General features: G+C 62.6%; 52 protein-coding genes and 2 tRNA genes (1 of these 54 running past the window's edge). 37 read left to right on the top strand and 17 right to left on the bottom strand.

The annotated features are described in order from the left end of the window. On the bottom strand, positions 1-442 hold the 5' portion of the coding sequence (locus R4P70_RS29575) for a MarR family winged helix-turn-helix transcriptional regulator (protein WP_020970065.1). It extends 92 nt beyond the left edge of the window; the window shows 442 of its 534 coding nt (coding positions 1-442); the start codon lies at positions 440-442; its stop codon lies beyond the left edge, outside the window. An 85-nt stretch (positions 443-527) separates the two neighbouring features. Here R4P70_RS29575 and mraY point away from each other — a divergent pair, with 85 nt between their 5' ends. Continuing rightward, complete coding sequence (gene mraY / locus R4P70_RS29570; protein ID WP_003941316.1) at positions 528-1,604, top strand: phospho-N-acetylmuramoyl-pentapeptide-transferase; 1,077 nt, start codon at positions 528-530, stop codon at positions 1,602-1,604. On the opposite strand, the gene R4P70_RS29565 is transcribed toward mraY, so the two are convergent. Beyond that, the gene (locus R4P70_RS29565) at positions 1,601-2,887 is read right to left on the bottom strand and encodes a multidrug effflux MFS transporter (protein ID WP_411742491.1); all 1,287 of its coding nucleotides are present in this window, start codon (positions 2,885-2,887) and stop codon (positions 1,601-1,603) included. The two genes, mraY and R4P70_RS29565, sit on opposite strands and share 4 nt — an antisense overlap. Positions 2,888-3,109: 222 nt before the next feature. Here R4P70_RS29565 and R4P70_RS29560 point away from each other — a divergent pair. Further along, positions 3,110-3,180: transfer RNA gene (locus tag R4P70_RS29560), tRNA-Cys, on the top strand. 159 nt (positions 3,181-3,339) lie between these two features. Next, positions 3,340-4,683, top strand: a complete 1,344-nt coding sequence (gene dcm, locus R4P70_RS29555; protein ID WP_317833186.1) for a DNA cytosine methyltransferase — start codon at positions 3,340-3,342, stop codon at positions 4,681-4,683. Between the two features lie 44 nt (positions 4,684-4,727). On the opposite strand, the gene R4P70_RS29550 is transcribed toward dcm, so the two are convergent. After that, complete coding sequence (locus tag R4P70_RS29550; RefSeq protein WP_317833184.1) at positions 4,728-5,330, bottom strand: TetR/AcrR family transcriptional regulator; 603 nt, start codon at positions 5,328-5,330, stop codon at positions 4,728-4,730. Positions 5,331-5,351: 21 nt separating this feature from the next. On the opposite strand from R4P70_RS29550, the gene R4P70_RS29545 reads away from it, so the two are divergent. Both R4P70_RS29545 and R4P70_RS29540 read left to right on the top strand, forming a co-directional pair. Then, complete coding sequence (locus R4P70_RS29545) at positions 5,352-6,482, top strand: ABC transporter substrate-binding protein (RefSeq protein ID WP_317833182.1); 1,131 nt, start codon at positions 5,352-5,354, stop codon at positions 6,480-6,482. Positions 6,483-6,649: 167 nt separating this feature from the next. Then, complete coding sequence (locus R4P70_RS29540; protein WP_317833180.1) at positions 6,650-7,300, top strand: siderophore-interacting protein; 651 nt, start codon at positions 6,650-6,652, stop codon at positions 7,298-7,300. Positions 7,301-7,377: 77 nt separating this feature from the next. Here the strand turns inward: R4P70_RS29540 and R4P70_RS29535 are convergent, their stop codons facing one another. Next, positions 7,378-7,503, bottom strand: a complete 126-nt coding sequence (locus R4P70_RS29535) for a hypothetical protein (protein WP_255246884.1) — start codon at positions 7,501-7,503, stop codon at positions 7,378-7,380. A gap of 394 nt (positions 7,504-7,897) precedes the next feature. Beyond that, entirely contained in the window at positions 7,898-8,545 is a 648-nt protein-coding gene (locus R4P70_RS29530; RefSeq protein ID WP_317833177.1) for a TetR/AcrR family transcriptional regulator, read from the bottom strand. Between the two features lie 97 nt (positions 8,546-8,642). On the opposite strand from R4P70_RS29530, the gene R4P70_RS29525 reads away from it, so the two are divergent. Together R4P70_RS29525 and R4P70_RS29520 are read left to right on the top strand one after the other, a co-directional pair. Beyond that, positions 8,643-10,433 (top strand): N-acyl-D-amino-acid deacylase family protein, encoded by a 1,791-nt coding sequence (locus tag R4P70_RS29525; protein ID WP_020970060.1) that lies wholly within the window; start codon positions 8,643-8,645, stop codon positions 10,431-10,433. Beyond that, positions 10,430-11,275, top strand: coding sequence for an alpha/beta fold hydrolase (locus tag R4P70_RS29520; protein ID WP_317833174.1), 846 nt, complete (start codon positions 10,430-10,432; stop codon positions 11,273-11,275). Before R4P70_RS29525 ends, R4P70_RS29520 begins: the two co-directional genes overlap by 4 nt. 85 nt (positions 11,276-11,360) lie before the next feature. On the opposite strand, the gene R4P70_RS29515 is transcribed toward R4P70_RS29520, so the two are convergent. Genes R4P70_RS29515 through R4P70_RS29505 form a run of 3 tightly spaced genes read right to left on the bottom strand, consistent with a single transcriptional unit; the run spans position 11,361 to position 14,459 of the window. After that, positions 11,361-12,500 carry a sulfotransferase family protein gene (locus R4P70_RS29515; RefSeq protein WP_020908307.1) on the bottom strand — a complete coding sequence of 380 codons (1,140 nt, stop codon included), beginning with the start codon at positions 12,498-12,500 and terminating at the stop codon, positions 11,361-11,363. Between the two features lie 7 nt (positions 12,501-12,507). Continuing rightward, positions 12,508-13,290: an SDR family oxidoreductase gene (locus R4P70_RS29510; protein ID WP_317833171.1), complete on the bottom strand. Its 783-nt coding sequence runs from the start codon at positions 13,288-13,290 to the stop codon at positions 12,508-12,510. 2 nt (positions 13,291-13,292) lie between these two features. Then, positions 13,293-14,459 (bottom strand): hypothetical protein, encoded by a 1,167-nt coding sequence (locus R4P70_RS29505; protein ID WP_264613041.1) that lies wholly within the window; start codon positions 14,457-14,459, stop codon positions 13,293-13,295. A 116-nt stretch (positions 14,460-14,575) separates the two neighbouring features. Here R4P70_RS29505 and R4P70_RS29500 point away from each other — a divergent pair, with 116 nt between their 5' ends. The 5 genes from R4P70_RS29500 to R4P70_RS29480 all read left to right on the top strand — a co-directional run bounded on the left by R4P70_RS29500 (position 14,576) and on the right by R4P70_RS29480 (position 19,944). Then, on the top strand, positions 14,576-15,511 hold the full coding sequence (locus R4P70_RS29500) for a helix-turn-helix domain-containing protein (protein ID WP_113684089.1): 936 nt from the start codon (positions 14,576-14,578) through the stop codon (positions 15,509-15,511). Positions 15,512-15,654: 143 nt separating this feature from the next. After that, a complete protein-coding gene (gene cysD, locus R4P70_RS29495; RefSeq protein ID WP_019749195.1) occupies positions 15,655-16,581 on the top strand; it encodes a sulfate adenylyltransferase subunit CysD in 927 nt (308 codons plus the stop codon). Beyond that, the gene (cysC, locus tag R4P70_RS29490; RefSeq protein ID WP_069147263.1) at positions 16,581-18,425 is read left to right on the top strand and encodes an adenylyl-sulfate kinase; all 1,845 of its coding nucleotides are present in this window, start codon (positions 16,581-16,583) and stop codon (positions 18,423-18,425) included. Before cysD ends, cysC begins: the two co-directional genes overlap by 1 nt. Next, positions 18,422-19,576 carry a 3'(2'),5'-bisphosphate nucleotidase CysQ gene (locus tag R4P70_RS29485; RefSeq protein WP_317833167.1) on the top strand — a complete coding sequence of 385 codons (1,155 nt, stop codon included), beginning with the start codon at positions 18,422-18,424 and terminating at the stop codon, positions 19,574-19,576. Before cysC ends, R4P70_RS29485 begins: the two co-directional genes overlap by 4 nt. Beyond that, complete coding sequence (locus R4P70_RS29480; protein ID WP_259121210.1) at positions 19,573-19,944, top strand: nuclear transport factor 2 family protein; 372 nt, start codon at positions 19,573-19,575, stop codon at positions 19,942-19,944. The genes R4P70_RS29485 and R4P70_RS29480 overlap by 4 nt, the downstream gene beginning before the upstream one ends. Before the next feature lie 9 nt (positions 19,945-19,953). Here the strand turns inward: R4P70_RS29480 and R4P70_RS29475 are convergent, their stop codons facing one another. After that, positions 19,954-21,105: a N(5)-(carboxyethyl)ornithine synthase gene (locus R4P70_RS29475; protein ID WP_019749192.1), complete on the bottom strand. Its 1,152-nt coding sequence runs from the start codon at positions 21,103-21,105 to the stop codon at positions 19,954-19,956. 236 nt (positions 21,106-21,341) lie between these two features. Beyond that, positions 21,342-21,716: a MarR family winged helix-turn-helix transcriptional regulator gene (locus R4P70_RS29470; RefSeq protein WP_133729323.1), complete on the bottom strand. Its 375-nt coding sequence runs from the start codon at positions 21,714-21,716 to the stop codon at positions 21,342-21,344. An 85-nt stretch (positions 21,717-21,801) separates the two neighbouring features. Between R4P70_RS29470 and R4P70_RS29465 the strand changes: the two genes are divergently transcribed. Beyond that, entirely contained in the window at positions 21,802-23,331 is a 1,530-nt protein-coding gene (locus tag R4P70_RS29465) for an MFS transporter (protein ID WP_279218080.1), read from the top strand. A gap of 73 nt (positions 23,332-23,404) precedes the next feature. Here R4P70_RS29465 and R4P70_RS29460 read toward each other — a convergent pair whose 3' ends face one another. From R4P70_RS29460 to R4P70_RS29445, 4 genes are all read right to left on the bottom strand, one after another. Further along, positions 23,405-25,267, bottom strand: a complete 1,863-nt coding sequence (locus tag R4P70_RS29460) for an FAD-dependent monooxygenase (protein WP_317833202.1) — start codon at positions 25,265-25,267, stop codon at positions 23,405-23,407. Positions 25,268-25,269: 2 nt separating this feature from the next. Then, entirely contained in the window at positions 25,270-26,598 is a 1,329-nt protein-coding gene (locus R4P70_RS29455) for an MFS transporter (RefSeq protein ID WP_019749188.1), read from the bottom strand. A 128-nt stretch (positions 26,599-26,726) separates the two neighbouring features. Next, positions 26,727-27,653, bottom strand: a complete 927-nt coding sequence (locus R4P70_RS29450) for a LysR family transcriptional regulator (RefSeq protein WP_019749187.1) — start codon at positions 27,651-27,653, stop codon at positions 26,727-26,729. An 89-nt stretch (positions 27,654-27,742) separates the two neighbouring features. After that, a tRNA-Arg gene (locus R4P70_RS29445) sits at positions 27,743-27,818 on the bottom strand. 243 nt (positions 27,819-28,061) lie between these two features. On the opposite strand from R4P70_RS29445, the gene R4P70_RS29440 reads away from it, so the two are divergent. Continuing rightward, a complete protein-coding gene (locus R4P70_RS29440; RefSeq protein WP_317833157.1) occupies positions 28,062-30,431 on the top strand; it encodes a phosphoketolase family protein in 2,370 nt (789 codons plus the stop codon). Between the two features lie 55 nt (positions 30,432-30,486). On the opposite strand, the gene R4P70_RS29435 is transcribed toward R4P70_RS29440, so the two are convergent. Both R4P70_RS29435 and R4P70_RS29430 read right to left on the bottom strand, forming a co-directional pair. Next, positions 30,487-31,206 carry a DUF305 domain-containing protein gene (locus tag R4P70_RS29435; protein WP_317833155.1) on the bottom strand — a complete coding sequence of 240 codons (720 nt, stop codon included), beginning with the start codon at positions 31,204-31,206 and terminating at the stop codon, positions 30,487-30,489. Next, a complete protein-coding gene (locus R4P70_RS29430; RefSeq protein WP_020908297.1) occupies positions 31,199-32,026 on the bottom strand; it encodes a DUF3105 domain-containing protein in 828 nt (275 codons plus the stop codon). The genes R4P70_RS29435 and R4P70_RS29430 overlap by 8 nt, the downstream gene beginning before the upstream one ends. Positions 32,027-32,242: 216 nt before the next feature. Here R4P70_RS29430 and argS point away from each other — a divergent pair, with 216 nt between their 5' ends. The 22 genes from argS (at position 32,243) to R4P70_RS29320 (ending at position 55,575) form a co-directional block, all read left to right on the top strand. Next, the gene (gene argS / locus R4P70_RS29425; protein WP_019749183.1) at positions 32,243-33,895 is read left to right on the top strand and encodes an arginine--tRNA ligase; all 1,653 of its coding nucleotides are present in this window, start codon (positions 32,243-32,245) and stop codon (positions 33,893-33,895) included. Next, a complete protein-coding gene (lysA, locus tag R4P70_RS29420) occupies positions 33,892-35,313 on the top strand; it encodes a diaminopimelate decarboxylase (RefSeq protein WP_019749182.1) in 1,422 nt (473 codons plus the stop codon). The genes argS and lysA overlap by 4 nt, the downstream gene beginning before the upstream one ends. Next, positions 35,310-36,623 (top strand): homoserine dehydrogenase, encoded by a 1,314-nt coding sequence (locus R4P70_RS29415; protein WP_007726192.1) that lies wholly within the window; start codon positions 35,310-35,312, stop codon positions 36,621-36,623. The genes lysA and R4P70_RS29415 overlap by 4 nt, the downstream gene beginning before the upstream one ends. Then, positions 36,620-37,702 (top strand): threonine synthase, encoded by a 1,083-nt coding sequence (gene thrC / locus R4P70_RS29410; protein ID WP_003941280.1) that lies wholly within the window; start codon positions 36,620-36,622, stop codon positions 37,700-37,702. The genes R4P70_RS29415 and thrC overlap by 4 nt, the downstream gene beginning before the upstream one ends. 44 nt (positions 37,703-37,746) lie before the next feature. Then, a complete protein-coding gene (gene thrB, locus R4P70_RS29405) occupies positions 37,747-38,691 on the top strand; it encodes a homoserine kinase (protein ID WP_007726194.1) in 945 nt (314 codons plus the stop codon). A gap of 503 nt (positions 38,692-39,194) precedes the next feature. Beyond that, a complete protein-coding gene (gene rho / locus R4P70_RS29400; RefSeq protein WP_317833151.1) occupies positions 39,195-41,333 on the top strand; it encodes a transcription termination factor Rho in 2,139 nt (712 codons plus the stop codon). A 226-nt stretch (positions 41,334-41,559) separates the two neighbouring features. Continuing rightward, entirely contained in the window at positions 41,560-41,796 is a 237-nt protein-coding gene (gene rpmE, locus R4P70_RS29395; protein ID WP_003941310.1) for a 50S ribosomal protein L31, read from the top strand. 146 nt (positions 41,797-41,942) lie between these two features. After that, positions 41,943-43,022: a peptide chain release factor 1 gene (gene prfA / locus R4P70_RS29390; protein WP_003941341.1), complete on the top strand. Its 1,080-nt coding sequence runs from the start codon at positions 41,943-41,945 to the stop codon at positions 43,020-43,022. 77 nt (positions 43,023-43,099) lie between these two features. Continuing rightward, entirely contained in the window at positions 43,100-44,032 is a 933-nt protein-coding gene (gene prmC, locus R4P70_RS29385; protein ID WP_279164001.1) for a peptide chain release factor N(5)-glutamine methyltransferase, read from the top strand. Then, positions 44,029-44,691, top strand: coding sequence for an L-threonylcarbamoyladenylate synthase (locus R4P70_RS29380; protein WP_003941345.1), 663 nt, complete (start codon positions 44,029-44,031; stop codon positions 44,689-44,691). Before prmC ends, R4P70_RS29380 begins: the two co-directional genes overlap by 4 nt. Positions 44,692-44,693: 2 nt before the next feature. Further along, positions 44,694-46,019, top strand: coding sequence for a serine hydroxymethyltransferase (glyA, locus tag R4P70_RS29375; protein ID WP_080910658.1), 1,326 nt, complete (start codon positions 44,694-44,696; stop codon positions 46,017-46,019). Beyond that, on the top strand, positions 46,016-47,203 hold the full coding sequence (locus R4P70_RS29370) for a glycosyltransferase family 4 protein (RefSeq protein ID WP_080945689.1): 1,188 nt from the start codon (positions 46,016-46,018) through the stop codon (positions 47,201-47,203). Before glyA ends, R4P70_RS29370 begins: the two co-directional genes overlap by 4 nt. Positions 47,204-47,235: 32 nt before the next feature. Next, on the top strand, positions 47,236-47,706 hold the full coding sequence (locus tag R4P70_RS29365; protein WP_019749175.1) for a glycine zipper family protein: 471 nt from the start codon (positions 47,236-47,238) through the stop codon (positions 47,704-47,706). Between the two features lie 280 nt (positions 47,707-47,986). After that, on the top strand, positions 47,987-48,814 hold the full coding sequence (atpB, locus tag R4P70_RS29360; RefSeq protein WP_019749174.1) for a F0F1 ATP synthase subunit A: 828 nt from the start codon (positions 47,987-47,989) through the stop codon (positions 48,812-48,814). Positions 48,815-48,897: 83 nt separating this feature from the next. After that, the gene (locus R4P70_RS29355) at positions 48,898-49,140 is read left to right on the top strand and encodes an ATP synthase F0 subunit C (RefSeq protein ID WP_003941327.1); all 243 of its coding nucleotides are present in this window, start codon (positions 48,898-48,900) and stop codon (positions 49,138-49,140) included. A gap of 7 nt (positions 49,141-49,147) precedes the next feature. Further along, a complete protein-coding gene (locus tag R4P70_RS29350) occupies positions 49,148-49,705 on the top strand; it encodes a F0F1 ATP synthase subunit B (protein WP_019749173.1) in 558 nt (185 codons plus the stop codon). 5 nt (positions 49,706-49,710) lie between these two features. Continuing rightward, the gene (locus tag R4P70_RS29345) at positions 49,711-50,535 is read left to right on the top strand and encodes a F0F1 ATP synthase subunit delta (protein ID WP_003941304.1); all 825 of its coding nucleotides are present in this window, start codon (positions 49,711-49,713) and stop codon (positions 50,533-50,535) included. A 62-nt stretch (positions 50,536-50,597) separates the two neighbouring features. Then, complete coding sequence (gene atpA / locus R4P70_RS29340; protein ID WP_019749171.1) at positions 50,598-52,241, top strand: F0F1 ATP synthase subunit alpha; 1,644 nt, start codon at positions 50,598-50,600, stop codon at positions 52,239-52,241. A 48-nt stretch (positions 52,242-52,289) separates the two neighbouring features. Next, on the top strand, positions 52,290-53,273 hold the full coding sequence (locus R4P70_RS29335; RefSeq protein ID WP_003941320.1) for a F0F1 ATP synthase subunit gamma: 984 nt from the start codon (positions 52,290-52,292) through the stop codon (positions 53,271-53,273). A 3-nt stretch (positions 53,274-53,276) separates the two neighbouring features. After that, entirely contained in the window at positions 53,277-54,728 is a 1,452-nt protein-coding gene (gene atpD, locus R4P70_RS29330) for a F0F1 ATP synthase subunit beta (RefSeq protein ID WP_003941349.1), read from the top strand. Positions 54,729-54,734: 6 nt separating this feature from the next. Then, positions 54,735-55,103 (top strand): F0F1 ATP synthase subunit epsilon, encoded by a 369-nt coding sequence (locus R4P70_RS29325; protein WP_019749170.1) that lies wholly within the window; start codon positions 54,735-54,737, stop codon positions 55,101-55,103. Positions 55,104-55,152: 49 nt separating this feature from the next. Next, the gene (locus R4P70_RS29320) at positions 55,153-55,575 is read left to right on the top strand and encodes a DUF2550 domain-containing protein (RefSeq protein ID WP_029255703.1); all 423 of its coding nucleotides are present in this window, start codon (positions 55,153-55,155) and stop codon (positions 55,573-55,575) included. Positions 55,576-55,585: 10 nt separating this feature from the next. On the opposite strand, the gene R4P70_RS29315 is transcribed toward R4P70_RS29320, so the two are convergent. Beyond that, positions 55,586-56,158 carry a cob(I)yrinic acid a,c-diamide adenosyltransferase gene (locus R4P70_RS29315; RefSeq protein WP_317833144.1) on the bottom strand — a complete coding sequence of 191 codons (573 nt, stop codon included), beginning with the start codon at positions 56,156-56,158 and terminating at the stop codon, positions 55,586-55,588. A gap of 54 nt (positions 56,159-56,212) precedes the next feature. Between R4P70_RS29315 and murA the strand changes: the two genes are divergently transcribed. Continuing rightward, positions 56,213-57,472 (top strand): UDP-N-acetylglucosamine 1-carboxyvinyltransferase, encoded by a 1,260-nt coding sequence (gene murA / locus R4P70_RS29310; protein WP_003941314.1) that lies wholly within the window; start codon positions 56,213-56,215, stop codon positions 57,470-57,472. Positions 57,473-57,671 lie beyond the last annotated feature (199 nt).

The raw sequence follows: 57,671 nt of genomic DNA, 5'->3' as shown, positions 1-57,671 counted from the left end.
GCTGGAGTCCGGGGTGTGCGAACACTTTGCTGTTGAGCATTTCAGTGGCTTCGAGGGCCAGCGCGCGACCCGCGTCGGAGATCTCGATGAGCGTCGCACGTCGATCGCTGGGATGCGGGACCCGTCTGACCAGCTCCGCTTTCTCCAAGCGGTCGACGGCATTGGTGACGCTGGTGGGGTGAACCTGGAGTCGGGCGCTTGCCTTGGCCATCGGGAGCGCGCCCGACCTGGTGAAGGTGAGAAGCGTCAGCAGTTCGTAGCGGGCGAAGGTCAGCCCGAGAGGCTTGAGTACCTCTTCGACCCGCGCCATCATGATCTGCTGCGCACGCATCACCGACGTGACCGCAGCCATACCGTCGGCGACATCGCTCCAACCGTGCTTCGTCCACTGACGATGCGCCTCTTCGATGGGGTCGAGGGGGAGCGGCGCGGGGGGAGACATAAGTTCGATCATCCCATGCTGGCAAGCGGTCGGGTGCCTTGTCTGATTGTGTGTCGCAGCCGCTTACGTCTGTAGAGTCCCACGGGTGATTTCAATCCTCGTAGCGGGTGGCGTCTCGTTGTTCGTCGCGCTCTTCCTGACTCCGTTTCTCATTCGTGTGCTTTCGCGGCAGGGGCTCGGGCACGAGATTCGGATCGAGGGTCCGCAGAGTCATCAGGGCAAGCGTGGCACCCCGTCGATGGGCGGCATCGCGATCATCGCCGGCATGTGGGCGGGCTACCTGGCGGCACACATCATCGGTTTCGGCTCGCGGCTACCGCGGTTGTCTGCATCCGGTTGGCTGGTTCTCGCGCTCGCCACGTCACTGGGAATCGTCGGCTTTCTCGACGACTTCATCAAGATCCGTAAGAAGCGCAATCTCGGGCTCAACAAGACAGCGAAGACCGTCGGTCAGCTCGCGAGCGCCATCATCTTCGGCATTCTCTTCCTGCAGTTCTCCAACAACAACGGAGTCACCCCCGGAAGCCAGTACCTGTCCCATGTGCGAGATATCTCGGTGTTCTCCATGGGTGCCATCGGCTTTGTGGTCTTCTTCTGCATTCTGGTGTTCGCCTGGTCCAACGCCGTCAATTTCACCGACGGTCTCGATGGTCTCGCGGCCGGTTCGATGGGCATGATCCTGGGGACCTACGTTGTCATCGCCGGTTGGCAGTACCGGAACTCGTGTGTCCTCGAGCCTGCCGCCGGCTGCTACGACGTTCGTGACCCCCTGGATCTCGCTATCGTCGCTGCCGCGGCAGGCGGGGCGTGCCTCGGCTTCCTCTGGTGGAATGCCGCCCCGGCTCAGATCTTCATGGGTGACACCGGCTCCTTGGCGCTGGGCGGCCTGGTGGTCGGCCTGTCCGTCACGACGCACACCGAGCTGCTGATGGTCATCATCGGCGCCCTGTTCGTGGCTGAGATCCTGTCGGTGATCATCCAGGTTCTGGTCTTCCGATCGTCCGGCCGACGCGTATTCAAGATGGCCCCGATCCATCATCACTTCGAGTTACTCGGTTGGCCGGAAACCGTCGTGATCGCAAGATTCTGGATCTTCGTCGCGATCTCGTGCGTCCTGGGACTTGCCACCTTCTACAGCGAGTGGTTCTCCGCTGCCGGTTAGACCGATTCACTCTTTCGGGTCGTATCACTCTTTCGGGTCGTAGCCAGAAGAGCGACCAGACCGAGCGACACACACGCCGTCATCGTGACGGCCAGGGCTGTGCTCGTGTTTCCCAGCAGGCCGACGGCCGGCGCGATGGCCGCACCGACGCCGAACTGGAATGCACCGAGCATTGCCGCGGCAGTACCGGCCGCTTCGCCGTGACGAGCGAGAGCCAGTGCCGGGGCGTTGGGGAGAACGAACCCGATTGCGCCGGCCATGACCCAGAGCGCGATCACGAATCCGGCGAGCCCGCCCAGTTCCAGGTCCGCGACAGTAATGACTACAGCGCCGGAGACAACCGCAGCCACGAGGGCCCACTTGGTGATCTGCTGAGGAGTCCACCGGTCGAGCAGTCGGACGTTGACCTGCGAAGCACCGATCAACGCAATCGCGCCCGCACTGAAGAGCAGTGCGAACTCCTGCTGATTGAGGCCGTACTGATCTTGATAGACAAACGACGCGCCTGAGACATACGCGAACAACGACGCCATACCGACGCTGGAGACGAGCGTCAGGACCATGAACGTGCGGTCGCCGAGCAGCGAACCGTAGGTGCGGAGAACCGACTTCAATCCGCTCGGGCGACGCTTTTCCTTCGGCAGTGTTTCGGACAGTCCGAAAGCACCGATCATCGCTGTGCCGACGCCGATCAGTGCCAGGACGACGAAGATCCCGCGCCAGTCGAGGGCGACGAGGAGGGCGCCACCGATGCTGGGCGCCAGGATCGGCGCAACGCCGAGCACGAGCATCAGCCGGCTCATCACGACGGCAACGGTGTTACCGCTGTAGAGGTCGCGGACGATCGCCATGGTGACCACTGCCGCGGCCGCCGCGCCCATGCCCTGGAAAACCCGCAGGATGCCGAGGACCGCGATGCTCGGTGCGAAGACCGCCAGCAGCGAAGCCAGGATGTGCACACCGATCCCGGCGAGCAGCGGCTTCTTGCGGCCGAGAGTGTCCGAGAGCGGCCCGACCAACAGCTGTCCGAGTGCGAGGCCGATGAGAGTTCCGGTGATCGTCAGCTGAACCGTTGACGACGAGACCCCGAGATCGGCGCCGATATCCGGCAGCGCGGGCAGGTACATGTCGATGGTGAAGGGCCCGAGCGCAGTCATGGAACCGAGGGCAAGAATCTTCCCGACGCTGGGCTTACGGTCGACACTGCTCATTTCCAGCGGGGCTGCCTCTATGGGCGGGGCTGCCTTCACGGGCGGGGCAACGGCGGTGTTCTCGGCACTCATGAAACCTTCTGGGTTGTCTGGGTCTGGCGAACTGCTCGGTCGTTCGGGCGAAATTCGTATGATCTGCGCCCGCCGAGGGAGTCAGCATCGAGACTGACCGATTTGTTCCCGAAGGGCTCGCAGTTTTCCCAGAGACTGGAACGGCGGGTGGGATCGCACTCGAATCATGCTGAGCGGAACTGTGGTTCGACGCCGTGACTCAGGGCAGAGTTACTCACTGACGCGGGTGTGGCTGAGTGGCTAGGCACCGGCCTGCAAAGCCGTTCACACGGGTTCGAGTCCCGTCATCCGCTCGTGTCGGAGACCGGCAGGCATACCGCCTGCCGGTCTTCCTTGTGAGGTCCCGGTTCACGGGGTCGGCTGCGATAGTCTGGGCTGCCGGAGCGAGCGGACCATATGAGTGAGGCACTGAATTGATTTCGGGACAGGACCTGCGATCACGGCGCTTGGACGTGGGGATCAGTCAGTTCCAGTTCGCCCGTCAAGCGGGAGTCTCGTCAGCCGTCGTCTCCGCGTGGGAACTCGACAAGGCGTATCCGAAGCCACCGGCGGAACGAGCAGTTCTCACGGCCCTCTCCGCGCTGGAAGCGGCCAAGCGTGAGGGTACGTACGCGGCCCCCCGGAAGCGATCGAGCGGCAGTACCCGTGCGCGTCGAGTGACACCGGTCAACGACCCCGCCTCGGTGGCCCGGCGTGCCGTCGCGGGGGCAGGAAGCGGCGGCCCCACCGTATTGACAGCGTTCTCGGGTTGTGGCGGTATGGCCGAAGGCTTTCGGATGGCGGGGTTTTCGGTGGAGGGATACATCGAAGTCGTGCCGGAGGCGCGTGCGACCTTCGATCGGAACTTCCCCGGCGCGAGGTGCCTCGGCGAGGACATTCGGGCGATCGACGAAGCCCGGGTGAAAGATCTTCTGGCACAAGTGGACATCGATGTGTTGGCTGGGGGACCGCCGTGTCAGGGGTTCAGCCTTGCCGGTCGGCGAGACCGCGACGATCCGCGCAACCATCTCTTCCGGAACCTGCTGCAGCTCGCCGAATTGGTGAAGCCGAAGGTCTTGGTGATGGAAAACGTGCGACTGCTGCTCAGCATGAAGGACCCGGACGGTGGGATGGTCGTCGACCGGATTCTCGGCGAGATGGCTGCATGCGGTTACGACGCGTCGGTCAACACGGTCAATGCGCAGGATTACGGCGTCCCGCAGTTCCGGGAACGAGTGTTCATCGTGGCGACCCGCCGCGACAGTAGTATCGGGCCGCTGCGTTTTCCGCCGAAGACTCACGGCGTGAATGGTGTTGCGCCGCTGAGGACTTTTCGCGATGCCACCGTCGACCTGGCCCCGCTGGAATCCGGGCAGGCTTGCGAGACGGACCCGCTGCACTGGGCCGTCGAGCATCCCGAGCACGTCTTGCGGTGGCTGCGTGATGTACCAGAAGGAATGTCGGCGCACGACAACGAAGATCCGGCCATGCGACCGTCGTCCGGGTACAACACGACGTACAAGCGCCTCCGGTGGGACGAGCCGGCGTCGACGGTCGGAACCACCTTCGGGATGATCTCGGCTTCCCGCAACGTGCACCCGAAACACACGCGATCCTTGACCGTTCGAGAAGCTGCTCGCCTCCAGACCTTTCCCGACGACTACGTATTCGAAGGCAAGTGGGGAGCGGTGCGCACGATGATCGGCAATGCGGTGCCGCCGCAGCTGGCTGCGGTGCTTGCTTCCGAAATCAGCGAGGGTCTGGGCTTCCGTACGAGGCCGGATGCTCGCGCATCCAAGACAAATGAATCCCGGTAATTCGTCCGACTTCTTGGCGCGTCACCGTTGCCTTGCGACTTGAACTACTGCCTTGCGACTTGAACTACGTGGGCCCAACTGACCCCTGCAGGCGCTGCGCCGTCGAGCGCTTCGTTGAGAGCAGGAAGAGTTGACCGCAGGACGCGACGGAAGATGCGTTCGTCTACGTCGATGCCTGAGAAGAACGACAGCGTGGTGGTGGATGCATGGGATGCGAGAACGAAGGCTAGATCAATGTCCGAGTGGGGAAGTCGCTGGACAACACCGGAGACGATCCTGTCGAACAGATCGATCGTCTGTGGCCGGTATGGGCCGTGTAGGTAGTACGACGATAGTCCGACGTTCTCCACGGCGAGGTTCCGCAATTGCCGATTTACCTCGACGAGGTAGTTGATCCAGTCGTCGGAGGAGTCCACCACCGTGTCGATGGAGTCGAGTAGTCGGGCAGCCGTGCGCCCGCGCAACTCCTCCCGACTTCGGACGTAGTTGTACAACGTGCCCTCGCTGACGCCGAGATGATTCGCGATCTGCGCCATCGTGAATGTGTCGAGCCCGAAGTGCAACACCGCATCGAGTAGCGACCCGAGGTCGAGACGCTTGGGACGACCAACTGCCCTTTTTCTCGGTTGACTCGGTGTCGTATTCACTGAACCAGTCTAGGCAGGCCGATGGATGCAGAGCAGACCTCTGTCTGCCTTGGTGTCGGCGTAGTTTATGAGTGTTCCTCATTAATAGGTTACCCTTACTGTATGCCTCGAACAGTGATGATGAAGGAACCTCCCCGGACAATGCTTGCGCGCCGCAATGCCGTTTGTCGCGCTGCAGCGATCGCGTCAGCAATTGCAGTGGTGCTGACGGCGGTAGTTGGCTGTAGTGCCGATGTCGGTGAAAACAAAGTGATGGAGACATCGACGTCGAACGCTTTTCCTGTCACCGTGGAGCACGCGCATGGTGAGGTGACGATCGAAACCGCTCCGTCCAGGGTTGTGGCTCTGGGTTCGGGGGACGCTCAAATTGCGTCCGCTTTAGGGATGGAAATTGTTGGGGCGGTGCGTAATCCGTCGTCGCCGGACGGAAACTGGTCGGGGATGATCCTTCCATCCGAAGTTCTCACATTGGATTCGACAACCCCGAATATCGAGGCGATCGCAGCACTTGATCCTGACGTCATTCTCGCAACTACGGCGCAGGCCGAGTACGACAAGGCCTACGAGGTGCTCAGCCGTATCGCGCCGGTGATTTCCTACAAGACTGCGCTCCTTCAAGATTCGGGTGATGAATTGACCGAGTTGATCGGTATGGCTCTCGGCCGCAGGGGAGCGGCCGAATCCCTCGTGGTTCAAGCGAGGGGTGCAATTGCTGATTTCAGATCGAGTCATCCAAATCTGGAAGGGAAGTCGTTTGCGTACGGCCAATATGCAGGTGGGACATTGTATTTGCTTGGCCAGGAGAGCAACCCGTCTGCGCGGTTCTTGTCGTCGCTAGGTATGAGGGGATCTTCCGCGGTATCGGCGGCAGCAACCGAATCAACGGCGGCTTTTGTGAAATTCTCCCCGGAGGGTTTCGGCATTCTGGATACCGCCGACGTAGCCATGATCAGTACATACGGTGAAGGTTCGACCGAGGAATTCCTATCTCTCCCGACCGTGACAGGTCTCGTTTCGACAGGGGAACATAGGTTGATCGTGATCGATCAGGAACTTTCGAGTGCCCTACTGTTTCCCAATCCGGCGACTACCGAGTTTCTATTGGATCGGATGTCCGGAGTACTTGCCATTGAGGATCGGGCCGGAGGGTGACGTCGGTTCGACGTGCGCTGCACCGCCTACTTTCGGATCCTTCAGAGTATCCGTTTCATGGTGAAGCGGTGGTTCGCGAAGTGTCCAGGGTGGGTGCGAACTTCATTCGGCTCACACTGCATAGCAAGGACTTCGATCGATACCAGGACCCCGCGCCTGGTGACGCGATGAAGCTGCATCTTGCACCCGGTGAGCATCGCGTCTATACAGTCAGGAGGTTTATGCGTTCTGAATCCACCCTCCTGGTCGACATTCTCGATCACGGCGATGGGCTCGGTGTAAGGTGGGCTGTCGCTGTCAGGCCAGGGGACACGGTCGCCTTCACCGGCAGGCGTCCGGAATTTCTTCCGTCGGATGATGTCGACGGGTACCTCTTCTTTGCCGACTCTGCTGCTGTTCCGGCTATCGCCGCGATCTTCGAGAGTCTTGGTGAAACAGACTCGGTCACTGCGGTTCTGAAGACGCCGGCATATGAGGATCGCGCTCTGGTTCGGGTCTGTCCGCGCTGGGATGTGGAGTGGTTGGCCGCTGGCGACTCTCTCGTGGACGCGGCCAGATTGCTGTCTCCGACGCCCGCTCGACTGCAGGGGTGGATCGGTACCGAAACAGTTACTGCACACCAGTTGAGGGAATTGATGCTCGACAGGTACATGCACATCGACGATCTGAAGGCAGGCGTGTATTGGTCCAGTGAAGAAACCTGGACCGAGAGCTACAACCGATCCGTGGAACGATTTCTACGACTGAGGGCGGAGGGGCAGGACATGACAGATCCCAACGTTCTCGAAAAGCTGACCTTCGACGATCGGCATTCATGAAGCACCTATGGAAAATGGGGCCGACAATGTCGGCCCCATTTCGAGTTACGCCCTGGCAGGGGTGTGGTGCAAGCGAATCAGCTGAGGTTGAGCTTGGCGATCAACGGCTGGACGACCTTGATGATGTCGATGACGGCGCTGAGGGTGTTGATGGAACCCATGTTTCGGTCCTCCGTGTCGTATGTACAGGTTTGTATGTACAAGGTTGTGTCTGCGTGGTGTTTCTGTACGACCTTGTGTCGCAGACACAAGTTAGCAAACTGGACGCTTGTTTTGGTCGAAATGACCACTTTGCGCTGAAGTTGCTGAAAAGTTCACGGATTGTTCAGGAGCGGAAACAAAAAACAGGCCGGACTCCCCGAAGTCCGGCCTGTCGATGACGCTTTGCGATCAGCTGAATGCCGAAAGTGCGCTGATGAGGCCGATGCCCGCAACTGCGACCTTGAGGACACTCAAGACGTCTTCGAGCTTGACACCCTCGGGCAATACGTTTTCGACAGACTCCATGTTGGATCCTTCATGTGTTGGGGTCGTGGTCCAGCGCCACTGCAAGCAAGATACCCAATCGTGACCACCTGTGAAACCCCGGCGCGAAGATCACAGTTTTGTTGCGCCGGACTCACTGGCCGTCGCAGCCATGGTGGCCGCCACTATTTGTTCCACGCTGATGCCCGCCGCCGGTAGGCAGTGATAGAAAATTCGTTCGCAGAGGTCGACCATCTCGCCTCGTTCGAGGGTCGGCTCGTCGATCCAGTTGACGACTATTTCCTCCATGAATGCCTGCCACCCGGCGATGGTCGCCTCGACGGTCGCATTCGATTCGATGCCCAGATTTGTGAGCGCGGCGACGATCCATGTGGTGAACGTTCGGCGCATCCCGCGATAGATCGTGCGCATCCGGATGTCGCCACTGCCGGCCATCCGCATCACGGCGAGGTAAATGGTGGGGTGCTCGATAACGGCATCGACGAAAGTTTCGATACCTGAACGCAGCTGGGACGTGATCGGTAGTTCGGGATCCGGTCGCATTCGATCTTCGAGATCGGCCGAGGCAGCCTCGAGGATCGCGTTCTGGAAACCCTTCTTGTTCTTGAAGTAGTGAAACAGCAGTGGGGGCGAGACACCGGCCTCGGCTGCGACGCGATCCATCGACAGTTGGTCGAAAGGCTCGGTCCGCAACATGTGTACTGCTACCTCGAGGATTTGCCTCTGACGGTCTTCGGGGGAGCGGGGGACTGCGGCCATTCCGACATCTTATGTATTGGTTCGGAAGGTTCATTGACTTTTACTCAACGCTGTCTATAACGTGAGGTAACACATACGTGAGGCGAGGAGTCCGACAGTGTCTGCTTTCGACATCGTGGTCAACGACGGGTTGTGGTTCGACGGGACGGGGGCTCCTGGTCTGCGTCGAAATCTCGGAATTCGAGACGGCGTGGTCGCGGAGGTGTCCACGACGCGCCTGGAGATCGGGCCGGACACCGAGGTGATCGACGCGGCCGGCAAGTGGGTTCTCCCGGGCTTTGTCGACGTCCACACGCACTACGACGCCGAAGCCTTGGTCAGTCCAGGCCTTCCGGAATCGGTTCGCCACGGCGTCACTACGGTCGTGCTCGGCAATTGCTCGCTGTCGACGGTGTATTCGACCCCGCGTGAAATCGCTGACCTGTTCAGCCGGGTCGAAGCAGTTCCCCACGACGCGGTGCTGCGCATCCTCGAAGCGAACAAGACCTGGACCGGTCCCGCGGCCTACACCGCCGCACTCGAAGCCCTTCCCCTCGGACCCAATGTCGCGGCATTCATCGGCCACTCCGACATCCGCACGCACGTACTCGGATTGGGGCGCGGCACCGACAAGAAGGTCAAGCCGACCCGCTCGGAACTCGGCCGGATGGGCTCGATGCTCGAGGACGCCATCGATGCGGGGATGCTAGGCCTGTCGTCGATGACCAATGCCCTCGACAAGATCGACGGCGACGAATACCGTTCTCGCTCTTTGCCGTCGACGTATGCACGGTGGAAAGAGTTCCGATTCCTCAACCGCATCCTTCGCGATCGCGGAAAGATCTTGCAGAGCGCTCCGACCATCAACCTGCATCCGAACGTCGCGGCGTTCTTCGCCGAAAGCTCCGCCATCGGACGCAAGAAGCCGCTCAAGACGTCGCTGCTCTCCGGTGCGGATTCGAAGGCCTACCCGGTGATCGTGTACTTCATGCTCGCTGCGGCCCCACTGCTCAATCGCTTCGCGAAGACCGATTTCAAGTGGCAGCACCTTCCGGTTCCCTTCACCGTCTACGCGGATGGAATCGACCTCGTCGTGTTCGAGGAGTTCGGTGCCGGCGCCGCCGCTTTGCATCTCAAGGACCAGGTGGAGCGCAACGAACTGCTCCAGGACGAGTCGTACCGTCGCGCATTCCGTAAGGACTACGACAACAAGTTCTCACCCCGCATCTGGCATCGCAATTTCTACGATGCGGTCATCGTGGGATGCCCGGACGAGACGTTGATCGGCAAGAACTTCGGTCAGGTCGGTGACATCCGCGGAGTGCACCCGGTGGACGCGTACCTCGACCTGGTGGTGAAGTACGGGCGAGATCTTCGCTGGCGCACCACCATTGCCAATCACCGGCCCAAGTTCGCGAAGAAACTCGCCGCGAGTTCCGGTGTGCAGATGGGCTTCGGCGATGCCGGCGCACATCTGCGCAACATGGCGTTCTACAACTACCCGGTGCGACTCCTCAAGCGCGTCAAGGACGCTCAGAGTGACCGCAAGCCGTTCCTCACCATCGAGCGCGCAATCCACCGCCTGACCGGTGAACTGGCGGACTGGTACGGCATCGACGCCGGACATCTACGCCAGGGCGACCGCGCGGACTTCGTTGTCATCGATCCAGCCGGGCTCGACGAGTCGGTCGACGGCTTGTTCGAGGCAACCGTTCCCGAGTACGGCGGGATCAGTCGAATGGTCAACCGCAGCGACGATGCGGCCGTCGCGACAGTGATCAACGGCCGACTCGTCTACCGCGAAGGTGAATTTGCCCCGGGATTCGGCATCGAAAAGACAGGCCAGTTCCTGCGCGCAGGTGAAAAGGCTCCGATTACACGGGCCGCGAAGACTAGCGTGGCGCTATGACTACGCTGGCGGATCGCCTCACCTCGTACTCCCGGTCCGGGCTGACTTTCGAAGTACGCGACGACGGACCGGCAGACGGTCCGGTCGTGGTCCTCCTGCACGGATTTCCGCAGGATTCCCGCTCATGGGATCACCTCGCGCCGTTACTGCACGCCCGCGGCTTCCGCACCGTGGCGCCGGACCAGCGAGGGTACTCACCCGGTGCCCGGCCGAAAGCGCGCTGGGCCTACCGCGGGTCCGAACTCGCCGCCGACACTGTCGCGCTGATCGACACACTCGGTGTGGGGAAGGTGCACCTGGTCGGCCACGACTGGGGTGCCGCAGTCGCATGGCAGGTGGCTGCCGAACGGCCGGATTTGCTCGATACCGTTACCACGGTGTCGGTTCCGCACCCGCTGGCCTTCATCAAGGCGATGGTGACCAGCACTCAGGGACTGAAATCGTGGTACATGGGGGCGTTCCAATTGCCCTTCGTTCCTGAGAAGATTCTGGCCTCGACTTCGCTGGGCGAGAAGTTCCTGGTTTCGAGTGGGCAGACGCCGGCGAATGCGCGGCGCGATCTGAACGCCATGCTCGCTCCCGGCAGACTGCGCGGCGGTCTGAACTGGTACCGCGCGATGTGGATGACCAAGCCGAACCCGGCAGCTGCCCGGGTCACCGTGCCGACCCTGCACGTCTGGAGTGACGGCGACGCCGCCATCGGGCCCAAGGGTTCTGCCCTCACTCCCGCGTTTGTCGACGGTCCGTATCGGTTCGAAGTTCTCCGGGGTGTGAGCCACTGGATTCCCGACGAGGCGCCGACGGAGTTGGACCGGTTGCTCGGCGAGCATTTCAGCAGCTGACCGAGTTGCGTACTGAAGCCCCCGCCGTCCGGCGGGGGCTTCAGTCGTCAGCAAGGTCGTCAGCAAGGTCGTCGACCAGCGGTGGTCAGCGAGTTCCGAATCGCTCCTCCACCTGTTCCTTCGTCAGGCCGAACTCCTCGAGCGTGTACTTGTGCGACGGTTTGCGAGCACCCGAGCGGCTTTCCTCGTGCATGGCCTCCATCGACTGCTGGGCGGTAGATGTCAACGGGATGTCGAAGTGCGTGTAGATGTTCTCGACGGTTCCCAGTGGATCGGTGACGAAGTCCTGATAGTCGACGTCGATGAACTGCGCGGGATTGTGGTGTGCGCGTGCACTGTCGAACTGCTCGAGCCCCCTGGCCCACAATTCGAGCTGACTTTCGCCGATCACCTTGTCGGTAAACGTGTTCGACCAACCCTCTGTCGCCTGGGCGGCCAGGCTGCACACCGACGGAATGATCGTCGTAGGGGAGCGGTGAGTCTGGATGACGAGAGCGTCGGGGTACGCCTCCATCAATTCGTCGAGCGCAAACAGGTGGCTCGGGTTCTTGAGGACCCACCGTCGATCCTGATCGGGCAGACCGATCAGCTGCAGGTTCTTCTTGTGTCGTGCATAGGCGTTCGACCACTCCTGGTCCTTCAGCCATGCGGAGTACGTGGGTAGATTTGCCAGGCACTCGTACGACACGGACTTGAACGTCTGACGCAAGAGTTGCCAACATTCTTCGACTTCGCTGGCCGACATGTAGTGCACGCCCATGAATTCGGGATGCTCGACGTGGTGTTGACCGAATGTCTCCTCGATCTTGGCGAAGACCGGGTTCGATTCCCACGTATCGCGAGGCGGGCGAGGCTGAGGGAACTCGGTCAGCCACATCTCGAGGCCCTGGTGAGCCGGGTCGACCGTGAGGAGGCGGTGCAAGGCAGTGGTGCCCGTCCGTGGCAATCCGGTGACGAAGATCGGCCGCTCGATCTTGACGTCGGCGTGTTCCGGATGCTCCTTCCACGCCGATTCGCTGAGCAGACGGGCCACCAGGGCGCCGCGAAGGAATACCCGAGAGATCTTGCTGCCGAAGGGCGTCAGATCCTCGTCGCGGTCGTAAGACTCGAGGAGGACCGACAGAGCCTCGGTGTAATCGTCGACGCCGAAGTCCGTCAGGCCGGTCATCCGCGTCGCCGAGGCATGGAGATCCTCGACGGTGCCGACGTGAGTGCGTTCAGTCATGGTGCTCCTAGTGATGGAATTCGCCGCAGTTGACGTCGATGCATTGGCCGGTGATCGCGCTGGCCATCGGGGACGCCAGGAAGATCGCCGCATCGGATACTTCATCCGTCGTCGGCAGGCGCTTGAGGTCGGTGTTCGACGCAGTGTGCTCGTAGATCTGCTCGACACTCATGCCGAACTTCTCCGCCTGGTGCGCGAAGTATCCCTTGAGGGTGTCGCCCCAGATATAGCCGGGTGCAATCGAATTGACACGAATTCCCTGCGGGCCGAGTTCGGTGGCCAGGGACTGCGACATGGCGAGCAGGGCCGACTTCGCCATCTTGTAGCTGCCGTAACGCTCTTGCGAATGCCGCAACACCATCGAATTGATGTTCACCACGGAGCCGTCCGACTCGGCAAGTGCCGGCGTGAACAGCTGAGTCAGGCGCAACGCACCCAGTACGGTCAGTTCGATGCTGTCGCGGATGTGCTGGTAATCGGTGCGAGCCAACGGTTTCATCGACGGAATCGAGAATGCGTTGTTGATCAGAGTGTCGACTTTGCCGTAGGCGGCAATGGACTCGGCCACCAGATTCTCGGCGGAAGCCTGGTCGGTGATGTCGGTGGCAACGGTGACGGCGCGCCCACCGGCATCGACTATTTCTTTCGCAACGTCGTCGAGTCGCGATTGCGTACGTGCTGCGAGAACAAGACTCGCGCCGGCCGACGCACATCGAAGGGCCAGAGCGCGGCCGAGTGCCGGGCCGACTCCGGAGATGACTACTACACGGTCTTCGAGCAAGGCGGTCATGATTACCCCAGCATTCGGTTGTCGATGGCGGCCTGGCGCTGGGCAATGCGCGCTGCCCAGTCCTCGGCGGTGATGGTGTTGGTGTCGAAATGCGGCAGGTGCTTCGCAATATCTGCGACGGCGACGATTTCGACGGTGGGACCGTCCTTCGGCGTCAGCTCGCGGGACACGCGCTGCCAACGGAACTGCAGAATGCCGCGCGGATGTCCGACGGTTTCGATCCAGTTGGTGACACCGGGGTTCTTCTCGCTGACCACCATTCGGACCATCCCGTCCGGATCGACCTGTGCCTGGCCGTTGTTGAGGGAGGTCTGATGATTGACGTAGTCCAGTGAGATGTACCAGAGGCTCCCCAGTTGGAAGCCGAGATACGGTGCGTCGGAGGCGGGAACGGTGATGATCATCGCCTGCTCGTCGGTGAGTTCGTAATGTCCCACCGACGAGTACTGCGTTGCCAGCCCGCCCGGTGTCAGGCGTGGTTCGGTCATGGTGTTGACCGTGAGCTTGAGGTAGAACCACTCCGGGAACTGGAGCCACGTCTTGACCCGCGTGACCAGTGCCTTCCCAGCCCGGGCGTAACGCTTCTCGGTCTCTTCGGCGGTGAGAGGTGGCGGCGCGATCCCGATCGAATCGGTGCGCTCGATGCGGATCACGCCGCGCTGCTGACTCCAGTCGCTGTAGACCTCGCGAACGACCAGCTGCGAGGATCCGGGCGCCAGGGTGTAGTAGTTGGCTCGTCCGTCGGCGGGGCCGGGGCCGAACCAAGCGACGAAGTTGCCGTCGTCGTCTATCTCCAGCTCGCGGTCGTCGAAGGCGATTTCGCTGCCGGGAACGTTCGAGTTGGTGTAGTTCCCACTCAACACCTGGAAGCTGAGATCGGCTGTGGTGCCGCGCTTTCCGGTGACCTTGTATTCCTTGTCGTCGTTGATACGGGCGCCGAAGTAGAGGGTGTCCGGGTTGTCGAGACCCATCTTGGTGAATGGTCCGGTGCCCTGGATGAAACTCGGATGGGTCTTTTCGCTGGCCCAGGCGGCATGCGTCGTCGCGATGATTCCGCCGGCCAGATATTGGTATCCCTCCAGTAGATCCTGTTCGGATCTGATGTGCGGCGCAGTCTCGATCAATTTCTCGGCTTCGGCGATCGCCTCGGCAAACGGGTCCGTCAGCACGCTGGCTCCTCACAGTTCCGACTATGTCGCCGGTCCAGAGCGTCGTGGTACAAATATGTACCTATTTGGTAGATGTTGGGTATTTCGACAATAGAACGCGTTCTAGGGAGTGGTCAATGGGTGGACCGGAGAAGACGCCTGAAGCAGCACGCCAGAGGGGGAGACAATCGCCTCCCACCGAACGGGTGGTTCAGGTGCTCGACTACCTCGTCGGCCGCCCTGATCAGCGGTTCGGGCTGTCGGAACTGGCCCGCGCGCTCGAGATCAGCAAGCCCACCTGCTTGGGAATCCTCACGGCGCTGGCTGATCGTGGATACCTGACTCGGGACGAGGTGTCGAAGACCTATGGGCTCGGTCCGGCCTTGATCGCGGCCGGACGTGCAGCTCAGCGAGGATTTGCCGTCGGACCCATTGCCCGCACCCATCTGGAGAAGGTGAGCACGGAGTTCGGGACGACGTGCACGGCGTCCGGTGTGATCGGTGATCAGATCAGCGTTCTCGAAGTGACCGGACCGATCGGAGCGCGTCGCGCTGCCAAGGTCGGTCAGGTGTACCCGTTCGCACCACCGGTCGGACTGATGTACGTCCTCTGGGGTTCGGATCACGACATGGACAGTTGGCTGAGCAAAGAGCCGAGCCTGCCGGTGCGCTTGGATCGCGAGCGTCTGTGGAACGTGGTCCGCGAGTGTCGCGCTGCGGGGTATCTGGTCGAGAGTCTGGATCCAGTCGGGCAGCGACTGCACACGCTGATGGCGGGCGTTGCGACGCACGATCTTCCGCCGGAGGTGCGTGAACTGCTCGGGGAGATGGTGTCGAGCCTGGGTGAGAGGGTGTACCTCGGGCGCGACATCAGCTCTGACGACGAGCATCCCGTCAGTCTCATCGCGGCCCCGACCTACGACGCCGAGGGGCATCAGGCCCTTGTACTGACACTTTATGTGGGCGGGGCGATTACGGGCGCCGAGATCGAGCGAAGGGCTGTGGCGCTGGTTGCGGCGGCGGATGCGGTGACGGCGGAAGTTGGTGGCCGGAGTCCGGTTCGCGGTTTGTGACGTCTGATTGCCGGTCATTGACCTTTGGGTAGAACGAGTTCTATTCTGTGATTGCGTTCAATTTAGAACCAGTCCGGTACATAAATGTACCGATGCGGAAATGGTGTTCCGCACGGAGTACGTGATGCTCAGGAGCGAAAGACATGGCAACACTCCAGACCCCGCCCGCCTACGAGTTGTCGCATTTGCGGGCACTCGAAGCGGAGGCGGTCCATATTTTCCGCGAAGTCGCAGCGACTTTCGAAAAGCCGGTCCTCCTGTTCTCCGGAGGTAAGGATTCCGTCGTGATGCTGCACGTAGCGGCCAAGGCATTCTGGCCTGCTCCATTGCCGTTCGCCGTGATGCACGTCGACACCGGTCACAATTTCGACGAGGTGATCGAATTTCGCGACCGCACGGTCGATCGCTTCAACCTGCGTCTTGTCGTCTCCAGCGTGCAGGACGACATCGACGCCGGACGCGTCATCGAGGACACCGGAGTCGGTTCCAGTCGCAATCGCCTGCAGACGCACGCGTTGCTGCGCGGAATTCGCGACAACAAGTTCGACGCCGTGTTCGGTGGTGCTCGCCGAGACGAGGAGAAGGCGCGCGCCAAAGAGAGGGTGTTCAGCTTCCGGGACGAGTTCGGGCAGTGGGATCCCAAGGTGCAGCGACCTGAACTGTGGAACCTGTACAACGGCAAACACCGTAAGGGTGAACACATTCGGATCTTCCCGCTTTCCAACTGGACAGAGCTCGACATCTGGCAGTACATAGAGAAGGAACGGATCGACCTTCCCGGCATCTACTACGCCCATCGTCGCGAAGTGGTTCCGCGCGACGGAATGTTGTTGGCACGCACCCGCTTCCTCGAACTTCGTGCCGGCGAGGAGTCCTACGAGGCGTTGGTGCGCTTCCGTACGGTCGGCGACGCAACGTGTACCGGATGCGTCGAATCGTCGGCCGAAACACCGGCCGCTGTCGTGGAAGAAGTTGCGGCGAGCCGTATCACGGAGCGTGGCGCAACCAGAGCTGATGACCGGATTTCCGAAGCTGGCATGGAAGATCGTAAGAAAGAGGGGTACTTCTGATGCCGCAACTGCTGAGAGTCGCTACAGCGGGGAGTGTCGACGACGGAAAATCGACACTCATCGGCCGGTTGCTCTACGACTCCAAGTCGATCTTCGAGGACCAACTCGAGGCCGTGGAGCGGAGCAGTCGAGAACGCGGCGACGAGTACGCCAACCTCGCGCTACTGACCGACGGATTGCGCGCCGAGCGTGAACAGGGCATCACGATCGACGTGGCCCACAGGTATTTCGCGACCCCTCACCGGAAGTTCATCATCGCGGACACACCCGGGCACGAGCAGTACACCCGCAACATGGTGACCGGCGCTTCGACGGCCGACCTTGCCCTGATCCTGGTGGACGCACGCAAAGGTGTGCTCGAACAGACGCGACGGCACGCTTTCTTGTCGACTCTCCTGGGGATACCCCACCTCGTGCTGTGTGTGAACAAAATGGACCTCGTGGGCTGGTCTCAGGAACGGTTCGAGGAGATCAAGGAAGAATTCCGGCAATTCGCGATCAAACTGGACGTCCACGATCTGACGTTCATTCCGGTGTCGGCGCTGTTGGGGGACAACATCGTTGCCCGGACCGAGAACATGTCCTGGTACGACGGGCCTTCTCTGCTGCACCATCTCGAGCAGGTACACATCGCTTCGGATCGCAACTTGATCGACGCGCGTTTCCCGGTGCAGTACGTGATCCGTCCGCAGAAGCAAACGGATGCCGACCTCCACGATTTCCGGGGATACGCCGGAACGGTTGCCAGTGGCGTCTTCAAGCCCGGCGATGAAATCGTGGCTTTGCCTTCAGGATTCACCTCGACGGTGAAGGCAGTCCACGGGCCGGGCGGTGACGTGATCGACGAAGCGTTTGCGCCCTCGGCCGTCTGCATCGAGCTGGCCGACGATCTCGACGTCAGCCGAGGGGACCAATTGTGTCGGCTCAACAACCGGCCGCAGGTCGGGCAGGAAATCGATGCGATGGTCTGTTGGTTGACTGAACAGACCACCCTGTCGGAGAACAACCGCTACTCGTTGCTGCACACCACGCGCTCCACGAAAGCGCAGATCGTCAAGCTCGACTATCGCCTGGACGTGAATTCTCTGCACCGCGACGAGAAGGCAGAATCTCTGTCCCTCAACGAGATCGGTCGCATCTCGATCAAGACGCAGCAGCCGTTGATGTTCGATCCCTACCGCCGCAATCGGGTGACGGGCAGCTTCATTCTCGTGGACGAGACCACGGGTAATACCGTCGCGGCCGGAATGATCAACGGTCCGACACTCAAGGAATCGCGCGTCGTCTGGCACAGTTCGGAGGTTTCTCGCGAGGAACGTGCGACCGCCGGCGCCACCGTCTGGCTCACCGGTCTCTCGGCCTCGGGCAAGTCGACGATTGCGGTGGAACTCGAACGCCGCTTGGTGGCCGCGGGTATCCCGGCGTACCGCCTCGACGGCGACAACCTCCGGCACGGATTGAACGCGGATCTGGGATTCAGTGCCGAGGACCGAGCCGAGAACGTCCGCCGAGTCGGCTCGGTGGCGCAGTTGTTCGCTGATTCAGGTGCAGTGGCGGTGGCCTGCCTGATCAGCCCGTACCGCGAAGATCGTGATCGAGTGCGGGCGGCTCACGAGGCCGCCGGGCTGAAGTTCGTCGAGGTTTACGTCGACACCCCGATCGAGCAATGTGAAGCCCGAGACCCCAAGGGTATGTACGCCAAGGCCAGGGCCGGGGAAATCAAGGGTTTCACCGGAGTCGACGATCCGTACGAGGCTCCAGCCAGTGCCGAGCTGGTGATCAGACCCGAAGACGGAACGCCTACCGAACTTGCGCTGCGAATTATGGAAGTGTTGGACCGGTGAGCGAATCCACACACAGCAGAATCGCCGACGAGGCACTCGCGGCGGAATTGGCGCAGGCCGCTGGTGCGATCCTCCTGGGGATCCGAGCCGAGGGCCTGGGTGTCGACGACGGTCGTGAGCTGGGTCGCCGGGGCGACAAGGCCGCCGATTCCTACATCCTCGACCGGTTGGCTGCCGAGCGGCCGGAGGATTCCGTGCTCTCTGAGGAATCTGCCGACGATCGCAGTCGTCTGGATGCAGCTCGGGTCTGGATCATCGATCCGCTGGACGGCTCCAAGGAATACGGCTTGCCGAATCACGCGGATTGGGCAGTGCACGTGGCGCTTTGGGAGCGCGGTAGCGGAATTACCGCAGCCGCGGTTGCTCAGCCGGCGCTCGGAGCGGTGTACTCCAGTGGCGACGAGGCCGATTCGGTTCCCGCGAATTCGCCGCTCCGCGTAGTAGTCAGCGGATCGCGACCGCCCGCATTCACCGAGGCGGTGGCAGCCGAACTCGGCGCCGACGTGGTGCACATGGGATCGGCCGGCGCCAAGGCGATGGCGGTCGTGCGAGGCGAGGTCGACGCCTACCTGCATGCCGGTGGGCAGTGGGAATGGGATTCGGCCGCACCCGTCGGCGTCGCACAGGCGGCCGGGCTGCATTGCAGCCGCATCGACGGTTCGCCGCTGCTCTACAACGAATCTCACCCCTACCTTCCGGATCTCGTGATCTGCCGACCGGAGTTGGCTGAGTCGATCCTGGGTGCAATTGCCAAGCACTCCACGGAGTCTGCGGTCAGTGGGCGCGTCGCCATGGCGCGTGAATACGTGAACGCATTGCTCACTCACGACGCAACGAAGGTCCGATTCGCAGCTGACGCCTGGCGAGTCGAGAACGGTCAGCGAACCGGTGACACCGGCGCTTTCATCAGCAACGAGCTCGAACAGGGGCAGCAATATCGCGGAATCGTGGCGATACGTGAACTCGCGCTGCGTGAGTGGGGCGAGAGCGTCGTCGCGCGGTATCTGCTCGACCTCGGAACACCTGGCCAGGCACCGGCCGTCACAGTTTTCGTCACCGAGTACTTCGGGATACCGGCAGGCGAGATCGAAAGCATCCTGGCAATCATCGAACCCTACGAAAACGATTCGAAAGAGGCTGGAACACAATGACATCGGACAAGCTGATCACCGATTTCTGCGCGCTGTGGGCGGCCGCCGATGTTGAAAAGATCGTCGACTACTTCACCGATGACGTCGTTTATCACAACATTCCGATGGAGCCCGTGGTCGGTCGCGAGGCCGTCCGGGCGTTCATCGAGCAGTTTGTCGGTGCCTTCGGCAACATCGACTTTCAGATCAAGCGTCAGGTCGCGGACGGCAACACCGTCATGAACGAGCGCGTCGACGTCTTCACCATCAACGGCGCCGAGGTAGCGCTCCCGGTCATGGGGGTATTCGAAGTCGAGGACGGAAAGATCAAAGCCTGGCGCGACTATTTCGACATGGCACCGATCAACGCGGCAGCCGGCCAGGCCTGATCGGGGCGCCTATTCCGCGATGACAGCGTGCGGGTAGTCCGCCGAACGGTGCTGGAAACGCGTAATGGCGGGATTCACGATGACGCCGTCACGGATTTCGATGGCGCGGTCGACGGTCTCGTCTGCCTTCCAGGCCGTCTCTCCTGCCATCACAGTGGGCAGGTAGGGAAGAAGTGATTCGCTGATCTCCCACGACGCGGAGTTCCACAGGTACGACGGGCTGTGATCGACGCCGTAGTAAGTGATGTTGTCGCCGACGATGAAGGTCGGGTCCGCGAACGAGGTGGGACGAGCCCAGCTGAACCCCATGCCTTCGTCGCACGAGACGTCGACGATGAGGCTTCCCGGTTGGAAGTCCATGAGATCTTCCTCGGTCAGGAACGTCAGCGGGGCATCCGTGTTCTGCAGCACGCAGTTGACGACGATGTCGTGCTCGGCCAGGAAGCCCGGTACCGGCACGCTGTGGTTGTCGAGCATGACGTGGCTGCCGCGGACGTCGCCGTTGTTGTTGTCGAACGAGACCATTCGCGCCGAGTGGATGGGGGAGCTGACGGCGGTGACGCCGCGCTGAGTCAGTACGTCCACTTCGTGGATACCGTGCGCCTTGAGTGCAGTGACAGCGCCGCGTGCAGTGGCACCGAAACCGATCACGGCAGCAGTGAGACGGCGGCCGTAGTCTCCGGTGGAACCGATCAACTGCAGGGCGTGCAGTACCGAGCAATAGCCGGCCAACTCGTTGTTCTTGTGGAACACGTGCAGATTGAACGATCCGTCGCTGTGCCAGAAGTTCATCGCTTCGAAGGCGATGAGAGTCAGTTTCTTGTCGATCGCGATCTGTGTCAGCTCGGTGTCCTGGACACAGTGCGGCCAGCCCCAGAGAACCTGACCCGACCGTAGTTCGGCGAGGTCACGCACCAACGGCTTCGGTAGCAGAACCACATCGGTTTCCGCCAAAATCTGCTTGCGCGTGCGGATTCCGGCCACCAGACGCGAGAGGTAGTCGTCGGAGTAGCCGAAGGGGTGGCCGTAACCCTCTTCGAGGTAGATCCGAGAACGTAGTTCGGCATCGATGCGATCGAAATGCGCAGGATGGATCGGCAACCGGCGTTCTGCCGGTTTGCTCGACTGTCCGATGACTCCAAGGGTGCGTGCGTTGTTCAATTGTGTATCTCTCGATAGGAGCAGGTAGAGATGTCAGGCAGGCGCCTGAGGGACTAGCAGAAGCCGCAGGAACGCTGGCAGATTGCCTCGGCCAGGATCGCGTGAAGGCGTGCCGGCTGCGCTGCTGTCGATCGCCGACGGCAACAGAAAGGCGCGCCGGTATGTGCTCAGTCTAGTCCTGAACGGTCCTCGCCCGGCGGCCGGGCGAGGTGCGGTGCTGCTCCGACGTAGGGCTACTACTCGCGCAGGCGTGAATCCAGCACGGCCAGTTGAATTTTGCTGGCATCCGTGTGTACTTGACGACCTTTGTCGGTGACGTCGATGAAGACTCCGCGCCGGTCAGCCTCGCACAGTGCTCGCTGAACCAGTCCGGCCTTCTCGAGGCGGGCGACGCTGCGGGAGAGCGCACTGGGACTCAGGTACATCTCCGAAGCCAGATCCTGCATCCGTGGACGCTCACACGAGGTGTCCATGAGTCGGTCGAGGGCCTCGAAGTCGCTCATACTCAGGCCGTGCGCCGACTGCATCTGGCGATCGAGTTCGCACGCGATGTCGTTGTAGCTGGTCGACAACGAGCGCCAGGTGTTGCGCAATTCCGATTCCGACGTCACGACCGCATTCTAGTTGAAGACTCGATTACGTGCAATTGCATTAAATGCTTGTGCATTAAGTGCATGTGCATCTATTCTCGCTGACGTGACTTGCACAGACTCGACACTCAAACCATTCGATTCGCCGGAATCCCCGGGTTCTTCGGAATCCACGGATCCGGCCACAGGAGAGGGCTGGTCCCTCAAGCTGTGGGGCATCCTCGCGGTGCTCTGCCTCGTGTTGTTCCTCGACGGTCTCGATGTGTCGATGGTGGGCGTCGCTCTACCGTCCATCGGCAACGAACTGGGCCTGTCCACTACTTCGCTGCAGTGGATCATCAACGGCTACGTCCTCGGATTCGGCGGCTTGTTGCTACTCGGTGGACGTACCGCCGATCTTCTCGGGCGCAGGAAGGTCTTCCTGATCGCGCTGACCGTGTTCGCAATCGCTTCGCTGGTCGGTGGCCTTGTCGACAACGGAACACTGCTGATCGCATCACGATTCGTGAAGGGACTGGCGGCGGCCTTCACTGCGCCGACTGCAATGTCCATTCTCACCACGACGTTCAAGGAGGGCCCGGCCCGTAACCGTGCGCTTTCGGTGTTCTCCGTGTTCGGCGCCAGTGGTTACTCGTCGGGCCTGATCCTGGGTGGGCTGTTGACCAGTGCCGGTTGGCGATTCACGTTCCTGATGCCGGTTCCGTTTGCCGTCATCGCGCTGATCGGTGGGTACTTCCTCATTCCGCGGGACCGTCCCGCAGATGCCGGGGGACACGACCTCGTCGGCGCCGTCACCCTGGTGACGGGAATGCTTCTGACGGTGTACACGATGGTTTCGGCTCCGACCCGTGGGTGGGCACACCCGATGACGCTGGGTTCGTTCGCCGTCGCTGCCGTACTTCTGGCGACGTTCTTCTTCGTGGAGAAGAAGGTGGCGCATCCGCTTGTGCGACTTGGGCTTCTGCGCGTCGGCACCATCGTTCGTGCGAATCTGGCCATCATCGCGCTCTTCGGTTCCTACCTGAGCTTCCAGTTCATGATGACGATCTTCCTGCAGTCGGCCCTCGGCTGGTCGCCCCTGAAGATGGCGATGGCACTGCTCCCCGCGGGCATCATCGTCGCCTTCGGATCGCCGTTCGTCGGACGGCTGGTCGACCTGTACGGCAGTGCCAAGCTCATCATCGCGGCACTGACCTCGCTCAGCGTCGGGTACCTCTGGTTCCTATTCGCGGGCAGCGATTCACCGTCGTACGTCGTGGCGATTCTGCCGAGCGTCATCCTGCTCGGACTCGGATTCGCGTTGGGCTACACCTCGATCATGGCCCAGGCCACCTCGGGCGTCGACGACTCGGAACAGGGTTTGGCGTCCGGGCTGGTGAACACCTCCGCTCAGGTCGGTGCGGCGCTCGTACTCGCTCTGACTACCGCCCTCGTGACCGCCGGATCGCACACCGCGTCCGGTGCCGGTACCGCCGGATTCGAACAGTTCCATCCCGGATTGATCCTGGTTACCGGAGTCGCGCTGGTGGGCTTGGCGATCACCGTCTCGCCGCTGGTACGTGGAAGGTCGCTGCGGGGAAGATCCGTGCGTGAAAGGCGCGCTGAGGAAGAAAAGGAATTGGCCGAGGTCAACTGAATACTTGCTTCATCCGCGAATGCGCTCGGCCGCGTAGGAGACAATCCTGCGCGGCCGAGTTGCTGTGTCTGAACTATCGGGTGGCAGATTTCAGGGCTGCGTCGAAACTTGTCGACGTAGCTTGCGAACCGAGAATCAAGGCAAGGCGCACCAACATGGCTTCGCGGTCGGACGGATCAGCCTGATCGAGTGCGTTCGACAGTGCCAACCAGACGTGCTCGCGGTGGCCCTCGTCGTCGATCACCGCAGTTGTCGCCGACTGTGCCGTATCGAAGTGCGTCGGCGCAGTGCCGGCGGTGAGGTGCTTGGCCACGTCGTTCAATTGCGTGGGATCGCTGATGCGGCAGAGCGCCAATCCGTCGGGCCGAATCACGAAGATCTCGCCGACACGAGCACCGAGGGCAGATGCGAGATTGCCTTCGGCATCGCGAATCGTGGAGTCGTTAGTTCCCGCGGTGATCACCCGTACGGTTTCCGGTGCAAGGGCCTGAGCGAGAATCTCGGCTTGCGTGTCGAGTTCGGATACCAGCTCAGCTGACAGTCCGAAAGCCAGCAGGCCGAATCCAGTACCGCGCAGACTGTTCAAGGAGGTTTTCGAACCGTCCGCCGAGACCTGGACGACTCTGTCCTCCAGCGGATCCCCGGGTAGTACGCCCTCGGTGCCCGCAGCTGTGGGCCACGTCAGCGGCGAGAGACGGGCGTGCGTTGCACTCGACTGGCGCGGGTTGATGAGGTGCGCGAATTCGCTTCGCTTGGTGGCGAGTTCGAGTACGGCGTCGCGGGTGGTTCGGTAGCCGTGACTGCCGGGCGACATGATGAGCGTCGACTTGCCTGCATTGTCGACGTTCTGCTGCCACGCGCTACGACGTTCCTTCGAATACGCGTCGAGGATGGCGGTATCGGCAGCTCCGTTGATGACGGCCGCCAGTTGCCACACCAGGGTCTCGGCATCTTCCATGCCAGAGTTGAGGCCACGAACACCGAAGATCGGAACGAGATGCGCGGCGTCGCCGGCAAAGAGCACACGGCCGTGAGTGAAATCTTCCAGGGCGAGTGCATGGGCGCGGTAGAAGCCGAACCATTCCAGGGTCCAGGGGATGTCGCTCTGGAGCCATTCGAGGTGACGCGTGATGCGGTCACGGATGCGATCTTCTTGCGTCTCCGCTTCCGGATCGTCCGACGCGTCGAGCTGGTAGTCGATGCGCCAGATGTCCCGTGGTTGGCGGTGCATGATGATCGTGGACCCCGGATTGCTGGGTGCGTCGAACCACACCAGACGCTCGGCCGGGAGTTCCGATTCCCAATGAATGTCGGCAATGACGTAGTTGCCCTCGTAGCTGTTGCCCTGCAAGCGGATTCCGCTGAGTTCGCGCATCTTGCTGCGTCCACCGTCGGCAGCCACGACCCACGCCGCACGCAGTTCGCGGGTTCCGAAGGCGGTGTCGACGGTCAGAGTTACCTCGTCGTCACCGCCGGAGATGCCGGCGATCGACGACGACCAGTGGAAGTTCACCAGTGGGTGGGCGAGCAACTTGTCGGTCATGATCTGTTCGAACTCGGATTGCGAGACGTTGACCATGGGTCCGCGCGCGTCGTGCTCGGCGGATGCCATCCGGAACTGCAGTACTTCCTGATCGCGGTAGTAACTCCGACCACCCACCCACGGTAGAACGATGTCTTCGAGTTCGGCGCCGAAACCAAGGCGTTCGGCAACTTCGAGGCTGTGCCGTGACACGCAGATCGCGCGACTGCCGAACGAGACCTGATCGGCCGCTTCGAGAATCGTGACGGCAATGCCGCGCTGCGCCAAGCCCATGGCTACGCCCATGCCGACTGGGCCGGCTCCGACGATCACGACGGGAAGTGCGTCGGCCGAAGGCGCCATGGAAGCGAAGTCCTCGGGGGCGTACTTCTTCGGATGAAAGTAGGTCGACATGGTCACGAGGCTTTCTGTGCGGCAGTGTTTTTCGGGATCAGTTGAGGTTCCGGGAGTAGCAGGATGGAAACCAAGCTGATCACGGCAATGATCACGAAGTAAACGGTGATGGCGAACGAGGTGTCGAAGGCGGCGTAGAGCGCGGTGGCGATCATCGGGGCCAGACCGCCGCCGAGGATTGCGCCGATCTGGTAGCCGAGTGACGCTCCGCTGTAGCGGATGTGTGCGGGGAACAATTCGGCGAACAGTGCCGCTTGTGGGCCGGCGCAGCAGCCGAGCGTGAAGCCGAGGGCGATCATCGATACGAGCATCACCGGGACGATCGCTGTGTCGATCAGCGGAAAGAACACCGCTGCCGCCACTACCAGGGTGATCGAACTGCGGATGTAGACGGTCCGGCGTCCGAGAGTGTCCGACTTGTGAGCGCTGAAAGCCATTCCCGCCATCCAGAACGGGCAGGATGCGATGAGGAGGAAGAGCATCGTGGTTTTGCTGAAGCCGAGTTCGGTCTCGCCGTATTTGAGCACGTAAACCATGTACGCGTACGCAATTCCGTTGGTGGCGATGAAGGTTCCACCGGCGAGGAGCACTGTCTTCCAGTGTCTGGTGAGAACCTCGAGAATCGGCATGGACTCCGCCGGTGCTTCGGACTTCGAAGCGGTGAACTCGTCACTTTCCTCGAGGCCGAGACGGATCCACATCGCAACGCCCACAAGAACTGCGCTGAGCAGGAACGGGATTCGCCATCCCCAGGAGTTGAATGCATCGTCGTCCATGAAGGCGGCGAGGGGGAGATAGACGAGATTGGCCACCAGTACGCCTGCGGGAACACCGATTTGTGGTGCGCTGCCGTACAGCCCCTTCTTGCCCTCCGGTGCGTTTTCGGTGGCGACCAGAACTGCGCCGCCCCACTCGCCGCCGACACCGAGTCCCTGAACGAATCGCAAGGTCACCAGGAGTATGGGGGCGAAGACGCCGATGGCGGCGTAGTTGGGTAGCAGGCCGATGGCAACGGTGGCGCAGCCCATCAGCATCAACGAGGTGACCAACATGGATTTGCGTCCGATGCGGTCGCCGAAGTGGCCCATCACGATTCCGCCGATGGGACGCGCGACGAATCCGACGGCGAGGGTGGCGAAGGCGGCCAGGGTGCCGGCCAGATCGGACGTGCCGGGGAAGAACTGCTTGCCGAGCACGAGCGCGGCGGCGGTGCCGTAGATGAAGAAGTCGTACCACTCGATGGCGGTGCCGACAAAGCTGCCGAGGGCGGCCTTGCGCGCCTTGACCGTCGCGGCGGTGCGCGTAGCGGTCGGTGAGGCGATGGAGGTCATGAAGTGCCTTTCGAGATGAATGTGGCTTGAAGAAACAATGACGTGCGCCACAACAATTGAAAAGCGAAAGAATTGGAGGTTCTTGCACGGAAAATGCGTGGAATCAGCTCCGCTGCCTGGTAGTGGGACTATTGGGCAGGTTCCGAGGGTGAAACGAATTCTATGAAAGCGCGTGCGACGCGGCTGAGGCGAGTGTTCTGGTGCCACGCGAGAACTACGTGCACCGACGGCACGACAGGGGAAGCGATGGTCTTGACGACTACCTCGAGCCCCTCGTACGTGACGTCCATCTTGGGGCGCTGGAGTAACAGCGTCCAGCCGAGTCCGCGTCCGACAAATGCCCGCGCCGTCTCGAAGTTCGCGGTTCTGTATGCAACCTTCGGGATGAATCCGCCTGCGCGGCAGACGTCGAGCGCGTGTTTGGTGCTCGGCGGCGCGTCGAGGAGAACCATCGGGTGGTCCGCGAGGTCCGGAAGATGGATCGGTCGCTCGGACCGCGCGAGTGGGTGTTCTGCACCCAGGACGATCAAGGGTTCGCGGATGGCCAACGGAACTGTGCGCAATTGTGGAGACAGGTCCAGGTCGTAAGCGATCGCGAGGTCCAACTCGCCGTTCTCGAGATGTGTCTGGAGCCGATTCTGAGTGTCCTCGCGGAACTCCACCTGCGCGTCGGGATTCTCACGGGTGAACCCGGCGATCATCGACGGCAATACCGTCGGCCCCAGAGCGGGATAGCAACCGATCGCGATGGGCCCCGACACGTTTCCGCCGGTTCCGAGCGCATCGGATTCGAGCTCCCCGGCTTGCTGAAGTAGCGCCCGGGCGCGCACCAGAACGGATTCGCCGGTGCGGGTCAGTTGAATGCCGAATGAGCGACGGCGAACGCACAGTTGAACTTTGAGCGCGCGTTCGAGTTCGGTGAGCGACGCGGACAGGGCAGAGGGGGAGAGGTGCAAGCGCTCGGCCGCGGCGCTGATCGTCCCGGTCTCGGCTACCGCGACAAACGCAGCAAGCTGACGCATCGTGTACGTGGGAGCAGGATCGATGCGAGGCATGAGATCGACAGTAGTCGGATAGATTGCCCTGTATATTTTGGTGCGGCACCGTGGAGAAATCGAAGATCAATCGCTGACCTGCGTCTTCGTGGTGCCCCCGGCAGGATTCGAACCTGCGACCTTTCGCTCCGGAGGCGAACGCTCTATCCCCTGAGCTACGGGGGCGCACCGAACTTTCGGTGTGCCGATTGGGCTGCGTTAGCGTAGCGCATCACGGGGGGCCAAGACCAAACCGGCACCCGTCTCGGCATGGCGTCGTCGCGGGAGGCAGTCGAGGATGCGGCCGGGGACCATGGTCGTCGAATCATCTGTACCGACTGACTCGGATGCTTTTTACGCCTAGGCTCGGCTCTGAGCACAGGCTCGGGCGGACTGCTCGGGCACCCTCGTGAGGTACGGGAGTCGTTGATGACCGATCACCACTATTCCGAAGACCAGCTCGCGCTCGACCTGAAGTGGTGGGCAGCGGCCAACTACCTGACCGTTGCGCAGATCTATCTGAAAGACAACACGCTTCTGCGGGAACCGTTGCGAGCCGAGCACATCAAGCCTCGACTGCTCGGGCACTGGGGGACCAGCCCCGGCCTGTCGATGATCTACACGCTCCTCAATCGGCACATCGTCACCACTGATGCTGACTGGCTGTACGTGACCGGTCCCGGGCACGGCGGTCCGGCGCTGGTCGCGTCGACGTATCTCGAGGGAACGTACTCGGAGATCTATCCGGAAGTCTCGGACGACGCCGAGGGCATCCACCGGATGTGTCGGCGATTCTCCGCTCCCGGCGGAGTGCCCAGCCATGTGAGTGTGCAGACACCCGGAAGCATCCACGAAGGCGGCGAGCTCGGCTACGCCCTTGCCCATGCGGCCGGCGCTGCCTTCGATCATCCGAACCTCGTGGTGGCCTGTGTGATCGGCGACGGCGAAGCGGAGACCGGGCCGTTGTCCGGTTCGTGGAAGCTCCCGGCGTTCCTGAATCCACGACGCGACGGCGCGGTGCTGCCGATCCTGCACGTGAACGGTGCCAAGATCGCCGGGCCGACGGTCTACGGACGCAGCAGCGACGAAGACATCCAGGCTTACCTCGGCGGCCAGGGGTGGGCGCCGATCGTCGTCTCCGGTGACGACCCCGACGCGGTGTTTCCCCAGCTGTATCAAGCGATCTCGCAGGCGCACGAGAAGATCCGCGAGATGCAGGGTGCCGCACGCCGCGGAGAGGAGTGGACGGGTTCGTGGCCGGCAATCGTGTTGCGGACGCCGAAAGGATGGACCGGTCCACACACCGTCGACGGAATCTTGGTCGAGGGCACACATCGTGCGCACCAGGTGCCGTTGTCCGGCGTGCGAAGCAACGAATCACATCTGCGGCAACTCGAAGAGTGGATGCGGTCGTACCGTCCGGACGAGTTGTTCGACGCCAACGGATCACTCGTCGCGGAACTGGCGGCGCTGTCGCCGACGGGGGACAAGCGCATGGGGAGCACTCCCTACGCGAACGGTGGACGACTTCGCGTCGATCTCCCGATGCCGCCGCTCGAAAAGTACGCGCTTCCCATCCAATCCCCGGGTTCGACCTTCCACGAGACGACGCGAGTTCTCGGCGAGCTTCTGCGCGACATCTACGCCGCCACGGAAACCGAGGACAGCGGCGGGATCTTCCGACTCTTCTGTCCGGACGAGACGGCTAGCAATCGCCTCGGCGCCGTATTCGAGACAACCGATCGCTGCTGGCAACTGCCGATCACCGACTACGACGACGGGCTGTCCGCGGACGGTCGTGTCATGGAGGTCCTCAGCGAGCACCTCTGCGAGGGATGGCTCGAGGGCTATCTGCTGTCGGGCCGACACGGGATGTTCGCGAGCTACGAAGCATTTGCCATGGTGAGTGTCTCGATGCTCATCCAGCACGCCAAGTGGCTCCAACATGCCGTCGACCTGCCGTGGCGGGCGTCCGTCGCTTCGCTCAACGTGCTGTTGACCAGTACGTGCTGGCGCAACGATCACAACGGATTCAGTCATCAGGGCCCCGGCATGATCGACGCCGTTATTCCCTTGGCACCCAGTGTGATCCGCGTGTGGCTGCCGCCGGATTCCAACACCTTGCTCTCGATCTCGGACCACTGCCTGCGTAGTACCGACCACGTCAACCTGATAGTCGTGGACAAGCAACCGCACCTGCAGTACCTCACGCTCGAGCAAGCGCACGAGCACTGCGCGGCGGGCGCTTCGGTCTGGGAATGGGCCGGAACCGAGGCTCGCGGACAGGAACCGGACGTGGTCCTGGCCGCCGCGGGAGATGTGCCGACGCAGGAGATCCTGGCTGCTGCACAGTTGCTGCGCGATCACACACCCGAACTGATCACCCGCGTCGTCAACGTCGTCGATCTGATGGCCTTGCTGACGCCAACCGAGCATCCCCACGGATTCGGGGAGCGGGTCTTCCTCGATCTGTTCTCCGCGCAGACCGACGTCGTGTTCGCATTCCACGGATACTCGCGTGCCGTGCACGAACTGATTCACGGGCGTCCGAGTCCCGAGCGCTTCCACGTTCGCGGATTCAGTGAACAGGGAACAACCACAACACCGTTCGACATGGTTGTCCTCAACAAGATGAGCCGCTACCACCTGGTGATCGAGGCGCTACGACGCTCCAAGCGTCGGCCGGCCGGGGCGTCCGAGTTGGCGGAGTTCTGCCGCACACAGCTCGAAAAGCACTCGCGTTACATCGTCGAGCACCTCGAAGACATGCCGGAAGTAGAAAACTGGACCTGGTCCTGAAATTCAGGACCAGGCCCAGTTGGGTCTGAACAATTTCGGCTCAGTTCAGTTCTGCTCAGTTCATGGGCAGTGGCACTGCGCCGCGAGCTGCCAACATGTCGGTCATCAGCTTGGACTCGCTCTGCTGCGTGTTGACCATCGTCTGCGCCAGGCTGCGCACCGGCCCCTCGGTGGCGTCGGCTGCTGCGTACTCCATCATCGGAAGCCCACCTTCGTGGTGACGAAGCATCAGCTGCAGGAACAAGGTGTCGAGTTGCAGACCTTCCGCTGCGCGGAGAGCCGCAAGGTCCTCGGGGGACGCCATGCCGGGCATGGTGTCGACCGGCCCGGAATGACTCATGTCCATCGTGGCCGAAGTCCCGTGCGATCCGTGGCCGGAGCCCGAATCCGACGACATCCACTCCATGTACGGACCCACCTTGGACAGCGGCTGATCCCACATGGTCAGCCACGCCTGCATCTGACCGAGCTGGTTCTGCTGCGTGGTCAAGATGTCGAACGCCAGCGTGCGTACGTCGTTGTCCGTGGACTTCGTCAGGGCGATGGACGCCATGTCCACGGCCTGGCTGTGATGCACGCTCATGTCCTGCGCGAAGCCCACGTCCACCGAATCCGATGCCGGAACGGTCAGTGACGACTTCGCATCGGGTCCGAGGAGGTTGGTCAGTGCGCCGAGGGCAAAACCGACGGCGATCGCGCCGATCAGACCGATGATCAGCAGTGCGGTGCGCTGACTCGGCTTCGAAGGCTGATCGGTGCTCTGCGAACTATCCACCGGCGGGAATCTGTTCGTCGGTGGCCGGGGTAGCGCCCGTGCCGTCCATCTGGATGGCGTCGGCGCCCGGAGGAGTCGGGTCGAACGGCGACGTCGACGGGGTGAACAGCGGGTTGGTGCAGCTCGCTCCGACCTCGGGGTAGACGTTCGGGTTCTGGTTCAACGCGGTGATGAACTGATCGATGCGATCGTCGTCGGCCTTGTCGATCTCGAGGCGGTGGCCCCACGACTGCAGAGAAATGGGGCTGCTCTGGCCGGGGTACGGCGACATCAGCATGTAGGACTTGCCGTTGACGCGTGCGGCGAGGCTGTCGATCTGGTCCTGGTCGACGAGATCGGGGTTGTACGTGATCCAGATGGCGCCGTGCTCGAGCGAGTGGACGGCGTTCTCGGTGCGGATCGGGTCGGCGTACACGGTTCCGGTGCAGTTCGCCCAGGTGGCGTCGTGCGGGCCACCGAACGGCGGAGTCTGGTCGTACGCCACGCGCTGAGTGGAATCGACGTGCTGGCCGGCCGGGTACTCGATCTTGAGGACGCCGTCGATCTTGTCGGACGGATCCTTGTTCTCGGAGCTGTACTTGTACGGCTCGAGGGCCTGCCGCTCCTCGACCTTGGGCCACAGATTGATACCGAGCACGGCGATGAGTGCGAGCACAGCCACACCGGCGCCGATCGACAGCCAGGGGATCTGGCGGGGAGCGGGGACGCCGCCCTTACCCTTCTTGGCCGGCCGACTGTTCTTGTTGGCGGCCTTGATGGCCTTGGCTGATTTGGCCCCGGAGTTCTTGTTGGGACCGCGACTATCGGAACCGCTTGGCATCGATTGGGCTCTTTCGGTGTGTGGGCTTGAGGTGTGGCGCGCCCGCGCATGAAGGTACGCGGTGGTAGCTCGGGCATTACCACTGTACTTTCCGAGTCTGAGGGCAAACTTTGAGAGTGGCGTGCGACACGCCACAGCGGCCCCGCGCACGTTCACGGAGAGCGAGGCGTGAGGCGAGTCTCCACTTCCGGTGTGCAGGCAATAGGATGAATACCTGTGACTCCAGCTGACCTTGCCGAACTGCTCCGCGGAACCGCAGCGAGCGTCCTTGCCGATCGTGGCCTCGACGTATCCGTGCTGCCCGAAACCCTTACCGTCGAGCGACCACGCAACCCCGAGCACGGCGATTACGCCACCAACATTGCCATGCAGGTAGCCAAGAAGGTCGGCACCAATCCCCGCGAGCTGGCGGGCTGGATCGCCGAAGCCCTCACCGCTGCCGACGGAATCGAATCCGCCGAGATCGCCGGACCCGGCTTCCTCAACATTCGGTTGGACAAGGACGCCCAGGGCGCGATCGTCGTGTCGGTTCTCGAAGCCGGTGCGTCGTACGGCTCGGGTGACTCCCTCGCCGGCAAGAAGATCAACCTCGAATTCGTCTCGGCCAACCCCACCGGACCGATTCACCTCGGTGGAACCCGTTGGGCTGCAGTCGGAGACGCGCTCGGACGCATTCTGTCCGCGCAGGGTGGATTGGTCACACGTGAGTACTACTTCAACGATCACGGTGCCCAGATCGACCGCTTCTCGCGTTCACTGATCGCTGCAGCGAAGGGTGAACCTGCTCCGGAAGACGGTTACGCCGGTGCATACATCGCCGACATCGCCGCCTCGGTTCTGAAGCAGCGTCCCGACGTCATGGAGCTGCCCGCCGACGAGCAGCAGGAAACCTTCCGCGCCATCGGCGTCGAATTGATGTTCACGCACATCAAGCAGACCCTCCACGACTTCGGCGTCGACTTCGACGTCTACTTCCACGAGAACTCGCTCTTCGAATCCGGTGCGGTCGAGAAGGCCGTCGAATCCCTCAAGGGTTCGGGCAACCTCTTCCACGAAGACGGTGCGTGGTGGCTCAAGAGCACCGACTACGGCGACGACAAGGACCGCGTCGTCATCAAGAGCGACGGCAACGCCGCCTACATCGCCGGTGACATCGCCTACTTCCAGAACAAGCGCGCCCGCGGGTTCGACCTCTGCATCTACATGCTCGGTGCCGACCATCACGGATACATCGGCCGTCTCAAGGCTGCCGCGGCCGCATTCGGCGACGATCCGGACACCGTCGAGGTGCTGATCGGCCAGATGGTCAACCTCGTCAAGGACGGCACTGCCGTCAAGATGAGCAAGCGCGCAGGCACCGTCATCACCCTCGACGACCTCGTCGAGGCAATCGGCGTCGACGCCTCGCGTTACGTCATGATCCGCTCGTCGGTCGACTCGAGCATCGACATCGATCTCGACCTGTGGACCAAGACCAGCAGCGAGAACCCCGTCTACTACGTCCAGTACGCGCATGCACGCCTCTCGGCGATCGCTCGCAACGCCGCGGACCTCGGTCTGTCCGCCGACGCGAGCAACCTCGCCCTGCTCACCGTCGAGCAGGAGGGTGACCTCATCCGCACGATCGGCGAGTACCCACGCGTCGTGTCGAGCGCGGCGAATCTGCGTGAGCCGCACCGTATTGCCCGCTACCTCGAAGAACTCGCGGGTGCGTACCACCGCTTCTACGGCGCGTGCCGCATCCTTCCGCAAGGCGACGAAGACGCCACCGACGTGCACCGCGCGCGTCTGGCTCTCTGCGCCGCCACCCGACAGGTCCTGGCCAACGGCCTCGAACTGCTCGGCGTCACCGCACCGGAGCAAATGTGAACGCGCACCCCGCCGGCCCCAAGCATGCCGAGCAGTTGCAGGCCCCCGGCTTGCCCGACCGTCCTGCCAGCCCCGAAGCCTTCGGTGAACTCTCACCGCAGGTGTGGCCGCGCAACGCTTCTCGCGGCGACGACGGTGAAGTGACCCTCGCGGGTGTCAAGGTCGGTGAACTTGCCGAGAAGTACGGCACCCCGCTGTTCGTCATCGACGAGGACGACTTCCGCTCGCGTTGCCGCGACATGGCCCGCGCCTTCGGCCCGGATGCCAAGGTGCACTACGCATCCAAGGCATTCCTCTGTGGCGAGATCGCACGCTGGGTCGCCGACGAAGGCCTCTCGCTCGACGTCTGCTCCGGCGGCGAACTGGCGATCGCGTTGCACGCGGACTTCCCGGCCGAGCGAATTGCCATGCACGGCAACAACAAGTCAGTCGCCGAACTGGCCGCTGGTGTCGCCGCGGGCGTCGGACACGTCGTGCTCGACTCGGCGATCGAGATCGACCGACTCGATCGTGTCGCCGGTGAGGCCGGTGTCGTTCAGGACGTGTTGATCCGACTGACCGTCGGCGTCGAAGCGCATACCCACGAATTCATCTCCACCGCACACGAGGACCAGAAGTTCGGTTTCTCGCTGGCCGGGGGAGCGGCGATCGACGCGGTCCGTCGCGTCTTCGCTGCCGACAACTTGCGACTGGTCGGCCTGCACAGCCACATCGGTTCGCAGATCTTCGACGTCGACGGTTTCGAGGTGGCAGCGCACCGCGTGATCGGTTTGCTCCGCGACGTCGTCACCGAGTTCGGAGTCGAGAAGACCAAGCAGATTTCGATCATCGACCTCGGCGGCGGCATGGGGATCTCGTACATCCCCTCCGACGACCCGCCGCCCGTCGACGAACTGGCAGCAAAGCTCGGCCACATCGTGCGCAACGAGTCCGCCCTGGCCGGATTGCCGGAGCCGACGCTTGCCGTCGAACCCGGCCGCGCCATCGCCGGACCTGGCACGGTGACGCTCTACGAGGTCGGCACCATCAAGGACGTCACGGTGGGTAGCTCGCTGACACGCCGCTACATCAGCGTCGACGGCGGGATGAGCGACAACATCCGCACGTCCCTCTACGGTGCGGAGTACGAAGCCAAGTTGGTTTCGCGAACTTCCGAGGCTGATCCCGTCGTTGCACGTATCGTCGGTAAGCACTGCGAGTCCGGTGACGTGGTCATTCGGGACACCTGGATGCCCGAGGACGTCGGGCCCGGTGATTTACTAGCGGTAGCAGCGACCGGTGCATACTGCTATTCGATGTCGAGCAGGTACAACCTGCTCACCCGCCCAGCCGTGGTGGCGGTGCGTGACGGAGTCTCACGCGTGATTCTGCGGAGGGAAACAGTGGAAGATCTGCTCAGCTTGGAGGTATCGCAGTGACGAGCGAATCGGCGCATCGCGCTATCGGTGTGGCCGTTCTCGGCCTCGGCAACGTCGGGAGCGAGGTCGTCCGGATCATTCGTGAGCAGGCCGAGGAACTCGAAGCTCGCGTCGGCGCCCCGTTGGAACTGCGGGGAGTTGCCGTCCGCCGTATCGGCTCGGACCGCGGAATTCCCGAGGAACTGCAGACGACGGACGCCGAGTCCCTGGTCGGTCGTGACGACGTCGACATCGTGGTCGAGGTGATCGGCGGAATCGAGCTCCCTCGCAAGCTGATTCTCTCTTCCCTCAACTCCGGTAAGTCGGTCGTGACCGCCAACAAGGCGCTGCTCGCGGACCACACCGGTGAATTGGCGGAGGCTGCAGAGGCCAACTCTGTCGACCTGTACTTCGAGGCCGCTGTTGCCGGTGCGATCCCCGTGATCCGCCCGCTCACACAGTCGTTGGCCGGAGACCGTGTCAACAAGGTCGCCGGAATCGTGAACGGCACCACCAACTTCATCCTCTCCGCGATGGACGAGACCGGCGCCGACTACGAAGAGACCCTCGCCGAAGCCGGACGCCTCGGATACGCGGAAGCCGACCCGACCGCGGACGTCGAAGGCTACGACGCCGCGGCGAAGGCTGCGATCCTCGCGTCGATCGCGTTCCACACCCGCGTCACTGCCGCGGACGTGTACCGCGAAGGAATCTCCACGATCACCTCCGCCGACCTGGCGTCGGCGAAGGCACTCGACTGCACGATCAAGTTGCTCTCGATCTGCGAGCGCATCGTCACGCCCAAGGGCAAGGAGCGGATTTCTGCTCGCGTGTACCCGGCGCTGGTTCCGCTCAGCCATCCGCTGGCCTCGGTCAACGGCGCGTTCAACGCCGTTGTCGTGGAAGCAGAGAACGCCGGCCGGCTCATGTTCTACGGCCAGGGCGCTGGCGGCGCCCCCACCGCTTCCGCGGTGATGGGTGACCTGGTGATGGCGGCGCGCAACAAGGTTCACGGCGGCCGCGGCCCCCGCGAGTCCAAGTACGCCAAGCTCAAGGTCGCCCCGATGGGCGACATCCTCACGCGCTACTACGTGAACATGGAGGTCGCGGACAAGGAAGGTGTGCTGTCCGCAGTCGCCGCCGAGTTCGCCAAGCACGGCGTGAGCATCTCCGTCGTCCGCCAGGAGGGCGCCGGCGCCGGCGCGCGTCTGGTGGTCGTCACTCATGTAGCAACCGACGCGGCTCTCTCCGAGACCGTGGCGGCCCTCAACGAACTCGAATTCGTCACCGCTGTCACCAGCGTGCTGCGACTGGAAGGCACTGAACAATGACCGGCATCGTCAACCCCGTCCACAAGGCATGGCCGGGTCTCATCGAGGCATACCGGGACCGTCTCGCGATCGGTGACAACTGGAAGACCGTCACCCTGCGCGAAGGTGGCACCCCGCTCCTGCCGGCCGGCCACCTCTCCGAGATCACCGGCTGCGACGTCTACCTCAAGGTCGAGGGTCTCAACCCCACCGGTTCCTTCAAGGACCGCGGCATGACGATGGCCGTCACCGACGCCTTGGCCCGTGGCCAGCGCGCAGTTCTGTGCGCGTCCACCGGCAACACCTCCGCCTCGGCCGCTGCGTATGCAGCCAAGGCAGGCATGACCTGCGCCGTGCTCATCCCGCAGGGCAAGATCGCCATGGGCAAGCTTGCGCAGGCAGTCATGCACGGCGCCAAGATCATTCAGGTCCAGGGCAACTTCGACGACTGCCTCGAGCTGGCACGCAAGACCACGGCGGAATTCCCCACCATCGGTCTGGTCAACTCCGTCAACCCGGTGCGCATCGAAGGTCAGAAGACCGCGGCATTCGAGATCATGGACGTGCTCGGCAAGGCTCCCGACGTGCACGCTCTCCCGGTCGGAAACGCAGGAAACATCACCGCGTACTGGCGCGGATACTCCGAGTACTATGCGGACGGTCTGACCACGGTCAAGCCCCGCATGCTCGGCGTCCAGGCAGCCGGTGCGGCTCCACTGGTCAACGGCGCACCCGTCAAGGATCCCGAAACCATCGCTACCGCAATCCGAATCGGTTCCCCCGCTTCCTGGAACGGCGCTGTCGCCGCGAAGGAAGAGTCGAACGGTGCATTCCGTGCCGCCACCGACGAGAAGATCCTCGAGGCTTACCGTCTGATCGCCGCCACCGAGGGCGTCTTCGTCGAACCGGCGTCGGCAGCCAGTGTCGCCGGCCTGCTCGCCGCACGCGCAGAGGGCTGGCTCGAGCCGGGCCTGACCGTCGTGTGCACGGTGACCGGTAACGGTCTCAAGGATCCTGACACGGCTTTGAAGGGTATGCCGAACGTCGAGCCGATCGGTGTCGATCCCGTTGCCGTCGCGGCTGCCCTCGAGCTTGCATAGTGTCCGTGGATTCATCGACCACTCCGCGGAATCCGGTGTCTGACATGACTATAACCCTGCCTATCGGCCTTTCGGTGACTGCTCGCGTCCCGGCCTCGAGTGCAAACTTGGGGCCGGGGTTCGACACCCTCGGTCTGGCGTTGGGGTTGTACGACGAAATCGTGGTCACCACAACGGATTCGGGCCTTCAGATTCGCGTCGAAGGTGAAGGCGCTGCCGACGTACCTTGGGGTCCTTCGCATCTCGTGGTTCGCGCTATCGAGCGCGGTCTCGAAGCGGCCGGGGTGTGGGCCAGTGGCCTGGACGTGTTGTGCCGCAACGCGATCCCGCACTCGCGCGGGTTGGGATCCTCGGCTTCTGCGGCTGTCGGCGGACTGGCAGCAGCCAACGGTCTTGCGCGCGCACTCGATGCCGAGATCGGCTTGACGGAAGAGCAGCTGGTTCAACTCTCGTCCGAGTTCGAAGGTCACCCGGACAATGCGTCTGCCAGTGTTCTCGGTGGCGCAGTCGTCTCGTGGAGTTGCCCACCGGCCGTCGAAGGCGACGAGCCGATCTACTCCGCGGCGAAACTCGATGTCCATCCCGACATCCGTGCTGTGGCACTGGTTCCCGAGGAGCGGTCGTCCACCGCACACACTCGCGGCCTCCTGCCCGAATTGGTTCCGCACCAGGATGCCTCGTTCAACGCGAGCCGCAGCGCGCTGGCCGTCGTTGCGCTCACTGCTCGGCCCGATCTGTTGATGGCAGCCACCGAGGATCGCCTGCATCAGGCACAGCGCGCACCCGCACTTCCGCTCACGACGCGATGGATCGGGATCTTGCGCGAGGCGGGCATTGCCGCGACCGTTTCGGGAGCAGGCCCCACCGTGTTGGCGCTCAGCACAGAACCTTTCCCCGTCGAGCTCGCCGAAGCGGCGCGGGCAGACGGACTACGTGTGCTCGAATTGGACATCGCCGACGGCGTCGAAGTATCCACGACGACTGTCTGATCCCTGCCTTGGTCCTGGTGATCGCCCACTACCGATCGGTAGTGAACTGACACACCCAGTCGTCCAAATTCTTGCCGGACTCAGGTTTGGACGCTATCCTGGGCTATGTCCGTACATCGTGCGCGTCAGTCGCCGGTGCATCACCAGGGGGCAAAACTCCTTCCCAATCGGGGTCCACAGTCCTTGGCATGATTCTCGCAGGCATGATTCTCACGCTTGTACCTTCTCCGAAGGTTTGAATCCTCCGCGGATCGAACACTCAGAGGTTCCATATCTCTGGGGTTCAACACACGGGGGAGTGAATCGTCGACGAAGGCGCGTTGGGCAGGTTTGCGAGCGCATGAAAAGTTTGAGGCGAGAGTTTCCGACAATCATGTGACGGCGGACAAGCCGGCAGTTCTGGACAGCAACCACGTACGGCACCACCGAGTTCGGTATTCAATCGAACTGCGGGACGAACCCTCGACTTTGCGCAGTGCGAGTGAGGGAAGGAAAGGACCTCCGTGACCGATACGGACCTCATCGCCACTTCTGCACCCGCCGGGTCGGAATCAGGCGACAATTCTCAGGCGTCATCTTCAGCATCGAACGGTGCGGTGGCGACCTCCACGAAGCGTGCCGAAACGCGCCGTGGTGCCGGACTCTCCGGCATGGTGCTCACCGAACTCCGCACTCTTGCGGGTGAACTGGGCATCAAAGGCACTTCCGGCATGCGCAAGGGCGACCTGATCGCAGCCATCAAGGAGCGCCAGGGCGGCAGCGCAAAGGCTGCACCCGCACAGAGCGAACTCACTCTCGACGACGCACCCGTTGCGCGCACTCGTGCCAAGAGCACCCGCGCCGCACGCACCGAAACCCCCGCAGCCGAAACGGCTCCCGCGGCAGAATCCGCTCCTTCCGAGGCAGCGCCTGCGCGTACCGAATCCGCCGAGGATTCCGATCAGAGCGCACCCCGTCGTGGACGTCAGCGTCGCGGCGCCGCTCGTCGTGCAGGTTCACCCGACCAGGGTGAACTGAGCATCGAGCAGGACACTCCTTCGGCAAAGTCCGACGCGGACACCTCGAAGGCCGCCGATACCTCGAAGGTCGCCGAGACCGCCAAGGCTGAGGCCCCGGCCGAGCGTCCTGCGCGCACCGAGGGCAAGTCCGACGCTGATCAGGCTCCCGCCGAGCAGGGCAACGAGCGTCCCCGCCGCGAGCGCAACCGGGACAATCAGGGCCAGCGAGACAACCAGGGCCAGCGCGAGAACCAGGGCAACCGGGGTAACCAGGATCGCCAGGATCGCCAGGACCGTCAGGATCGCGGCAATCAGAACAACGCCGGCCAGAACAACGCCGGTCCGCGTACGGACAACCGCAACAACGGACCGGACGACGACGAAGAGGGTGGACGCGGACGCCGCGGACGCCGTTTCCGCGAGCGCCGTGGCCGTGGTCGCGACCGCGGTGAGGGTGGCGCACCCAACGATTCGCGTGAGACCGAAATCCGCGAGGACGACGTCCTTCAGCCGGTCGCCGGCATCCTCGACGTGCTCGACAATTACGCCTTCGTGCGTACGTCCGGGTACCTCGCCGGTCCCAACGACGTCTACGTCTCCATGAACCTGATCCGCAAGAACGGCCTTCGCCGTGGCGACGCCATCACCGGTGCCGTCCGCGTCTCGCGTGACGGTGAGCAGGGCAGCCAGCGTCAGAAGTTCAACCCGCTGGTCCGCATCGACACGGTCAACGGCGGCGACGTCGAGGCCGCGAAGAAGCGCCCCGAGTTCAACAAGCTCACGCCGCTGTACCCGAACCAGCGTCTGCGCCTCGAGACCGAGCAGCACATTCTCACCACGCGTGTCATCGACCTGGTGATGCCCATCGGTAAGGGCCAGCGCGCCCTCATCGTGAGCCCGCCCAAGGCCGGTAAGACCAGCGTGTTGCAGGCGATCGCGAATGCCGTCGCCACCAACAATCCTGAGTGCTACCTGATGGTCATCCTCGTGGACGAGCGTCCCGAGGAAGTGACCGACATGCAGCGCAGCGTGAAGGGTGAGGTCATTTCCTCCACCTTCGACCGCCCGCCGGGAGATCACACCGCAGTTGCCGAGCTGGCAATCGAGCGTGCGAAGCGCCTGGTCGAGATGGGTAAGGACGTCGTCGTACTGCTCGACTCCATCACGCGTCTGGGTCGTGCGTACAACAACTCCTCGCCGGCGTCCGGACGCATCCTCTCCGGTGGTGTCGACTCGACGGCGCTCTACCCGCCGAAGCGTTTCCTCGGCGCTGCCCGCAACATCGAGAACGGCGGATCGCTGACCATCATCGCCACCGCGATGGTCGAGACCGGATCCACCGGCGACACCGTGATCTTCGAAGAGTTCAAGGGCACCGGCAACGCCGAGCTCAAGCTCGATCGCAAGATCGCCGAACGCCGCGTGTTCCCGGCGGTGGACGTCAACCCGTCCAGCACGCGTAAGGACGAGCTGCTCCTGAGCCCGGACGAAGCTGCGGTGCTGCACAAGCTCCGCCGCGTCCTGTCCGGTCTGGACTCGCATCAGGCCATCGATCTGCTGATCGATCGACTGAAGAAGAGCAAGAACAACCTCGAGTTCCTGATGCAGGTCTCCAAGACCGCACCGGGTGCGATCGACGACTGATCGACTCGACGTCAAAAGGCCCACAACCAGCTGGTTGTGGGCCTTTTGCGTGGGCGGAACAAAACCGAGGGGCAGTGCGTTGACAACTTCGTACAGCCACCCCGAGGCGTGCGAGACGCGGATTATCTGGTGAGGTACCGCATCTGGCATACTGAACGGCCGAGTCCGGTTCCGGTTCACGATGTCGATTGGCGACGTCGACCCGGCGACCATTGAAAGGGACACCATGAAGGCAGGAATCCACCCAACCTACGTAGCGACCACCGTCGTCTGCGGTTGCGGTAACACGTTCGAGACCCACAGCACCAAGGAGTCCGGACGCATCAACGTCGAGGTTTGCTCGCAGTGCCACCCGTTCTACACGGGCAAGCAGAAGATTCTCGACACCGGTGGACGCGTCGCTCGCTTCGAGGCTCGCTACGGCAAGCGCGCAGACAGCAAGGTCCCGGCCACCGAGTCCTAGCTGTTCCGCCGACGCCCGATCTGCCATGCGCAGATCGGGCGTCGGCTTTTTTGTGCCTGCACTCGGTTTGCGCGTTTCCCGGGTCCCGGCGTCGAAATACCTTCAAGCGCGCACCGTAGGAATCGAAACTCAGAGCGGAGCGAACCATGGCAGGCGCAACCCAGCCCTCGGCCATCGACGACATCTTGGCGGAGCACGCCGGTCTCGAAGCGCAGATGTCCGATCCGGCGCTGCACAACGACCCTGCCGCTGCCAGGCGCGTCGGTAAGCGGTTCTCCGAGCTCTCGCCGATCATGTCGACGTACAACAAGCTCACGGCTGCTCAGGACGATCTGGAAGCTGCGCGCGAACTCGCCGCCGACGATTCCAGCTTCGCCGCCGAGATCCCCGATCTCGAAGCCGAGGTCGCGCAGCTCGAGCAGACGCTGACCGATCAGTTGGCGCCGCGTGATCCGCATGACGGCGACGACATCGTCCTCGAAGTGAAGTCCGGTGAGGGCGGCGAAGAATCCGCACTCTTCGCCTCGGACCTGGCCCGCATGTACGTCCGCTATGCGGAACGGCACGGCTGGCGCGTCGAGATCCTCGACGCGACGGTCTCCGATCTCGGCGGATACAAGGAAGCAACGCTGTCGATCAAGAGCAAGTCAGACACCCCGGACGGAGTGTGGGCGCGGCTGAAGTTCGAGGGCGGGGTTCACCGCGTCCAGCGAGTGCCCGTCACCGAATCCCAGGGACGCGTTCACACTTCGGCCGCCGGCGTTCTGGTCTACCCGGAGCCCGAAGAGGTCGAGCAAGTCCAGATCGACGAGAGTGACCTGCGTATCGACGTCTACCGTTCGTCCGGCAAGGGCGGTCAGGGCGTCAACACCACCGACTCCGCGGTTCGAATCACGCACCTTCCGACCGGCATCGTCGTCACCTGCCAGAACGAGCGCTCACAGCTCCAGAACAAGGCGCGTGCCATGCAGGTGCTTGCAGCCCGTTTGCAGGTGGTCGCCGAGGAAGCCGCGGACGCAGAAGCGTCGGCAGGTCGCCAGAGTCAGGTTCGGACGGTGGACCGTTCGGAGCGCATCCGCACCTACAACTTCCCTGAGAACCGCATCACCGATCACCGCATCGGATTCAAGTCGCACAACCTCGACGCAGTGCTCGACGGTGAGCTCGACGCACTTCTCGACGCATTGGGCAAGGCGGACCGAGAGGCGCGTCTCGCGGCCGAGTAGATGCAGACCATGACTGACCTCCGTCCCGCCGGGAACTCGGTGAACCGCGTGTCGGTCGAGCGTGGCAGGCTGTACCCGTGAGTCGACTTCCACTTCGTTTGGCGCTGATCGAAGCTGCAAAACAGCTCGACGCCGCAGGTGTGCCCAGCCCACGCACCGACGCCGAGTTGTTGGCATCCCACCTGCTCGGCGTCGAACGCACGCGTCTCGGGCTGATTCCGTTGGTCGATCCCGAGGTCATCGCGGCGTTCGACGAGTTGGTTGCGCAACGCGTGAAGCGGATTCCGTTGCAGCACATCATCGGAGTCGCATCGATGGGCAACATCGACGTCGCTGTCGGTCCGGGTGTCTTCATTCCGCGGCCCGAAACCGAATTGCTCATGGGTTGGGCGCTCTCGTTCCTCGAAGGTTGCGGAAGCAAGCCGCCGGTAGTTCTGGACCTGTGCACGGGATCGGGTGTACTCGCGCTGTCCATCGCCGAGGCCCGTCCAGACGCCGTCGTTCACGCCGTGGAGAAGGAGCCCGCCGCGTTGGCGTGGGCGCGTCGTAACGCTGCCGACCGCGAGGCCGCCGGTGATACACCGATCCATCTGCATCAGGGTGATGTCACCGATCGGAACCTGTTGCCAGGGCTCGAGGGCGGCGTCGATCTGGTCGTGTCCAATCCGCCGTACATCCCCGAAGGCGCGCTATTGCAGCCTGAGGTCATGGATTACGACCCGCACACCGCGTTGTTCGGTGGCGCCGACGGTCTGTCCGTCATCAAACCCATGATCAGCAACATCGCGCGGTGGCTTCGAATCGGCGGCGCGGCAGGCATCGAGCACGACGACACCAACGGCGACGGCGTCGCTGCGCTGTTCTCGGCGCGCCGGGTATTCGGCGACGTTGCACAGCATCCCGATCTCGCCGGTCGTCCGCGTTTCGTCGTCGCCAGACGTGTCGCCACCGACGTCGAAGCGCAGCGGAATCGAACGCCCGAAGTGCAGAGTGAAAGGATGGCTGAGTGAGCACCGTGTACGACTGCAGTCAGACAGATTCCCGAACCGCAGGCTTGGCCGCCGCGAAGAACGCGCTCAAGGCCGGCCGACTCGTAGTTCTCCCTACCGACACCCTTTACGGACTCGCCGCGGACGCGTTCGACAGCGAAGCTGTCACGAGTCTGTTGCGTGCCAAGGGACGCGGGCGAGACATGCCCGTCCCGGTACTGGTCGGATCGTGGAACACCATCGACGGGCTCGTCTACAGCGTGCGCCCCCAGGCCCGGGATCTGATCCGCGCGTTCTGGCCCGGCGGACTGAGCTTGGTCGTCGAGCAGGCGCCTTCACTTGCCTGGGACCTCGGTGACACCCGCGGAACCGTCATGCTCCGCATGCCCTTGCACCCGGTTGCTCTCGAACTGTTGCGCGATGTCGGACCGCTTGCCGTCTCGAGCGCCAACATTTCGGGGCGTCCGCCGGCAACTACCGTCGAGGAAGCCCGAGATCAGCTCGGCGGATCTGCCAGCGTGTACCTCGACGGAGGCAAGGCCGAACACGCCGTTGCTTCCACGATCGTCGACCTGACCGGCAATTCACCGCGTATCTTGCGAGTGGGTGCCGTCTCGGCAGAATCCATCGCCGAGGTATTGGGCACCAGTCCGGAAAGCCTCGTAGAGGGAGTTTCGTAACGATGGTCGGCGCCGGCGGCGAGCGCGCGGGGGAATCCACGTATTGGGGACCGGATTTCGGTGAGCTTGCCACGGCGGACCCCGAGATCGCGGCTGTTGCGCTGGCCGAACTCGAGCGTCAGCGCGGCGGGCTTCAACTCATCGCGAGCGAGAACTTCACCAGCCCCTCGGTACTGGCTGCCTTGGGTTCGACCCTGAGCAACAAGTACGCCGAGGGCTATCCGGGTCGGCGTTACTACGGCGGGTGCGAGTACGTCGACGTAGCCGAGAATCTGGCGATCGACCGGGCGAAGGCACTTTTCGGCGCCGAGCACGTCAACGTCCAGCCGCATTCGGGGGCCACCGCGAATCTCGCGGTGTACGCCGCATTCGCCAAGCCCGGCGACACCGTATTGGCGATGAGTTTGCCGCACGGTGGGCATCTGACTCACGGGTCTCGGGTCAGCTTTTCGGGGCAGTGGTTCACCACCGTTCCCTATCATGTCGATTCGGCCACCGAATTGATCGACTACGACGAGGTTCGCACCCTGGCTCTGGCGCACAAGCCGAAAATCATCGTCGCCGGCGCGACCGCGTACTCCCGAACCATCGACTTCGCAGCCTTCCGGTCGATCGCGGACGAGGTCGGTGCGATCCTGTGGGTCGATGCCGCCCACTTCATCGGACTCGTGGCAGGCCGGGCGATACCGTCGTGTGTTCCGTATGCCGACGTGGTCTCCGCGACGACGCACAAGGTCCTCAGAGGCCCGCGCGGCGGAATGATCTTGTGCCGCAGCGAGCATGCCTCGGCTGTCGATCGCGCGGTGTTCCCCTTCATTCAAGGCGGCCCGATGATGCATGCGATCGCTGCGAAGGCGGTTGCCTTCAAAGAAGCGTCGACGCCGGAATATCGTTGGTATGCACAGGAAGTGGTTGCCAATGCGTCGGCGCTCGCGCAGTCGTTGGAAGCTCGCGGCCTGCGCACCGTGTCCGGTGGAACCGACACGCATCTGGCGCTTCTCGACCTGCGCGCAAGCGGTGTCACCGGAGTCGACGCCGAGCGTAGGTGCGGACTGGCTTCGATCACGCTCAACAAGAACGCGATTCCGTTCGATCCGCAGTCGCCGGCCGTCACGTCCGGAATCCGCGTCGGATCCGCGGCCGTGACGACCCAGGGATTCAACACGTCCGACATGAGCGTCGTGGGGGAGTTGATCGCGCGTGCAGTCGTAGCGGATCCAGCCACCACGTCAGGGGAGGCCGAGTTGGCATCAGTTGCCGACGGCGTTCGCGAACTGGTACGGGCAAAGCCTGCCTATCCCCGCCAGACGGGTGATCTCGCGCAGTGATCACTTCCTACGAGGCGACCACGTATCTGGCACAGGGCGGCGGGGGAGCGGGTGTTCCCATCCGTGAACTGTTGCTCGTGCTGTGTACGGCGGCGGTAGTGACATACCTGGCGACTGGCGCAGTCCGGTTGTTGGCGCTGCGGTTCGGCGCCGTCGCCATACCGCGTGATCGGGACGTTCACGTCGAGCCGATTCCGCGCCTCGGTGGCGTCGGAATGTATATCGGCATGGTTGTCGGTCTGCTGTTCGCGCAGCAATTACCGGCGCTCACAAGAGGTTTCGGCTTCGGTAGTCCAGATGTACACGCTGCGCTCGTAGCGGGCGCCGTCATCGTCCTCGTGGGCGTGATCGACGACAGGTGGGGTCTCGACGCTCTCACCAAGTTCGTGGGTCAGGTGACTGCTGCCGGAGTTCTCGTGGTGATGGGCGTCAGTTGGTTCATCATCTACAACCCTTTCGGTGGTAACGGTGGGTCCACGATCATCCTCGATCAGATTCAATCGGGACTGTTCACGGTGGCTATCGCCGTGGCGACCATCAACGCGATGAACTTCGTCGACGGTCTCGACGGATTGGCCGCCGGTTTGGGCCTCATCGCGGCGTTGGCGATCCTCATCTTCTCGATCGGTCTACTCCACGATCAGGGCGGCGACGCGAGTGTCTACCCGCCGGCGATGATCGCGGCGGCCTTGGCAGGCGCTTGTCTCGGTTTTCTTCCGCACAACTTCAATCCAGCGCGCATTTTCATGGGCGATTCCGGGTCGATGTTGATCGGTCTCATGCTTGCCGCGATCTCCACCAGTGCATCCGGTCGTATTCCGCTCACTGCTTACGGAACCCGCGACCTGGTCGGCCTCCTCGCGCCGTTGTTGCTGGTCGGAGCTGTGATGTTCATCCCCATGCTGGACATGCTCCTGGCCGTGATCCGCCGGACTAAAGCGGGCGTCAGTCCGTTCAGTCCGGACAAGATGCACCTGCATCATCGCCTCCTGCAAATCGGACACACGCACCGACGGGTTGTGCTGGTCATCTACCTGTGGGTCAGCGTTCTGGCTTTCGGCGCCGTCGGATCCTCGCTGCTCAATCGACAGCTGGTTGTCGTTCTGGTTGCGGCCGGGTTGGTCATCGCCTTGTTCTTCACCGCGGTGCCGTCCCTGATCGATCGCAAGCAACAGCGTCGCTAGCCAAGTTTCCCGATCCATTACCCTTGGGCATCGTGACGAACACGCCGCAGCCTGTACCTGCCTCGCAACCCATCCCTGATTCGACCGCCGCCATGAAGTCGGCCGTGAAGTGGGGTGTGATGGGGCTGATCGCGCTGGCCGTGGTCGGCGCGCTCCTGGGCGGGCTCTTCGCCGGCAAGGAAGGCGTCTACGGCGCTTTGATCGGCGCAGCCGTCGGCGGCGGGTTCATCCTGTTCACGGCGCTGGGCGTGCTGCTCACAGCGAAGTTGCCTGCGCTCACGGCCGGTGCAGTTCTTCTCGGCACGTGGCTGCTGAAGATGATTCTCGCGATGGTTGTTCTCTTTGTCCTCTCGGACATGGATTTCTACAACAAGACCGCTCTCGTCCTGGTCATCATCATGTCGCTGGTCGTCGTGCTCGGTGCGGAGACATACGGCGTTCTCGGAACCAAAACTCCGTACGTCGATCCCACTCCCAGCAGCAACGTCGACGACGACGAGTAGTACTACAAGAGGTAACTAATCGGACTTCCAGGTACCCCATCTACACAATGTCGTAGATGACTTGATAAGGTTCGGTTCAAGCGAGAGCAATGGTGGGCCGAGTAACACTCAGCCGACGATGCCATGTGCTCGCAGGTGGTCGAAATTCTGACCACTGAGTCGACGAGAGTCGCCGACACCGACAGACGCCAGGCCCCTCTAGGGTTCTCCAGCTGCTGACGAATGCGCGAGTCGAACTTGTCGACTTGTAGATCGTCAATGTCCGATCGAACCGCAGTCAATGATGGCTGCGGACCGACTACGGGAGAGAACGCTGAGCGTCACCACCCTGGCCGCGGATGAATTCCATGCGCCGTCACTAGACGATTTTTTCCCGCCCTCCGTGTTGATTCACGCGGGCCCCTTCGAGCTCGACCGTCTGATGCTGATTCGTCTGCTGATGTCGGTGCTGGTCGCAGCCTTCTTCGTGATCGCGATGCGCAGCCCTCGATTGGTTCCCCGTGGGATGCAGAACGCCGCTGAGCTTGCGCTCGACTTCGTTCGTATCAACATCGCCGAGGAGATCCTGGGCAAGGAACAGGGCAAGCGCTTCCTGCCGGTCATCACGACGATCTTCTTCATCGTGGTCGCCAGCAACATGGCCAGCATCATTCCTTTCCTGAACATCTCGCCGAACGCACGAATCGGTATGCCCCTGGTACTCGCGGCGCTCGCCTACATCGTGTTCAACTACGTCGGAATCAAGAAGTACGGCTTCTTCAAGTACGTCAAGAGCAGCATCGTCGTTCCCGGCGTTCCGCTGCCCCTGCACTTCTTGTTGGTGCCCATCGAGTTCATCTCGACCTTCATCCTGCGCCCGTTCACGCTGATGGTTCGTCTCATGGCCAACATGTTGGCCGGCCACATCCTGCTGGTGCTGTTCTTCAGCGCGACGAACTACTTCTTCTTCGTGTCAGGCGGATTCCAGGCGATCTTCGGCGTTCCGTCGATCATCGCCGGTATCGCATTCACGTTCTTCGAGCTGCTGGTCATCTTCCTGCAGGCTTACGTGTTCGCGTTGCTGACCGCGGTGTACATCGAATTGGCGCTCCACGCCGACGAGCACTGACCTTTTACCTCCTCACCAGCTACACCAAGAACTGAGCCTCTTGCCGAATCCGGCAGAGGTCAACAGAAAGGGAATGGAACACCATGAGCATCGCTTACCTCGCTCAGGAAGTTGTCGAGACCAAGTCGCGCGGCTACGGAGCCATCGGCTACGGCCTCGCAGCAATCGGCCCCGGCATCGGCGTGGGCATCGTTGTGGGCAAGGCAATCGAAGGCATGGTCCGCCAGCCCGAGATGGCCGGCCAGGTTCGTACCACCATGTTCCTCGGTATTGCATTCACCGAGGCCCTCGCATTGATCGGCCTTGTCGCCGGTTTCATTTTCTAAGACAGACATGGGAGCCACCTTCGCAGTGCTCGCGGCAACAGAGGAGACACACAATCCTCTCTTGCCCGAGACATACGACATCGTGTGGTCCGCGGTTGCGCTCGTCGTAGTCGGTTTTGTCTTCTGGAAGCTCGTTCTTCCGAAGTTCCAGAAGGTCTTGGCCGAACGCACCGAGCAGATCGAGGGCGGCATCAAGAAGGCCGAAGACGCACAGGCAGAGGCAGCGGCCGCGCTCGAGCAGTACCGCGCGCAGCTCGCCGAAGCTCGTACCGAGGCAGCGCAGATCCGTGAGGAAGCGCGTACCCAGGGTCAGCAGATCATCGCTGACATGAAGGTTCAGGCGCAGGACGAGAGCGACCGCATCGTGGCCGCAGGCCACAGCCAGCTCGTCGCCCAGCGTCAGCAGATCGTCGCTGAGCTCCGCTCGGATCTCGGCAAGACCGCTGTAGACCTGGCCGAGAAGGTCATCGGGGAGTCTCTCGCCGACGACGTGAAGCGCGCCGGAACGGTTGATCGTTTCCTCAACGAGCTCGACACCGTCAGCGCTGATTCAGCCAGGAAGTGAGCAACATGTACGCAGCGAGCCGTGAAGCCTTGGCGCAGACTCGTTCTGCGCTGAGCAGTGCCCTGGGCGCCGTCTCTGCAGGAGCCGCAACTGCTGCTTCTGCTCAGGCTGGGTCCGAGCTCTTCTCGGTGGTCGAGGTACTCGACGGCCAGCGCGCTCTTCGCAGCGCGCTGGCTGACGCTTCGGCACCGGCCGCTGGTCGCCAGGCTTTGGCAGAGCAGTTGTTCTCCGGAAAGGTCGGCGCCGAGGCGCTCGCCACCGTGAAGGCAGCTGCAGGCCAGGACTGGTCTGCGGCCCGCGACTTGGTCAACTCGCTCGAACTGCTCGGACGCGAAGCTCTGCTCCGCGCCGCAGCCGATCAGAGCCAGTTGGACACCGTTGAGGACGAGCTCTTCCGTCTCGGTCGCATCGTGGCAGGGGATCCCAGCCTGGAGCAGACGCTCTCGGATCTGTCGGTTCCCGCAGCCCGCAAGCGTGAGTTCCTCTCCCGCTTGCTCTACGGCAAGGTCACTGCGGTCACCGAGGCACTCGCCGGACAGGCCGTCGGCCGGTTGAAGTCTGCACCCGCAGACACTTTCGATCAGCTGTCGAATCTTGCCGCAGCGCAGCGCGATACCACCGTTGCTCACGTTCGCAGCGCCTCGGCGTTGAGCTCGGAGCAGTCGGATCGCTTGGCCAGCACTCTTACCCGCACCTACGGGAAGCCGGTAGCGGTACACGTCGAGGTTGATCCAGAACTCCTCAGCGGCTTGGTCGTCCGGGTGGGCGACGAGGTTATCGACGGCAGCGCAGCGGGTCGACTCGCAGCACTGCGGAAGAACCTCAAGTAGTCCTTCAGCCGAACACATACTCCAGATCTTTTCGAAGACCAGACACCGAGAGCAGGAAAAACATGGCGGAGCTGACGATCTCCTCCGACGAGATCCGTAGCGCGATCGACAACTACACCGCGAGCTACTCCCCGGAGGCCTCCCGTGAGGAGGTCGGCACAGTGACCGACACCAGTGACGGCATTGCGCACGTCTCTGGCCTGCCTTCGGCTATGTCCAACGAGCTGTTGGAGTTCCCCGGTGGAATCGTCGGCGTCGCGCTCAACCTGGATGCCACCGAAATCGGTGCCGTCATCCTTGGCGATTACCAGAACATTCAAGAAGGCCAGGAAGTAAAGCGCACGGGCGACGTTCTGTCGGTTCCCGTCGGCGATGCTTTCCTCGGCCGCGTCATCGACCCGCTGGGTGCGCCCATCGACGGCCTCGGCGAGATCGAGAGCACCGAGAACCGTGCACTCGAGCTCCAGGCCGCTTCGGTGCTCGAGCGCCAGCCGGTCGAAGAGCCGCTCCAGACCGGTATCAAGGCTATCGACGCCATGACGCCGATCGGCCGCGGCCAGCGCCAGCTCATCATCGGCGACCGCAAGACCGGCAAGACCGCGGTCTGCATCGACGCCATCCTGAACCAGAAGGCCAACTGGGATTCCGGCGATGTCAACAAGCAGGTGCGCTGCATCTACGTTGCCATCGGTCAGAAGGGTTCCACCATCGCGGGCGTCAAGGCTGCCCTCGAGGAGAAGGGCGCGATGGAGTACACCACCATCGTTGCTGCTCCGGCCTCTGATTCCGCAGGCTTCAAGTGGCTCGCACCGTACACCGGCTCGGCCATCGGCCAGCACTGGATGTACCAGGGCAAGCACGTTCTGGTCGTGTTCGACGACCTGACCAAGCAGGCAGAGGCGTACCGCGCCATCTCGCTGCTGCTGCGTCGCCCGCCGGGACGCGAGGCTTACCCCGGTGACGTCTTCTACTTGCACTCCCGTCTGCTGGAGCGTTCGGCGAAGCTGTCCGACGCACTCGGCGGCGGCTCGCTGACGGCTCTGCCGATCATCGAGACCAAGGCGAACGACGTCTCGGCGTACATCCCGACCAACGTCATCTCCATCACCGACGGTCAGGTGTTCCTCGAGTCCGACCTGTTCAACAAGGGCGTTCGCCCCGCGATCAACGTCGGTATCTCGGTCTCCCGCGTCGGTGGCGCTGCACAGACCAAGGGCATGAAGAAGGTTTCCGGTTCGCTGCGTCTGGAACTGGCTCAGTTCCGTGAGCTCGAAGCGTTCTCCGCTTTCGCATCCGACCTCGACGCTGCCTCCAAGGCTCAGCTCGAGCGCGGTGCCCGTCTGGTCGAGCTGCTCAAGCAGGATCAGTACAGCCCGATCCCTGTCGAGGACCAGATCGTCTCGATCTACCTCGCCGGCGAAGGCATCTTCGACAGCGTTCCGATCGGTGACGTCCGTCGCTTCGAGAAGGAACTGCTCGAAGACCTCAAGCACTCGGCTGCTGGCGTCTACTCCAGCATCAACGGCGGTAAGGCACTCGATGCCGACAACGCTGCTGCGCTGATCGCTGCAACGAACAAGTTCAAGGAAGGCTTCATCGCATCCGACGGAAGCCGGGTCGTGAACGAGGCCGAGGCTGACGCTTTGGGCGCCGACGAGGTCGAGAACGAGCAGATCAACGTCAAGCGCAAGACCGTCAGCAAGTGACGTACGCGCCCATGACACTGCGAATTCCGAAGGGAGAGTGATTGATCGATGGCGAGCATTCTCGAATTGCGGTCTCGTATCAAGTCGGTCAACTCGACCAAGAAGATCACCAAGGCACAGGAACTGATCGCGACTTCGCGTATCACCAAGGCTCAGATTCGCGTCGCCGCGTCCAAGCCGTATGCCGAGGAGATCACGAAGGTACTCACCGAATTGGCGAGTGCGTCTGCTTCGCTCGATCACCCGTTGCTCAACGAGCGCCCGGAGCCCAAGCGGGCTGCGGTCCTCGTTGTCACCAGTGACCGCGGCATGTGTGGTGGCTACAACTCCAACGTCCTCAAGCAGGCAGAAGAGCTCATGGCTCTCCTCCGCAGCGAGGGCAAGGAGCCGGTCGTGTACGTGCTCGGTTCCAAGGGACTCGGCTACTACACGTTCCGCGGCCGCGACATCGGTGCTGCGTGGACGGGCTTCTCGCAGGATCCGGGTTACTCGGATGCAGCGAAGGCCAGCCGCCACCTGGTGGAGCTGTTCATGGCTGGTTCGGGTAACCAGGTTGCCGCTCCGAACGGTGAAGGCACGATCGAGGGCGTCGACGAACTCCATATCGTCTACACCCGCTTCGTGTCGATGCTGACGCAGACTCCCGAGGTTCGCCGTATGGCTCCTCTCGAGGTCTTCGTGTCGGAAGAGCGCATCGAACTCGGTGACGACATGCTGACCAACGGCCACGACGACGACCATGACAATGGCCCCGTCGCGGACTTCAGCTTCGAGCCCGAGCCCGAGAAGCTTCTCGGTGCTCTTCTCCCGAAGTACGTCAGCACTCGTATCTTCTCGTCGCTTCTCGATGCTGCGGCATCGGAGTCGGCAGCCCGTCGTACCGCCATGAAGGCCGCGACGGACAACGCAAACGAACTGGTGAACACGTTGAGCCGTCAGGCCAACCAGGCTCGCCAGGCCCAGATCACCCAGGAAATCAGCGAGATCGTCGGCGGCGCCAACGCGCTCGCCTCGAGCGCAGGAAGTGACTAGCACATGACCGCAGCAGTAACCGAAAACAACGGGGCAGGTTCGGCTTCGGCCGTAGCCGGCCGCGTCGTGCGGGTCATCGGTCCCGTCGTGGACGTTGAATTCCCGCGTGGCGCTGTTCCTGAACTGTTCAACGCCCTGAACGCCGAGATCACGCTTCCCTCGGTCGCCAAGACGCTGACGCTCGAGGTTGCACAGCACCTCGGTGACAACCTGGTCCGCACCGTCTCCATGCAGCCCACCGACGGCCTCGTCCGCGGCACTGCAGTGACCGACTCGGGCAAGCCGATCTCGGTTCCCGTCGGTGACGTCGTCAAGGGCCACGTGTTCAACGCCCTGGGCGATTGCCTCGACACCCCCGGCCTCGGCCGCGACGGCGAGCAGTGGGGCATCCACCGCAAGCCACCAGCCTTCGATCAGCTCGAAGGTAAGACCGAGATCCTCGAGACCGGCATCAAGGTCATCGACCTTCTCACCCCGTACGTCAAGGGTGGAAAGATCGGCCTGTTCGGTGGCGCCGGCGTCGGCAAGACCGTTCTGATCCAGGAAATGATCACGCGTATCGCTCGCGAGTTCTCGGGCACCTCGGTGTTCGCAGGCGTCGGTGAGCGTACCCGTGAGGGCACCGACCTCCACCTGGAAATGGAAGAGATGGGCGTCCTCCAGGACACCGCCCTTGTCTTCGGCCAGATGGACGAGCCGCCCGGAACGCGTATGCGCGTCGCCCTGTCCGCACTGACGATGGCGGAGTACTTCCGCGACGTTCAGGGCCAGGACGTTCTGCTGTTCATCGACAACATCTTCCGCTTCACGCAGGCAGGTTCCGAGGTTTCCACCCTCCTCGGCCGTATGCCTTCGGCAGTGGGCTACCAGCCCACGCTGGCGGACGAGATGGGTGAGCTCCAGGAGCGCATCACCTCCACCCGCGGTCGCTCGATCACCTCGCTGCAGGCTATTTACGTGCCCGCCGACGACTACACCGACCCCGCGCCGGCTACGACGTTCGCGCACCTCGATGCCACCACCGAGCTCTCGCGCCCGATTTCGCAGATGGGTATCTACCCCGCTGTGGATCCGCTGAGCTCGACCTCCCGCATCCTGGAGCCCGGCATCGTCGGTGCCGAGCACTTCCGCGTTGCCAACGAGGTCAAGCGCATCCTGCAGAAGTACAAGGAACTGCAGGACATCATCGCCATCCTCGGTATGGACGAGCTTCAGGAAGAGGACAAGGTCCTCGTCGGCCGCGCCCGTCGTATCCAGAAGTTCCTCGGCCAGAACTTCATCGTTGCCGAGAAGTTCACCGGTGAGCCCGGCTCCGTCGTGCCGCTCCGCGACACGATCGAAGCCTTCGACCGCGTCTGCAAGGGCGAGTTCGATCACCTGCCCGAGCAGGCATTCAACAGCTGCGGTGGACTCGACGACGTCGAAGCTGCAGCCAAGAAGATGGCCGGGAAGTAGTCCACGATGGCTGAGATGACCGTAGAACTCGTTGCCGTCGAGCAGCGCTTGTGGTCTGGTTCGGCGACGCTGGTCAGCGCTCAGACCACTGAGGGCGAAATCGGCATCATGCCCGGGCATGAGCCGGTCCTCGGCCAGCTGATCGAGGGCGGAACCGTGTCGATCACCCCGGTCGACGGCGAGCGTATCGTTGCTGCAGTACACGGAGGGTTCCTCTCCGTCACTGCGACGACGGTGACGATTCTTGCCGAGTCCGCGGACATGGCACAGGACATCGACGTCGAGGCAGCCAAGGCTGTCTTGGCCGAGAACTCGGGCGACCTCGAAGCGATTGCGGTCGCCAAGGGTCAGCTCCGGGCCGTCGAGCGCGCGTAAGTTACTCGAGTAAAGCCGCGACGGGAGCCGACGAACAGTGACATTCGGAATGACTGTGTTGATCATTCTGGTTGTGCTGCTCGCGGTTCTCGTCGCGGCTTTTCTGTATCGTCTGCTGGTTCTACGTCGCGGCGGTACCGCTGCACTGCTTCGTGTTCTGCCATCCCCGGGGGACAGCGGGTGGCGTCACGGAATCATTCGCTACGGCGAAAGCACCTTCGTCTTTTTCAAACTGTCGAGTCTGCGGCCGGGCCCGGACTCCAGGATTGATCGTCAAGGAATCGAGGTCGAGAGCCGTCGCTCTCCCTCGGGTACCGAATTCGACATCATGAGCGACGACATCGTCGTGGTCAAGGTCAACGACGGATCGTCGGCCTACGAAATCGCCTTGGACAGTGGAGCATTGACTGCTTTCCTGTCCTGGGTCGAATCACGGCCGGACGGGCGCGCCCGTAGGCGACGCACCGCCTGACCGGCCCCGCTCAAGCCCCGGCGCCGGGCTTCCAGAGCACATCGCCTTCAGGATTTGCCACTCTTCCCATGATGAAGAGCAGATCCGACAATCTGTTGAGATATTTCGCGGGGAGGACGCTGGTGTCTTCCGGGTTCGCATCGATGGCGGACCAGGCCGCACGCTCCGCACGCCGCGAGACGGTTCTTGCTACGTGAAGCAGGGCACCCAGGGCAGTTCCGCCGGGCAGAATGAACGAATTCAACGGTGCCAGTTGCTCATTGAGCTCATCGCACCATCCTTCGAGTCGATCGATATAGGCCTGAGTCACTCGCAGCGGTGGGTACTTCGGGTTCTCGACGACAGGGGTGGACAGGTCGGCCCCCGCGTCGAAGAGGTCGTTCTGGATCTGGCGCAGCATCGCGAGCAGATTCTCCGGGGGTGTGCCGAGGGTAACGGCCACACCGATCGCCGCGTTGGTCTCGTCGCAATCCGCGTAGGCGATCAGACGCGGATCGTTCTTGGAGACTCGCGAAAAATCACTGAGGCCGGTGGTCCCGTCGTCGCCGGTCCGGGTGTAGATCTTCGTCAGGTGAACAGACATAGGGCTACGGTACCGGCGCGGTGCCGACGAGGTTGTGGCTCTAGGCTGTGAACCGTGAGTGAGCACTTTCTTGTGACCGGGGGTAACCGCCTCGAAGGTGAAGTACTGGTGGGAGGGGCCAAGAACAGTGTGTTGAAGCTGATGGCCGCTGCGCTGTTGGCCGAAGGCACCACTGTGGTGACCAACTGCCCGGACATTCTCGACGTGCCGCTGATGGCGGACGTCTTGCGAGGGCTGGGCTGCGAGGTCGAACTCGAAGACTCCGAAGTGCGGATCACGACGCCGGCCGAGCCGAAATATCACGCTGATTTTGACGCGGTCAAGCAGTTTCGGGCGTCGGTGTGTGTGCTTGGTCCGCTGGTCGCGCGTTGTCGACGCGCTGTTGTCGCACTTCCTGGCGGCGATGCGATCGGTTCGAGGCCACTCGACATGCACCAATCCGGGCTCCGCCTGTTGGGCGCGCGTAGCGAAATCGAACACGGATGTGTCGTTGCCGAGGCAGACGACCTTCACGGCGCGAACATTCGCCTGGTCTTCCCGTCTGTGGGTGCAACCGAGAACATCTTGATGGCAGCAGTGCTCGCCCGAGGTGAAACGGTGATCGACAACGCTGCACGTGAGCCCGAGATCGTGGATCTCTGCAACATGCTCAACGAAATGGGCGCCAAGGTATCGGGCGGCGGAAGTTCGACGCTCACCATTCAAGGCGTCCGCAAGTTGGAACCGACTACGCACCGTGTCATCGGTGACCGCATCGTTGCCGCAACATGGGGTGTCGCTGCCTCCATGACCAGGGGCGACGTCCGCGTTCGCGGGGTGAACCACAAGCATCTCGGGTTGGTCCTCGACAAGCTTCGGACAGCCGGCGCGGAGGTGACTCCCGAGGTAGACGGTTTCCGTGTCATCCAGCGTGAACGGCCCAAAGCAGTCAATTTCGCGACATTGCCTTACCCCGGATTCCCGACCGACCTGCAGCCGATGGCAATCGGTTTGGCGGCGGTTGCCGAGGGCACCTCGATGATCACCGAGAACGTATTCGAATCGCGTTTCCGATTTGTCGAGGAAATGATCCGACTCGGCGCCGACGCTCGTACCGACGGTCACCATGCTGTGATCCGCGGAGTTCCAGTGCTGTCGAGTGCGCCGGTGTGGTCTTCGGACATTCGGGCAGGCGCCGGGCTCGTGCTTGCCGGGTTGGTCGCGGACGGAACCACCGAAGTCCACGACATCTTCCACATCGACCGTGGGTACCCGCGTTTCGTCGAGAATCTTCGTGGACTCGGGGGAGTGATCGAGAGGGTGGGCTCCGAATAGGTTCGGTGCTCGGCGTCACACTCGGGCCTATTCGCGATTGGCGGAAAGGCTTAACTGTCTGACCTGGCTTTGGCTAGTGAATCGGTGTTGTGACCAGGCGATTTGTGAATTGATTGAAGGTTCGCGTAACTTATTCCAAGTCAGAGCGACACGGACACCGACTCCCGCCTTCACGGCGAGTGACACGAGGTTGTACGAA

The organism is Rhodococcus sp. IEGM 1241, assembly GCF_033142365.1.
Lineage (GTDB): Bacteria > Actinomycetota > Actinomycetes > Mycobacteriales > Mycobacteriaceae > Rhodococcus_F > Rhodococcus_F erythropolis.
The sequence above is the reverse complement of the archived record's forward strand: the minus strand, read 5'-3'. Positions and strand labels throughout refer to the sequence as shown.

Bases quoted from the DNA above. Each gene is read 5' to 3' on its own strand.
- R4P70_RS29500 (WP_113684089.1), top strand. From the start codon at position 14,576: ATGGGTGGACCGGAGAAGACGCCTGAAGCAGCACGCCAGAGGGGGAGA.
- R4P70_RS29530 (WP_317833177.1), bottom strand. From the start codon at position 8,545: ATGGCCGCAGTCCCCCGCTCCCCCGAAGACCGTCAGAGGCAAATCCTC.
- R4P70_RS29355 (WP_003941327.1), top strand. From the start codon at position 48,898: ATGAGCATCGCTTACCTCGCTCAGGAAGTTGTCGAGACCAAGTCGCGC.
- cysC (WP_069147263.1), top strand. From the start codon at position 16,581: ATGCCGCAACTGCTGAGAGTCGCTACAGCGGGGAGTGTCGACGACGGA.
- atpA (WP_019749171.1), top strand. From the start codon at position 50,598: ATGGCGGAGCTGACGATCTCCTCCGACGAGATCCGTAGCGCGATCGAC.
- R4P70_RS29345 (WP_003941304.1), top strand. From the start codon at position 49,711: ATGTACGCAGCGAGCCGTGAAGCCTTGGCGCAGACTCGTTCTGCGCTG.
- R4P70_RS29480 (WP_259121210.1), top strand. From the start codon at position 19,573: ATGACATCGGACAAGCTGATCACCGATTTCTGCGCGCTGTGGGCGGCC.
- R4P70_RS29450 (WP_019749187.1), bottom strand. From the start codon at position 27,653: ATGCCTCGCATCGATCCTGCTCCCACGTACACGATGCGTCAGCTTGCT.
- prfA (WP_003941341.1), top strand. From the start codon at position 41,943: ATGGCAGGCGCAACCCAGCCCTCGGCCATCGACGACATCTTGGCGGAG.
- atpD (WP_003941349.1), top strand. From the start codon at position 53,277: ATGACCGCAGCAGTAACCGAAAACAACGGGGCAGGTTCGGCTTCGGCC.
- R4P70_RS29440 (WP_317833157.1), top strand. From the start codon at position 28,062: ATGACCGATCACCACTATTCCGAAGACCAGCTCGCGCTCGACCTGAAG.
- R4P70_RS29460 (WP_317833202.1), bottom strand. From the start codon at position 25,267: ATGTCGACCTACTTTCATCCGAAGAAGTACGCCCCCGAGGACTTCGCT.
- R4P70_RS29350 (WP_019749173.1), top strand. From the start codon at position 49,148: ATGGGAGCCACCTTCGCAGTGCTCGCGGCAACAGAGGAGACACACAAT.
- rpmE (WP_003941310.1), top strand. From the start codon at position 41,560: ATGAAGGCAGGAATCCACCCAACCTACGTAGCGACCACCGTCGTCTGC.
- R4P70_RS29515 (WP_020908307.1), bottom strand. From the start codon at position 12,500: ATGACTGAACGCACTCACGTCGGCACCGTCGAGGATCTCCATGCCTCG.
- R4P70_RS29335 (WP_003941320.1), top strand. From the start codon at position 52,290: ATGGCGAGCATTCTCGAATTGCGGTCTCGTATCAAGTCGGTCAACTCG.
- R4P70_RS29510 (WP_317833171.1), bottom strand. From the start codon at position 13,290: ATGACCGCCTTGCTCGAAGACCGTGTAGTAGTCATCTCCGGAGTCGGC.
- thrB (WP_007726194.1), top strand. From the start codon at position 37,747: ATGACTATAACCCTGCCTATCGGCCTTTCGGTGACTGCTCGCGTCCCG.
- R4P70_RS29430 (WP_020908297.1), bottom strand. From the start codon at position 32,026: ATGCCAAGCGGTTCCGATAGTCGCGGTCCCAACAAGAACTCCGGGGCC.
- R4P70_RS29320 (WP_029255703.1), top strand. From the start codon at position 55,153: ATGACTGTGTTGATCATTCTGGTTGTGCTGCTCGCGGTTCTCGTCGCG.
- R4P70_RS29315 (WP_317833144.1), bottom strand. From the start codon at position 56,158: ATGTCTGTTCACCTGACGAAGATCTACACCCGGACCGGCGACGACGGG.
- R4P70_RS29540 (WP_317833180.1), top strand. From the start codon at position 6,650: ATGAAGCTGCATCTTGCACCCGGTGAGCATCGCGTCTATACAGTCAGG.
- R4P70_RS29520 (WP_317833174.1), top strand. From the start codon at position 10,430: ATGACTACGCTGGCGGATCGCCTCACCTCGTACTCCCGGTCCGGGCTG.
- thrC (WP_003941280.1), top strand. From the start codon at position 36,620: ATGACCGGCATCGTCAACCCCGTCCACAAGGCATGGCCGGGTCTCATC.
- R4P70_RS29565 (WP_411742491.1), bottom strand. From the start codon at position 2,887: ATGAGTGCCGAGAACACCGCCGTTGCCCCGCCCGTGAAGGCAGCCCCG.
- R4P70_RS29325 (WP_019749170.1), top strand. From the start codon at position 54,735: ATGGCTGAGATGACCGTAGAACTCGTTGCCGTCGAGCAGCGCTTGTGG.
- glyA (WP_080910658.1), top strand. From the start codon at position 44,694: ATGGTCGGCGCCGGCGGCGAGCGCGCGGGGGAATCCACGTATTGGGGA.
- R4P70_RS29545 (WP_317833182.1), top strand. From the start codon at position 5,352: ATGGATGCAGAGCAGACCTCTGTCTGCCTTGGTGTCGGCGTAGTTTAT.
- R4P70_RS29455 (WP_019749188.1), bottom strand. From the start codon at position 26,598: ATGACCTCCATCGCCTCACCGACCGCTACGCGCACCGCCGCGACGGTC.
- cysD (WP_019749195.1), top strand. From the start codon at position 15,655: ATGGCAACACTCCAGACCCCGCCCGCCTACGAGTTGTCGCATTTGCGG.
- atpB (WP_019749174.1), top strand. From the start codon at position 47,987: ATGATGGCTGCGGACCGACTACGGGAGAGAACGCTGAGCGTCACCACC.